Source organism: Variovorax sp. GW823-FHT04F07, from assembly GCF_058795995.1.
Map to the genome: position 1 here is coordinate 1,168,115 of NZ_JBXAIG010000002.1, position 57,671 is coordinate 1,225,785.

A 57,671-nucleotide genomic window follows, 5' to 3' on the forward strand; every position below is an offset into this window, starting at 1 on the left:
TGATGGCGTAGGTCTTGCCGTCGGCCGAAATTTTCGGCATGCCCTCGGCCAGCATCGGCACCACGTTCCACTTGGCGTCGAAGGTGTACAGCGTCTCGTACACGTGCTGCATGATGGTTCCGACCAGGTCGGCCGTGGAGGCCATCGGGTCGAGCGTCTGAGGCTCGGCCACCATTGCCAGCGTGGCGAAGTTGCGCGGGCCCTGCGCGTGGGCGCTGGGGTGAGGCAGTGCGGCACACAGCATCGCGAGCAGGGAAGCTCCCAGCAGGCTGCGCTTCGACAGGCGGGGCAGGCGCTGGACAACAAGACCGGCGTGAGACATGGAGAACTCCTTCATGGGGCGGACTGATTTATGAAAGAAATTTTCTTTCTGATCCAGACTTTGAAGCAGACTTCATGCCAAATCATCCGTGTTAACCCTTGTTTAAGGGTTATTCTGAAAAAGTCTTTCAAATCAGACGGATACTGCGGCCCTCATCCGCCCCACTCAACCTCTCTCACTCACAGGAGTTCCCATGCCCCTCGAATACCTCGGCGCCCCGCCCATCGCTTCCGACCGCCAGGCCCGCCCCTTCTCGCCCGCCGTGCGCGCGGGCGATTTCGTCTACGTGTCGGGCCAGGTGCCCGCCAACGCGCAGGGCGAGATCGTGGCCGGCGGCATCGAGGTGCAGACGCGCCAGGTGATGGAGAACCTGAAGACCGTGCTCGCGCTGGCCGGCGCCACGCTCGACGACGTGTGCAAGAGCACCGTCTGGCTGCACGACGCGCGCGACTTTGGTGCCTTCAACCGCGTCTACATGAGCTACTTCGGTGAAAACAAGCCGGCGCGCTCGACCACCGAGGCGCGCCTCATGGTCGATGCGAAGGTCGAGATCGACGTCGTCGCCTATAAGCCCAAGGCCTGATCAGGCGGGCCGCAACTCGGTCTTGCGCTGAATGATGCGCGAGACCAGCCCGTACTCGACGGCCTCCGTGGCCGACAGCCAGCGGTCGCGCTCGATGTCGGCCAGCACCACGTCGATGGGCTTACCGGTTTCGCGCGCGATCTCGTGCGCGATGCGCTGGCGCGCCTTGATGATTTCTTGCGCCTGGATCGCGATGTCGGTCGCCTGACCGCCCGCGCCGCCGCTGGGCTGGTGGATCAGGAAGCGCGTGTTGGGCAGGCACACGCGGCGCTCGCGCGGCGCCGCCAGGAACAGGTGCGTGGCCGCGCTGCCCACCCAGCCGGTGCCGATCATGTGCACCGGCGCGCTGATGAAGCGCACCACGTCGTGGATCGCGTCGCCCGACTCCAAGTGCCCGCCGGGCGAGCTCACGAGGATGTCGATGGGTTTGTCGCCGCTGTCGGCATCGAGCGCGATGAGCCGGCGCGTGACGTCGGCGGCCACGCTGTCGGTGATGCTGCCGAAGATCAGCAGCGTGCGCGACTTGAAGGCTTTTTCCTCGAGGTAGGAATTGCGCGGCTCGGCCGTGGCCGCGGGTGGGGTGTCGTCGTCGGTTTCCAGTGTTGAAAACATGGGCTGCATGAAGAAAGCTCCTGTGGTTGAACTGTCTTGACGAACAAGCCCACAGTTTCGTGACATTGCGCCTGCCGTGGCAAGCAGCACCGTGGTGCCGCGGTGCCACGTGCCGCTCAGGCGGCCATCCGGGGCGACACCACGGCCCTTCGGGGTGTACCGACGCCGGCCAGCACCGGCCGGCCCGTCATCGCGCCGCAATGGTCGAGCGCCTGGCGCAGGACGGTATCCACGTTGCGCAGCGACAGCCCGTAGTGGGAGGCCACCTCCTGGCGCGTCTTTTCCTCGATGCGCAAGGCCTCGAGCACCGCCCGGTGACGCCGCGGCAGGCCCTGCATCGCGCGGTCGACCGAACCGACTTCGGCGCGCACCTCGGCCATGTCCTCGGGCCCGGGCGCGTGGTCGATGGCCGACTCGACGGCGGTGTGCGGGTCGTCCACATAGCGCCATGCCCCCTCGCTGCGCAACCGGTCCATGGCCAGGTTGCAGGCCACGCGATAGACGTAGGCGCTGGGGTTTTCCACGGGCGCGCCCACCCGCAGGTGGCCCAGCCGCAGCCAGGCATCGTGCAGGCATTCGCTGGCCATCTCGGCGCACCCGAGATGGCGGGTCAGCTTGCGCCGCAACCCTTCGTAGTTGGCGCAGAGAAAAACCTGCAGCGCCAGGCGACGCTGCGCTTCGTCCCGCAGCGCATCGGCCGCCTCGTCGCGCGCCGGTGCTTCCTGTTCGCAAAGGACACTGGGTGCCATGACATGCCGCTCCTGCCCGCCTAGCGGTCCTGCTGCAGGCGACGACGCTCGTCGCTGCTCAGGGCGGCCCAGTGCCTGGGGTCGATCTTGCGGCCCATGCCCACCACCTGCACGGGGTTCTGCGGGTCGTAGTCGACCTGCGCCCCGGATTGCAGTCCCGACCGCGGCGCCGGCGCGTCGCGCCCCTCTTGTGCGGGCTCGTCGCCGAAGCCGAGCACGCGCACCGTGAAGACCGACGCCAGCGCCTGCCGCGCGGCCGCGCGCTCGCGCTGCACCGCGTCCTGCGCGGCGGCCGTCGCCTGCGCAGCGGCAGCGCTCGCGTTGGTGAGCGCGCCGATGTTCACCGACGCGATCACCGGCAGGCCCTTGGTCTCGCCCTTGACCTGGATGTTGTCCGCGTTGAGCACCTGCAGCGCCGCAATGTTCAGGTTGCCCGCCACGCGCAAGCCCGCATCGCCGGCGTTCACGGTGCCGCGCGGCGCGACCAGGTCGACGTCACCGTCGCCCACGGTGCCGATGCCGCTGCCGCTCATGTCCGACTTCTCGCGGATCACCGTCACGCCGTCCAGGTCGGTGGACACCTCGGGCGCCGAGGGCACGCGCACGGTCTTGGCGCCGCGCCCGGCGTCGATGTCGCCGACGGTGGACCAGATGATCTGGTCGCTGCCCTGCTTCGTGACCTCGGGCACGAACGACAGGATGCGCGACTGGTTCACGGTGACGTCGTTCCTGGCCGCAATGCCGATGTGCCCCGACGCCAGCGTCACCAGACCGTAGCCGGCCGGCACCGCGGCGCCCAGCGCCGCCACCTGCAGGCCGCCGCCGGGCGTGAGCACGTCGATGTCGCCGCCGGCCATGGTGCGCAGCATCAGCTTGTTGGCCGCCACGTCGCCCTTCCATGTGTCGCCCGGGAACAGCGTCTCGATGGCCGTGTAGCCGCGGTTGTAGCCGCCGTTGCGCGGCAGGCCACCGGTGCCCGGCTCGTTCTGGTCGCGCCCGGCTTCGCGCAGTTCGAGCAGGTACACCTGCCGCAGGAACTGCTGCTGCGCAAGCTGGGGCAATTTCTGGAAGCGCGCCCAGGCTTCGAGCGGCTCCAGCTTTTCGCCGGTCATGTCCGACATGAACGAGACGAGGCCGCGGCGCACGGTTTTTTCCTGCCCGCCTGCGCGCGTTTCGACCTGGTCCACCAGGTAGATGGGCAGCACGCTGCCGTCCGCGCCCCGGGTCTTCAGGTAGTCGGGCATGGACGCGACCTTCGACGGATCGAGGTAGGCGGCCGTGAACGCGTCGTAGCCCACGGCGTGGTTCAGCCCGGCCATGGCGGTGATGGCGGCGCCGTGTTCCGGCAGGCCCTTGACCTGCGTCTCGGGCAGCGCGCGGTTGTTCCTGTCGTAGCGCTGGTTGCCCAGCGTCTGCACCTGCAGGTTGTCGGCGTACAGGTCGCGGCCGGCGGCCAGCACCAGCGTGCCGGGGCCCTGGATCTCGATGTTGCCGGTCAGGCCCACCGAGAGATCGTTGTTCGGGTCCAGTCGCGCCGTGCTCTGCATCGCCAGGATGTCGTTGCCCGCCTCCAGCAGCGTGACGTCGGACCCACGCAGGTTGCGGCCCGCCAGCCGCAGGCCGCGGATGTCGGTGCCCGCGCGCACCCAGGTCTGCTCGTTGGCCTTCACGTCGAGCCCCACGATGGAGCCCTGCGATGCATAGATGCGGCTGGGCTCGAAGTCGTTGGCCAGCGGCAGCACCTCGGGGTTGTTCACGCTGCGCAGGTACGTGTTGTTGACCGGCGAGGCCAGTGCCCGCTCGATCAGGTTGTCGAGCATGTCCTCCATGTTCATCTGGCTGAACGGCGAGCCCGCGCCGCCCGGCATGTAGCCCGTGGGCATCATCGCGGGCGTGGCGTAGGCCATGACGAGCGGCGCGTCGAAGCGGATGTCGTTCTTCGCGACCACGCGCACGTCGTTGGTGGTGCCCGGCAGCACATACAGCGGCCCGTCGATGGCGATGCCGCCGTTCAGGGCGGCCGCCGAGAAGCGCGCCGGATACCGGTTGCCGCCGAAGCCCACCAGCGTGTCCTTCTCGACCCAGCGCAGCAGCAGGTCGCGGAAGATGAACTCGGTCCGGTTCACGAAGGTGATGTTGCCGCCGGTCGACACCAGCCGCAGCGCGCTGCGGTCGGTGTAGCCGCTCATGTAGGCGCCGTAGTTCAGCACCTGGCCGTCGCCTCGCAGGCCCTCGCCGTAGGTCACCAGCAGCGGATCGACCACCGTCTGCAGGCGCAGGTCGCCGGCTGTGCGCAGGCTCAGCGTGGCGTCGCCCAGCGCGAGGATCGGCGCCACGGTGTAGCTGCTCTTCGTGAGGCCGCCGCCGCTGTCGTCGCGGGTTATCGTCACCGTGTGGCCGACCGCCGTTTCGCCGGCGCGGATGTCGCCCGCGCCGCGCGCCACGTAGTACTGGCCGCCGCGGATCGCACCGCCGGCCTGCACCGACATGGCGCCGCCGTTGCGCATTTCCATGGCCATGGCCTCGCTGGCGGAGCGACCGCCGCGCATGCGCATGTGGGTCGGCAAGGCGACCAGCAGGTTGCGCAGGTCGCCGCCGGCTTCCACGCTGACGTTGCCGCCGCCCAGCGCGCCCACGCCCTGCTGGAAGCGCCCGTAGTCGATCCACCAGCTCGACTGCTCGGGCGCGTGAATGACGGGGCCGTAGACGCCGTCGGGGTTCCAGCCGTTTTCGCCGTTGGTGTATTCCCCGAAGAAGCGCTTGGCATTGAGCGTGCCCTGCCGGTTGAGCCATTCGGTGAAGTGCTGGCCCGACGGCGCGGCCTCGATGCTGCCCTGCGCGCCGATGGCAAGGTTGCCGCCTTCCACGCCGTAGCTGGCGTTCGGGTTGGCGGTGGAGAAGTCGCTCCACACCGTCGTGTCCTTGCGCCCGGCGGTGTAGATCACCGATTCCTTGTGCGCCAGCGTGAGGTCGCGGCCCGCGCGCACTTCGAGGTCGCCGGTGCCGGTGCGCACGAGCTTGCCCGCGCCGTTGTCAGGCTTCGGGTCGATGTCGGTGGGCACGGCGGTGTTGGCCGTGCCCACGGTGATCGACCCCTTGCCCGCGGCCTGCGCCGCGAGCGGCTTGAGCGCCATCGCATCGGCCGAGGCCAGTTCGCCGCCGGCCACCAGCCGCAGGTTCCACGACGGGCCCGCCTGCAGCCGGCCGCTGCGGTCGGCCGCGTCGAAGCCATCGCTCAGGTGGCCGTTGATGGCGAGGTTGCCGCCCGCGCGCAAGGTCAGCGTGCCTTCGCGCGCGCCGGAGAAATCGCTGAAAAGATTCCAGTCGCTGTTCAACGCGAGGTCGCCCGCGCTGCGGACCTCGATGCCGGGCATCACGGCCAGCCCGGTGCCCAGCCGTGCCGCCACCCCGCCCGATGCGGCCCTGAAACGCGCGGCATCGGCAATGGCGTCGGGCTTGACCGAATCGACCGTGGCGCCGTCGTAGTCCTTCACGTCGTAGACGCTCACGCCTTCGAGCACCGCCGAGCGCGCGCCGTTCACCGCGACGTTCAGCGCGCTCACGGCGACGTCGTCGTGCGTGGCGTTCTGCTGCGCGCGCAGGCGCACCTTGCCGCCTTCGTTGCCGGCCACGTCGATCAGGCCGCCTTGCAGGTTGAGCTGGCCGCCCGCCGCTTCGAGCGTGACGCGGCCGTTGCCCAGGCTGCCGGTGGCACCGGCGAGCAGTTGCGCGCCGGCCTGCATTGCCACGCCGTTGCCGGCGGTGATGCGAATGGCGCCGCCGTAGGCCGAGCGCGCATCCACCGTGCCCGAGATGTCGATGCTGCCCCGGTCCGCCGTGAGGCCGAAGTCTTCCACCTGCGTGAAGCCGCCCAGTGCCACGTTGCCCTGGCGGATGCGGAACTGGCGCGAGCGGTTGAAGCCGGCGTCGTTCAGCCGCTGGCTCACGCCGGCGAAATCGGGCAGCGCCTCGATGTCGAGCGCGAAGCTGCCGGCCTTGCCGCCATTGCCTCCCGCCTGCGCCGCGATCAGGCCGTCGAGCGCCACCGTGCCGCCCTGCGATGCCGCCAGGCTCAGCGTGCCGGCGTCGCCGCCCCTCGGGTGGGCGGCCAGGTCGAGCCGGCTGCCGGCCTCCAGCCGCACGTCGCCGCCCACCGCCGACAGGCCGATGCGGCCCGCGTCCGCGTATTCGGCCACGTCGAAGAACTGCTTGGCGGAGCCGCTCACGTCGATGGTGGCGCCGCGCGCCACGACCAGGCTGCCGCCGGTCGCCGTCATGTCGATGCTGCCGCCCCGCGCCACCGCCCGGCCGTCGAAGGCAATGCTGCGCCCGCTGAGGGCCAGGCGCAGGCCCAGGCTTTCCTGCGGGTCGAACGACGCGGCCTCGCCTTGCGCCGAAGCGACGACCTGCAAGGCGCCGCCCGTGGCAATCGACTGCGCCGCGCCGCCGCGGCCGGTCAGCAGCGGCGTGTTCAGCGTGAGCGGCGACGCGCCCGTGTCGATGCCGCCCGCGCCCTCGCCGACGATCGCGTTGCGGCCCGCCAGCGTCACCGCGCCGAAGCCCGAGAACGTCTTCTGGCCCGCGCCCAGCACCAGCGTGGCCGCGTCCAGCGTGAAGCCGCCCGCACCGCCGGCGGCGGGCACGCCAGTGCCTCCCCCGCCGCTGTTGACGAGCGCGATGCTGTCGCCCTTGATCGTCACGTCGCCCGCGCCGCGGCCCACGAATGCGCCGCCGTCGAAGGTCAGCGATTTCAGGCCGGCCGCGCCCAGGTCGAGCGAGCTGTAGAAGTCGAAGTCGGTGTAGCTGCGCAGCGTCAGGCGCGTCGAACGGCCCAGCTGCGCAAGCGCGCCGCTGTCCAGCACCATGCCTTCGGTGCCGCCGCCGAAGCCGATGCGGCCGGCCGCCACCGACAGGTCGGTGCCCGCGATCTGCGCCGAGGCCGCCAGTTCCGTCGTGCGCGTGGCGTCGATCAGCAAGGCCGCATCGCCGTTGACGATGGCGCCCGCACCGATGGAAACCAGCCCGCCGCGCGAGGTGTCCACACCCTGGCGGATGACCTTGACCGCATCGCCGGTGGCCACGCGCACCAGCGCGCCCCAGTCCCTGGCGGCCGAGACGAGCACGTCGTCCACCGCGTCCTTGGCGTCGATCACGCCGTCGAAGTTGTCGTCCAGTTGCCCGTCCGGGTCGGCGTAGACCGCCGCCACCCGCGGCTTCATGACCAGGTTGCCCGCGCCGCGCCCGCCCGCGCCCTTCGCGCTGACGCGGCTTCCGCCTTCGATGGCCACCTTGTCGCTGGCGGCCAGGATGATCTCGGGGCCGGACAGCTCGGAGCCCTCGTTGTTGCGCACCACGATGTCGGTCGCGGTCACGTCCAATTCCAGGCCGAGCGCGTTGCCCTTGCGCTTGCCGCCCACCAGCAGGCTGCCCGCGCCGAAGTTCGACAGGCTCGCCGCATCGATGACAAGGTAGCCGTCGGCCTGCAGGCTGGCGCTGTCCTGCCCGCTGCCGACGATGGCGATCTTCTTGCCGGCAATGTCGACCAGCCCGCCGCGCCCGCCCTCGTCGGGTGCCGAGCGCAGCGTGCCGTCCAGCACCAGCCGGCGGCCGGCGTCGAACACCACCGCACCGCCGTCGCGCGGCAGGCGCGGCGTGACCACGTTCTGCCCGGTCAGGCGGTACTGCGTGAGCTTGAAGGCCTCGGACGAGAAGAAGTCGTTGGCCGTGGCCTCGTTGTATTCGGAGTAGCGCCGCAGCACGGCGCCGGACATCACGCGCCAGGCCGAAGCCTGCACGTCCTGGTTGCCGCCGTAGGCGTTGCCGGCCTTGCCCTGCATGACCAGGCTGCCGTCCGGTGCGCGGGTGGCGGGTGCGAGTGCGCCGCCCCAGGCCTTGCCCGTTGCCTGCACCGCGAAGGCGCCGGGCAGCAGTGCATAGCGCGCGGGCAGCAGCGTGTACCAGCCGGCCGCCAGACCGGGGCCGCCGGCGAGCCAGACGCGCTGGCCCGCCGCGGCACCGCCAGCGGGCGCCGCACCGCCCTGCCCCGGCAGGATCGCGTACATGCCCGGCATGTTCAGCATGTCGTGCGAGCCGCCCGGGCCCGGCACGAATTCGGAGGCATGCAGGTCGCCGCCGCCCGCGATGTCCACCACCGCGCCACGCGCCAGCGCCACGTCGGGCGACTTCATGGTGATGCGTTTTTCAGGCGGCGCGACCAGCGAGCCAGTCGACGGATTGGCGGGATCGACCGCCTTCGACGGGTCGTGCCAGTGCTCGTTGTTGGACAGCGTGCCGAAGGGCACGGTCATTCCGGCGCCCGACACCGAGGTGAGGCTGCCCGCGCCCAGCGACAGGCGCTCGCCGGCGTTCAGCTCGATCTGGCCGAAGGGCGCGCGCAGCACGCCGTTCTGCGCGATCACCGGTGCTTCCAGGCGCAGGCTGCCGCCGGCCGACAGCGGTGCGCTGCCGGCATCGCCCAGGCGCTCGACGGTGATGGAATCGCCGGCGCGGATCACGCCGGTCATCGCGGTGGTCGGGTACACCTGGCCGGCGTTCAGCACCAGCTGCCCGTCCACGTCCAGGTTGACCTGCAGCCGGGTTTCTTCGTTGATCGGCGAAGGCAGCGCGCCGCCCATGCGGATCTCTGTGGCTTCGAGCACCGTGCGGCCGAAGCCGCCGATGCGCACGGCGCCGGCCTGGAACTGGGTCGGGTCTTCCGATGCCGAGATGTCGATCAGCGAGCCGGCCACGGTGAGCTGCCCCGCCCCTGCCAACGATACCGGCGCTTCAGGCGAGGCGGCAGGCACGGCCGACAGCACGATGCGTGGCGCGCGCAGCGACGACGACGAGCCCGCGTGCCCGACGATCGGCCCCTGCAGCCAGATCGAGCGGCCCAGCGCGAGGTTCGCGTTGTCCAGGCGAATCGCGCCCTGCGTCGCATTCACCAGCGAGAGGTCGGCAAAGCCGCCGTCCTTGAAGGCCTGCGGACGCACCGTCAGCGTGGACACCTGGCCGGGCTTGCTCAGCAGGTCGCGCAGCAGGTCGCTCGAAAAGAGCGCGTCGCGGAACAGGTCCAGCGCCTGCGGCGTCAGGCCGAACTGCGCCGCATCGAGCGCGCCGTTCGCGCCGGGCAGGCCCAGCCGGTCGGACACCACCAGCTCCTTCACGTCCGCCAGCTTCGCGAGCAGCGCCGACGACAGGATCATCGGCCCGTCGATCTCGTAGCCGTAGCTGCGCAGGCCGGGCGCCCAGTCGTAGTCCACGCCCTGCCGCCAGTCGCTGCACACGCCGTCCACCGCCAGGCCCACGCAGTCCGGGTCTTGCAGCACGCGTTGCAGTTGCTCCAGCGGCGAGCCTGTCGGGCCCGATGTCGCGGTCATGTTCAGGCGGATACGCCCGCCGATGCCGTTGGGCCCGCCCGCCTTGCCCACCATCGTGCTTTCGATCAGGCCCTTGCCCGTGATCTCGATCAGGCCGCCGTTGCTGTCCAGCCGGATCTCCGGTGCGGGCCGGTGCACGCGCGTGCCCGAGGGGCCGGCATCGGGCACGCCGTCGATCGTGCCGGTGGCGCCCGACACGTCGATGAGCGCATCTTTCTCCAGCCGCATGTCGCCCGCCAGGATGCTCACCGTGCCGCCGTCGCGCACCTCGCCCACGCGGCGGCCGCTGCTGCTGTCGATGCGGATCAGCGGCACGCCGCGCGCCAGCAGCTCGGCGCCGGTTTCGAGGACGACCGTGCCGCCGCTCAGCCCAATGCGGCCCGCCGGTGCGTCAAGGCGCCCGCCGACCGTCAGCACGCCCTGTTCGCTACCGGCGTTCAGCGACAGGCTGCCGCCGGTGTCGGTGCGCACGCTGGCGCCCCGCGCAATGCGGACCGGGCCGTTCTCGGTGCCGAGCGACAGCGCCGCGGGGCTTCGCGCCGCGCGTTCGTCGGGCCGCAGCATGCCCAGGGGCGCTGCCTCGGCCAGGTGGCGGCCGCTCGGCAGGTCGCGCCAAGCGAAGTTGTTCAGGTCGATGCTCGTGGCCTGCTGCGACACCACCACGCCTTCGGGCACCACGATGCCCTTGCCTTCGCCGCGCACCGAGACCGTGACGTTGCCGAATCCGCGCTCGCCGAAGAGCGTGGGCGGCAGCATCACCACCGAGGAGGCCGAAGTGGCCCCGGCTTCGTCCGGCGGCGAAACGGGCGGCACGCCACCGATCTGCACCGCCGAGGCGGTCTGGATCGACAGGCTGCCCGCCGAGCCCGCTGCATGGGCGCGCATGTTCAGTGCGTTCAGGTCGAGGTCGGGCGTCACGCCGGCCAGCGAGATGGACCCCGCATTGCCCACGCGCAGCGTCGGCAGGCCCTGCTTGCCGGGGTCCGCGCGGCCACCGCCCGATACGTCGAGCACGGCATCCTTGTGGGCCACGATCTTTCCGGCAATCACCGTGATCGCGCCGCCGTCCAGCGCCCAGGCGCCGCGCAGTGCGCCGTCGCGCCAGGTGTTGATCCACTGGCCGCTGGCGTCCAGCCGGCCCTGCTCGCCGAGCTCCACTTTTCCGTAGGCCGACGACAGCCCGATCTGCCCGCCCGGCACGCGGATCAGTCCGTTGATGCGGATGTCGTTGGTCGAGCCTTCGGTGCCGGCCACCGAGAGCGACGCGCCCGGCGAGAGGTTCAGCGCGGCACCGCTCGCAAGCTCGAAGTCGCCGTTGATGTGGTTCAGCACGATGGTGCCCATGCCCGAATTGCTGAGCATGTCGTCCGACAGGAAGGTGAGCTTGCGCGACTTCTGCTCGCCCGGCTTCAACTGCACATAGAAGTCGTCGCCGAGCTTCGTGTTCGCATCGAAGTCCTGCGCGAGCCGCTTCGGGTCGTGGCTGACGATGATGGTGCCCGGCGACCACGGCCGGCCGTCCGGCGAGTTCTCGCCCAGCTGCAGCCGGCCGCCCTTGTTGCCGCCCGGGTTCTTCGACTGGCGCTCGCCCACCACCACGCCGCCCAGCATGTCGCCCTCGAGCACCATGGTGTCGCCCGCGTAGATCTGCACGGCGCCGGCCTTGCGCCCTTCGGTGTAGCCGGCTTCCTTGTAGTCGGCGCCGATGAGCGGCGTGCGCCACGTGGTCTTCACGCCCCAGCGCGCATGCTGGTTGGTGAACTCGCCCGCGATGCCGGTGTAGTCGGTGTCGGACATGGCCCGGTCCATGGTGTGCACGCGGCCGTCCGCGCCCATGAGCTTGGTCGCGGTGTTCATGCCGTCGGTGTAGCGCACCGAGCCGCCGGACACGTCGAGCATCGATCCCGTGCGCGTGATCACCGAGCCGCCCGCGCGCATCTCGATGCTGCCCGCGTTGGCCGAGAGCTCGCCCAGGTCGGTCTTGCCCACGCCCACCCAGCCGCTCACGTCGCCCAGCGGCGTGCCCACCCAGGCACCGGGAATGTAGGTGGCGCCGTCGGGGCCCAGCACCCATTGCACGCCCGCCATCGGGCCGTCCTTGAACACGCCGCTCACGCGCCGGTCGACGATCACCTTCTTGCCGCGCACCCACGCGTCGAGCTGCATGGGTGAGTCGCGCAGTTCGTTGATGCGCAGTTCGGCCTCGATGAAGTTGCGCGACATGGCCACCTGCATGCCCTGCAGGCCGGCCACGCTGAGGAAGGCATCGTTGTCCACGTAGATGCGGCTCGCGTCGCGCAGGCTGCCGGGCTTGAAATACGGGAACAGCGTGAACATCGGATTGACCGCCGACTCGAGCTTGATGGTTCCCGCCGGCACCAGCACGCCGGCCTTCGAGCGGATGTCGATCAGTTGCCCGTACAGGCTCACGCGGCCCGGCTGGTAGCGCGTGGCAAGCGCGGACGCTTCGATCTCGCTGGTGTCCGAGGTGTCGGGCAATACCTGCGAAATGCTGCCCTCGCCCAGCGTGAGCGTGCCGGCCGACCAGTTGATCAGGTCGTTCACACCATCGGCGTACATGTGCGAGCCCAGGCCCCAGGCGCGCAGCAGGATCGAGCCGTTGCGGTTGTTCAACGCGGTGGTTGCGCTCAGCACGCCCGACTGCCGCACGTCCTGCGCCTGCAGGGTGATGTTGCCGCGGTCGGCCTGCACGGTGCCGGTGTTGACCACCTCGTAGCCGACCGCCTTGGCGCGCGCCGCCATCTCGGGCATGACGACGTCGCGCAGGCCGGCGACGAAGTTGGCGTCGGCATAGACCGGCGAGAGCTTGAGCGCGCCCCACACCTGCCCGCCGGTGAAAGCCCAACCGGGCACTGCCGAAGCGGCCACGTCGAGGCCGCGGGGCGCGTTGGGGTCCTGCGTCGATGGCGTCTTCAGGTAGATGTTCTCGCCGGCCGCGAGGATGACCTGGCCGTCGGGCGCCGAGATGCGGCCCGCGTTGCGCACCTTGGGCGCGAACAGCATGACCTTGCCGCCACTGTTCGCCGCCAGCTGCGCGCCTGCGTCGACACGCACTTCGCCGGGCGCCGCGCCGGGAACGAAGCGGTCCACGTCGCCCATCTTGTCGGGCGCGCCGCCGACGCCGGCCTTGAAGCCCGCGTCGCCGTAGATAAGGGGCCGCGCGGAGGTGAACTCGCCGAACTGGGGAATCGGGAAATCGTTGCCCTGGTTGGTGAGCACCTGCGGGTTGTTGATGCCCAGCTTGAACTGCTTGTCCGACAGCGCAAGGCTGGACGCGACCAGCGAGCGCGTGTCCACCTGGCTGGAGCCGGTGAAGACGATGCCGTTGCGGTTGACCAGGTACACCGAGCCGTCGGCCTTGATCTGCCCCGCGATCCGGCTGGGTCGGCCGCTCGGGTCGTTGATGCGGTTCAGCGCGATCCACGCGTTGGTGCCGTCGGGCTTGGCGCCGCCCTTCTGGTCGAACTGCACCGTGGTGTGCTTCCCGACGTTGAAGCTCTCCCAGTTCAGGATCGCCTTGTCGTCGGTCTGCTCGATGCCGACCACGGTGCGGCCGCCCGCGGCGGTCTGCACCGGCGCCCTGGCATTGAGCCAGCCTGCGGTGAGGCTGTTCGTATCGACCTTGAGCCCGCCGTCGGCCAGGCCGTCGGGGATGTCCGAGCCCCCGTTCGATGCGGCCTCGCGTGCGGCCGCCTGCGCCGCCTGTTGCGCGGCAATGGAACGCGCCGCCATGTTCAGGTTGCCCATGGAGCGCTGCAACTGTTCGCCGGCCTTGCGCTGCTCCAGCGGGTTGGTCAGCATCGATGCCGGCATGCCGTTGGGCAGGCGGCCCGTCGCCGAGGCGGTGTTCTGCACCGCGCTCTTGTTGGCGAACCAGGCGCCGCTGAAGGCCTGCTGGGCCTGGGCATCCAGCACCAGGGCGCCGTTGGCCGCCAGCGTCATGGCAATGGCGCGCGCGATCGGCGCCATGCGAAAGCGCCGCGCCTGCCGCCGGTTGCGCGCCTTCGTTGCGTGGATCGGTGTGAGGGGCCCGCGTGTGCTCATGAGTCGTTTCCGCCGGAAAGTTGAGTCGATGCACTACGACGAACGGGCGCCCCACGACCCCGCAACTTATTTTTCAGGCCGCGCACCACGGCCGTCCGATTCAGCTGAGAACCGTCAATCCGCCCGGCAATGAACGGGCGTCGAGATCGAAGGCATGCTGCAGCTGCACCAGCGCCAGGTCGAGCGATGCGATGTAGAAGCTCCCGGTGACCAAGCGGCTGCGCGCGGCCGTGTTCATCAGCACCACACGACCGCGCCGGTAGCGGTTGATCTCGTCGAGCACGTCGGACAACCGGGCCTGCGTGAACACCAGCTCGCCCTTGCGCCAGGCCGACAGGTTGGCGGCGCCGACCAGCGCCACGCTGCTCACCGACGTGCCGTCGTACACCGTCTGCTGGCGCGCGCGCAGCTCACGCGCACCCGCGGGATGCTCCACGCGCACCGCGCCTTCGATGCAGGTCACGCACACCTTGGCGTCCAGGTAGCGGACCTCGAAACGCCCCGACTCGGCCAGGCTGCGGCCCGCCCCGGCCACGACGCCGAAGGGCCGTGCGCCACTGGCCGACGACAGATCGAACGCGGCCTCGCCCTCGAGCAGGTCGACGCCGGTCGTCCGGCCGTCCACCGTGCGGCGCCGGATGCGGGTCTGGGTGTTCAGGGTGACCTGCACCCGCTCGGTGAGGCCCACCTCCAGCTGCTCGCCGGTGGCAGTGCGGTAGTCGGCACCCGATCCCGCCGGCGCGGGCCACAAGCCCGCGGACGGATGGAACACCGCCACGCCCGCGACACCGGCCATGGCCGCCGCGCCCGCTGCCGCTCCGAGGAAGGCGCGGCGCGCGAGCACCGGTCGGGGCTGGTGGCGCGCATGAAACGCCGCCGCATCGGCATTGGTGCGAAGCACGCCGGCAGAGGCCTGACCGAGCACGGCCCATTGCGCCCTGGCCTCCTTGAAGACCGCCGCGTGCGCCGGGCTGCGCGCCAGCCAGTGCTTGAAGCGCTGGGCGTCCTGCGGCTTGACGGCACCCGAATGAAGCAGCCGCAGCCACTCCCAGGCCTCGTGCCGCGTCGTGTCGACCGCGAGGGCGGGATCGTCGACCGGTGCCGTCAGGGGGTCGTGCATCACGGCCGCGACCCTTCTTCTGGGCCTCGGCCCGTTGCGAGCGCCAGGGTGATTCGATTCTTCACTCCGTACGACGAACGGGCCGCGCCGATCCCGCAACTATTTTTTGTCATGGGCCATCCGGGCACTCAGGTAGTCGTGCGCATGCTTGAGTTCGTATTCGACGGTGCGCAGGGAAATGCCCAGGCGCCGGGCCACTTCGGGCTGCGTCAGTCCCTCCATGTGCACGAGCACGACGACCTCGCGCCGCCGCGCCGGCATGCGGTCCAGCAGCTTGATCACGGCGTCCAGCTGCGAACGCGCCTCGGCGATCCGCGCGGGTCCCGGCGCCGTGTCGGCCAGTTCCATCAGCGCATCGATTTCTTCGAAAGGCAGGTTGCGGCTCTGGCGACGCTGGATGTCCAGCGCAATGTTGAACGCCATGCGCACGAGATAGCCGCCCGGCCGCTGGATCGGCCCTGCGTCGCTTCCGCCCTGGTCGTTCACGCGCAGCCAGGTGTCGTGCAGCGCGTCCTCGGCCAGGTCTGCATTGCGCAACGCGCGGCCCAACTGGCGCTTGAGGGCGTCGTAGTGCCTGGACAGGTAGTCCATGAGCACGGGGCGGACGTCTTCGGCCATGGACAGGTCAGGACGGCGAGCGGCCGGCCGCCTCGCGGCAGCGCGTTCCGCCGCGCGCATCGGTGGGCAGGATGAGCAGCGTCAAGGGCTGCGGCAGGTCCGGCGGCGGCGCATGCGCGAGGCGCACGCCCCGCAGAACCTCCAGCATCTCGGCGTCGCGGGCCGCGTCGCCAGTCAGGCCGAGCAGGCGCGGCCGGCGAAGCTGGCCCCCCTCGTCCACCTCGAAGCGCAGCAAGGACCGGTATGTTCCCGGCCGCGTGCGCACATTGCCGCACAACGCTTCCCAGACCCGCGCCTGCAGCAGGCTGGGGTAGCCCGCCAGGCTTCCCAGGCTGGCCGCGCGCGGGGCCTCCGCCCGGGCCTGCGCCGGCCTCAGCGCGAGCGTGACGGCCGAACCCGTGCGGACCTTTTCGGCCACCAGGCCCGTGCCCTCCAGCAACAGTTCAAGCGCGGTGTCGGGGGCGTAAAGCCCGCGCACTGCGGAGGACGTCAGCCCGGCCAGGATTTCGCTGCGAAAGAGTGCAGGCTGCCGCGTGACGGCGGCATAGCGCTTGAGCGCATCGGCCAACGGAAGCGAGGGAATGTCGAACGCCAGTGCGGCGTCACCCGCGCCTGGAACCGCGCCGGCCGGGGCCTCGCCCTCACGCAGCGGTGATGCAGATCCGTCGCTCGCCCAGGCCGTGCCGGCCAGCCACGACAGCGCGAGCGCGCAGAGTGCGACGCTGCGGCCTGCCGAGCCCGCGAACCCAGGGTGCACCTCGCTCACCCTCGCGGCGCAACGATGCCGCGCGCATCGTCACGCCCGACGTGAGGATGCGAAAGCCATGGCAGGGAGAAAAGTCGAGTCGGCAAGGAGCGCACGCCAGTCGGGAAACTTGCATGCTGTCACCGGCGTGTGACGGTCTCGTTGCAACGTCAGACCTTCCTGCGCCCCGGCGCGTGGCGCGCATCCCGTGTGCCGCAGGAAGCCCGAGGACGCCCCTCGAGCGGCTGACCGACGCTCAGCCCGCCAGGCGCCCCGCCACCAGCTGCAGCACACGGTCGCAGCGCTTGGCCAGGTCCTGGTCGTGCGTGACCATCACGAAGGCCGTGCCGTGCCGGTGCGCGAGGTCGAGCATCAGTGCGAACACGGCGTCGGCCGTGCTGCGGTCGAGGTTGCCGGTGGGCTCGTCAGCGAGCACACAGGCGGGCTTCGTGACCAGCGCACGCGCGATCGCCACGCGCTGGCGCTCGCCGCCCGACAACTCGGCCGGCCGATGATGCAGGCGCTCGCCCAGGCCCACGCTGGCGAGGATCTTCGCTGCGGCCTGCGACGCTTCGCCGGCTTCGACGCGACGGATCTTCAGCGGCATCGCGACGTTGTCGAGCGCACTGAACTCGGGCAGCAGGTGATGGAACTGGTAGACGAAGCCCAGGTGATGGTTGCGCAGCCGGCCCTGCTCGGCGGGGTCGGCATGCGCGATGTCCTTGCCGAGCAGTTCGACCTTGCCCGCGGTGGGTGCGTCGAGCCCGCCCATCAGGTGCAGCAGCGTGCTCTTGCCGGAGCCGGACGCGCCGACGATGGCCAGCGTTTCGCCGGCGTGCACGTCGAGGTCGACACCGTGCAACACGGTGAGGTCGATGCGGCCTTCATGGAAGCGCTTGGTGAGGCCGCGGGCCTTCAGGACGACATCACTCATAGCGCAGGGCCTCGGCGGGGTTCACACGGCTGGCGCGCCAGCTCGGATACAGCGTGGCCAGGAAGGCCAGGATGAGGGAAATGATCGCGATCGGCATGATGTCGCTTTGCTGCGGGTCGCTCGGCATCTTGCTGATCAGGTAGATGTCCTTGGGCAGGAAGCTGGCGTGGAAGAGCTGCTCCAGGAAGGGCACGATCACGTCGATGTTGTAGGCAATGCCCAGGCCCAGCAGCAGGCCGCCCACGGTGCCGATCACGCCCACCATGGCGCCCTGCACCACGAAGATGGCCATGATGCTGCGCGGCGAGCTGCCCAGCGTGCGCAGGATGGCGATGTCGGCGCGCTTGTCGGTCACGGTCATCACCAGCGTCGAGACGAGGTTGAAGGCCGCCACGGCGACGATCAGCGTGAGGATGATGAACATCATGCGTTTCTCGACCTGCACGGCCGCGAACCAGGTCTTGTTCTGGCGCGTCCAGTCGCGGATGAGGAACTGGCCCGGCAGCGTGACGGCGAGCTGGTCGGCCACCTCGCGCGCCTCGTGCAGGTCTTTCAGCTTGAGGCGGATGCCGGTCGGGCCTTCGAGGCGGAACACCTTGGCGGCGTCTTTCTCGTGCACCATCGCCAGCGCCGAGTCGTACTCGTAGTGGCCCGAGTCGAACACGCCGACCACGGTGAATTGCTTCAGGCGCGGCACCACGCCGGCCGGCGTGACCTGCCCGCCCGGCGCCACCAGCGTGACCTGGTCGCCGGGCTGTACGAACATCGAGCGCGCAAGCTCGATGCCCAGCACGATGCCGAACTCGCCGGGCACCAGCTTGTCGAAGGTGCCGCCCTTGGCGATGCCGCCAGTGTCGGTGACCTCGGGCTCCAGCGCGGGGTCGATGCCGCGCACGATGGCGCCCTTCATGTCTTCGCCGCGCGCGATCAGCGCCTGCGTGTTGATGAAAGGCGCCGCGCCGATCACCTCGGGGTTCTTGCGGGCGTCGGCCATGATGGCGTCGATGTCCTGCAGGGCCTGGCCGTCGCGCGAGAAGATCTCGATGTGCGACACCACGCTGAGCATGCGGTCGCGCACTTCCTTCTGGAAGCCGTTCATCACGCTGAGCACGATGATCAGCGCCGCCACGCCCAGGGCGATGCCGAGCATCGACACGCCGGAGATGAAGGAGATGAAGCCGTTGCGTCGCGTGGCACGGCCTGCGCGCGTGTAGCGCCAGCCGAGCTGCAGTTCGTAGGGGAATCGCATCAGAAGCCCCGCCCCGTGGCCTCAAGGGGCATGGGCGCACCCGCGGGGGGCGGCAAATACTCGGGGTGAGGAGCGAGGGGGTAGGTCATACGGTGGAATTGTGGCATCCCGGACAATAGGGAAATGGCCGAACCTCTCCCACGTCATCTGTTGATTCCCTTTGCCGGCCGCGGTTCCCCGGCTTGCCGCGCGGCGCTCGCGACCCTGCGGCTGCCGAACCTCGAAACCCTGCTGCTGCGCCTGACGCTCGCCGACACCGACACGCAGGACGACAGCACCCGCTCCCCGCCGCACGAACGCGCGCTGGCCCGCGCGCTCGGCCTGCCCCCTGCCGACGACGGCTGCATTCCCTGGGCCGCGCTCGAAGCCCGCAAGACCGGCCTGGCCGCGCCCGGCGACCCCGAGGCCTGGGGCCTGGTGACGCTGTGCAACTGGCAGGTCGGCATCGACGACGTGGCGCTGGGCGATCCGAGCGCCATCGAGATCGATGCCGCCGAGTCGATGGCCCTGCTGGCCGTGGCGCAGCCGTTCTTCGAGGAAGACGGCATCGCGCTCTACCCCTCCGGCACGCCGGGCCGCTGGCTCGCCCGCGCGCCCATCTTCGACGGGCTGGCCACGGCCTCCATCGACCGCGCGGTGGGGTACCCCATTTCGCAATGGTCGCCGCTGGGCGATGCCTCGCGGCCGCTGCGCCGGCTGCAGAACGAGATGCAGATGCTGCTGTACACGCAGCGCGTGAACGACGAGCGCACCGCGCGCGGCGTGCCGCCGATCAATTCGTTCTGGCTCAGCGGCACCGGCGTCCTGAAGGACGGCGACCTGCCCTCGCCACCCCTGTCGCGCACGCCGGTCGTCGACCTCGCGCTGCGCGACGCCGCGCTGCGCGACGACGGCCTGGCCTGGGCCGCCGCCTGGCAGGCCTTGGATGCGGGCGCCGTCGCCGGCCTGCTCGCCGACCTCACGCGCGGCGCCGACGTGGCGCTCTCGCTGTGCGGCGACCGGGGCGCACAGCTTTTCACCGTGCAGCCGCGCGGCCTCGCCCGCTGGGCCAAGGGCCTGTTCGACCGCAACCGCGCCACCCAGGTGCTGGAGTCCCTATGAAGATCATTGCCCGGGACATCCCGCCGCGCACCGTCTGGGCGCTGGAACAGGCCGGCGTGCACCCGCTGCTGGCGCGCCTCTTTGCGGCACGCGGCGTGCGCGGCAAGGACGAGCTCGACGACGGGCTCGCGCGCCTGCTGCCGCCCGACACGCTGCGCGGCACGCGCGAAGCCGCCGTGCTGCTGGCCGACGCCATCGCACAGGACAAGCGCCTGTGCATCGTGGCCGACTACGACTGCGACGGCGCCACCGCCTGCGCGGTCGGCGTGCGCGGCCTGCGCCTGCTGGGCGGCAAGCACGTGAGTTACCTCGTGCCCGACCGCGTGGTGGACGGCTACGGCCTGACGCCGCCGATCGCCGAGCGCGTGGCCAACGCCGGCGCCGACATGCTGATCACCGTCGACAACGGCATCGCCAGCGTCGAGGGCGTGGCCGCCGCCAAGGCGCGCGGCCTGCAGGTGCTGGTGACCGACCACCACCTGCCCGGCCCCGAGCTGCCCCTGGCCGACGTGATGGTGAACCCGAACCAGCCCGGCTGCGAGTTCGAAAGCAAGAGCATCGCCGGTGTCGGCGTGATGTTCTACGTACTGCTTGCGTTGCGCTCCGAACTGCGCACGCGCGGCGTGTTCGACACCGCCACGCAACCCAAGCTCGATGCGCTGCTGCCGCTGGTGGCGCTGGGCACCGTGGCCGACGTGGTGAAGCTCGACGCCAACAACCGCCGCCTCGTGGCGCAGGGCCTGCGCCGCATCCGCGCGGGCGCGATGCCGGCCGGCGTGGCGGCGCTGTTCAAGGCGGCGGGCCGCACCGCCTCGGCCGCGACCACCTTCGACTTCGGCTTTGCCCTCGGCCCGCGCATCAACGCGGCCGGCCGGCTGGCCGACATGACGCTGGGCATCGAATGCCTGCTGACCGACGACGCGGGCCGCGCCGACGAACTCGCACGCATGCTCGACGGCATCAACCGCGAGCGGCGCGACATCGAGGGCGGCATGCGCGACCAGGCGCTGCTGCTGGCCGAGTCGCTGTTCGCGGCCGATGGCGAAGGCGTGGAGGCGCCGCCGCCGGCCATCAGCGTGTTCGGCGCGGACTTTCACGAAGGCGTGGTGGGCATCGTGGCCTCGCGCATCAAGGACCGCTTCCATCGCCCGACCTTCGTGTTCGCGGCCAGCGCGGCGCCGGGCAAGGAGCAGGAGCTGAAGGGCTCGGGCCGCTCGATCCCGGGCTTTCACCTGCGCGATGCGCTGGACCTCGTGGCCAAGCGCCACCCCGGCGTGCTGCTGCGCTTCGGCGGCCACGCGATGGCCGCGGGTTGCACCGTGGCGCGCGAACACTTTCCCGTCTTCGAGCGCGCGCTGGCCCAGGTGGCCGGCGAATGGCTGGCCGAGGCCGCGCTCACGCGCCAGATCGAGACCGACGGGCCGATCGCGCGCGAGTACATGCGCATCGACCTCGTCGACACGCTGCACAAGGAGGTGTGGGGCCAGGGCTTCGCGCCGCCCACTTTCAGCGAAGAGGTCGAGGTGGTGTCGCAGCGGCTGGTGGGCGAGAAGCACCTGGCGCTCAAGCTCAAGCACCAGGGCCAGCCCATCGACGCGATCTGGTTCAGCCACACCGAGCCGCTTCCGCCGCGCGTGAAGCTGGCGTTCCGGCTCGATGCGGACGAGTGGCAAGGGGTGCGACGGTTGCGCTTTCTGGTCGAGGGAGCGGAGGTCTGACGCGGGCGGCCTAGACTGGAGGCCCATCCATTCGACCGGGCACTCTCGCATGCAGCAAGAAGCCATCTCGGCCCACGACATCTTTCCGCACATCCGCGTCGTGATGGGCATGGTCATCGGACTGGGCGTCACCCGGCTGTTGTCGGGCGTCGCACGCATCGTGCAGCACCCGACGCAGTACCGGCTCTATGCCGTGCACCTGGCCTGGGTCGCCTCGGTGCTGCTGGCGCTGGTGCATTTCTGGTGGTGGGAGTTCGGCCTGTACCAGATCGACAGCTGGACCTTCGGCACCTACGCCTTCATCGTCAGCTACGCGATCCTGCTGTTCCTGCTGTGCGCGCTGCTCTTTCCCGACAGCATGCAGGACTACGCGAGCTACCGCGACTACTTCTACGCCCGCCGCGCGTGGTTCTTCGGCTTGCTGGCCGCGACCTACCTGCTCGACGTGGTCGACACGCTGATCAAGGGCGAGGCGCACTTCGCCCGCTTTGCGATGGAGTACCTCATCCGCACGCCCATCCTCGTGGGCCTGTGCATCGCGGCGGCCCGATCGGCCAACCCGCGCTTTCACACCGCCTTCGTCGCTGGCACGCTGGCTTACCAGCTGTCGTGGATCTTCCGGCTCTTCGACACCTTGGATTGAGCCGCTGCGGCCAACAGGAACAGGACCTGCGTCCATGAGGGCAGGCTAGTATCCACGTCCTTCAACCGATACGGACCCTACCTACCGCCGTGAGCACCCTGCCCCCTTGCCCCCAATGCCATTCGGAATTCACCTACGAAGACGGCCTCAACCTTGTCTGTCCCGAATGCGGTCACGAATGGTCCGCCTCGGGCGCTGCCGCCGAAAGCGCGGCCGATGAGGGGCGGGTCATCAAGGATTCGGTCGGCAACGTGCTGAACGACGGCGACACCGTCACCGTCATCAAGGACCTCAAGGTCAAGGGCTCGTCGCTGGTCGTGAAGGTCGGCACCAAGGCGAAGAACATCCGCCTGATCGATGGCGATCACGACATCGATTGCAAGATCGACGGCATTGGCGCGATGAAGCTGAAGTCGGAATTCGTGCGCAAGGCGTGAGACCGGCCTGGCTCATGCGGCGCAGCGTCTCGCTGTCCGTTCGTCACGCCAGTGCCGCGCGGACTTCCTAGCTGGCCAACTCCCGGCAGCGCGCGGCGTCCAGCGCATGGCCGCAGGCATGGAACTCGCGCGCCGCCGCGGCGAAGCCTTCGCGTGCGGCAGCGACACGGCCGGTGGCCCGTTCGATGTGGGCCTGCGCCTCGTGCAGCGACGCGTACCAGGCCGGCAACTTCATCACCACGTTGGCCAGGTATTCGGATTGCTGCTGGTGGCTGGCGGCCAGGTCCAGCTCGTGCGCTCTCGCGGCCGCGATGGTGGCCGGGATGGCGAAGGTGATGCGGCAGCCGGGGCAGCTTTCCAGCGGTCCGCGCACGTTGGCCTCGGCCTCCTCCAGCACGCCCAGCGCGGCGTCGGGCTGCGTGGCCATCGCGATGCGGGTGCCGTAGATGCGGTCCAGCAGGTGGAAGCCGACGTCGGACTGGCGCGCGACGTCGAGCGCTTCGTCGAGCAGGCCGCGCGCCCGGTCCATCTGCCCGCGGTAGATCGCCAGTTCGGAGCGGCGCTGCAGCGACAGCGCTTCGCCCGTCGCACCGCCGATCGCGCGGTGCATGCGCCCGCCCGCCACCAGGTCCTGCTCGGCGGCGTCGAGCTGGCCGCTGAGCAGCCAGGCCTCGCCGCGCAGCGTGACCGCGAACGCATGTCCGCGCGCCGCGCCCAGCCGCTGCGCTTCCGTGGCCAGCGCATCGGCGAACGCGATGACTTCGGCATACGGCCGCGAGCCGTACAGGAAGCGCTGCGTGATGCACAGGTGGCCGTCGAACACGCGCACCGCCAGCTGCGGCAGGTGGCTCGTCTCCTTGAGGTCGGCCCACACGCTGCCGTGCAGGTCACCGCGCGCGTGCGCCGCCGCGGCTTGCGACCAGGAGGCGATCACGAGCGTGCCTTCGTCACCGGTCTCCAAAGCAATCCGACGCACTTCGGCCGACCGGCGCGTGCCTTCGGCGGGGTCCCCGAAGCCCAGGGCCGCCGCACCGCTGTACGCGAGCGCTTCAGCGAGGCGCCCCGCCACCGTGGTGGGATGCACATCCTTCAGATACTGCAGGGCACCGGGCGGGTCGCTCATCTTCACTTGCGCCAAGGCTCGCTTGGCGCGCAATTCGTGGGACAGCGCTTCCTCCGCGACGGCGGCGGCCGCATCGTAGGCGGCCAACGTGCCTGGCCGGCCCATGGCGTCCAGGGACTCGGCACGCAGCGCCAGTGCTTCCGGCTGCGCCGCCCGGTGCGCGAGCAGCGGCTCGATGTGGCGCAACACGTCCTCGTAGGCGCCGAGGCGAAAGGCCTGGCGCGCAGCCGCCAACGAACACGGCATCGCCCGCTCGGCATCGCCCGCAACGAGCCAGTGATGGCCCACCAGGCCCGGTGCCGCACCGCCTTGCTCGAGCCGCGCCGCCACGTCGCGATGCAACAGCACACGCCGGTGCGGCGGGATGCCTTCCGCCAGCGCTTCCCGCACGAGTGCGTGGCGGAAGCGGTAGCGACCATCAGCCACCACCAGCACGCCTGCGGCCAGCGCCTGGTCGAGCCGCGCCAACGCGTCGTGGCCCTCGTCGGCGGCCAGCGCCACGGCCGTGGCCACGTCGAAATCTTCGGCCGACAGCGCCAACCGGCGCAAGGCCTCCGTCGTGCCGGGGTCCAGGTCGCACAGGCGTTCGGCCAGGGCCGACGACACGCTGCGGGACATCACCGCCGTGGCGCCGTCCGACGTGGCGACACCGCGCGCGAGTTCGACCACGGCAAACGGCAGGCCTTCGGCACGACGAGCGATGGCGGTGGCGGCCTCGCCCGCCATCGGTGAGTCGGCCGAGCGGGCCGCGAGCAGCGCCGCTTCTTCCTCGGACAGCGGCCCCAGTTCAAGCGCCTCCAGCTGGCCGGCACGCTGCAAGCGCGAAGTGTTCCGATCCAGCAGCGGCGGCAGCGCATGACGGCACGCGAGCAGCACGAACACCGGGGGGCCGCTTGCCGCCAGCTGCGTCAGCGCCTGGGCGCTCGCGTCGTCCGCCGCGTGCGCATCGTCGACGATGAGCAGCACCGGCTTGTGCGCGGCCGTGGCCAGCAGCAGCCGGCGCACCGCGCCCACCATCTGGTGGCGCCCGAGCGGCAGGGCCAGCGGTTTCACGTCGCCCGAGGCGGTCATCTGCGCCAGCACGGCCTGGGCGTGCGCACCGATGGCCTGTGCCGCATCGGGCAGTTCGCCGAGCAAGGGCTCCACCAGGTCGGCCGCGATGCCGTAGGGCCGTGTCCAGTCGCCGGCCTGCAACGAGCGCACCTGCCAGCCCAGGCCCCGCGCTTCCTCGGCGACGCGGCGGCAGAACGCGGTCTTGCCCATTCCTGCCGGTGCGCGCACCACCGCGCCCCCCGGACGGCCCGCGAGGCTGGCGCGCAGCCACCCCAGGACACGCACCAGCTCCATGGCACGGCCGACAAAACGCGGCGCGGCGCCCTCCAGGCCCGCCACGCATTCGCGGTACAGCGCTTCGGCCGACGGGCCGGGGCGCATGTCCAGGGTCTGCTGCAGATGGTCGCGCAGGTGGCCGTACCAGCGCAGCGCCGAAGAGCGTCGCCCGGCCGCCAGTTCCTCGCGCATCAGCTGCACATGCGCCGCCTCGTCGGTGGGGTCTTCTCGCACCAGCCGTTCCAGGTCGCCGGTCTGGCGCAGCAGCCGCAGGAACTTGTCGCGCAACCGCTGGCGCGGTGCCTCGGTCCAGGCTTCATAGCGGGCGTCCGGCAGGAGGTCGCCACCGTAGAGCTGCGCGGCCGCCTTGCAGGCCTGCGGATCGCCGCTGTGCAGGGCCTCGTCCGCTGCGCGCTCGAACCGCTCGGCGTCGCACGCCACCGCCTGGTCGGGCAACAGGAAAACCCGGCCGCCTCGCAGCACCAGGGCGTCGGGCTGGCCGATGAACTGGCGCGCGTGGTGCGCGGCCTTGCGCAGGTTGGCGCTGCCCGCGTCGGGGTCCAGGTGCGGCCACAGGGCGTCCACCACCTGCTCGTTCGCCAGGCTGCGTCCGGGCTGCAACGCCAGCAGCTGCAGCAGCTCGGCGGCGCGCCGGGTCAGCGGCACTGGTGGAATCTGCGGGTCATCGCCGGCCACGCTCAGGTGGAACGGGCCCAGCAGCCGGATGGACACGGCTTCGGACGGCGGAGTCGGTGGGGGCGACATCGCGATTCCTTTCCCCCGGCACGGGCCGGGAACGTTTCAGGAACGCCAAGCGTTGAGCATCAGTATGCCGTCTATCGAATCTGGCGGGTGCAACGAATAGACGCACCACCCTCGCGCCCGCGGACCCTCAAGGAGTACCTCATGCATATCGCAAAAGACGCCGTCGACGTGAAGATGGAAATTCCCGGTGCCCTGATCCGGCAGCGTCTGAATTTCGGCGACGCGACCGGCTACAGCAAGATCAGCGGCGAGTACTTCACGCTGTCGGCGGGCGTCGACACGACGCCGCTGTTCCAGGGCCTGAACAACCACAACTCCTGCCAGTGCCCGCACTGGGGGTTCGTGCTCAAGGGCCAGATCACCACCACCGACGACGCCGGGGAGCAGGAGACCGTCCAGACCAACGACCTGTTCTATTGGCCGCCCGGCCACAACGTCAAGGTCGACGCCGACGCGGAGATCGTGATGTTCAGCCCGCAACACGAGCACACGCACGTGATCGACCACATGATCGAGAAGGTGAAGTCATGAACCCGAACAAGGCCCTCTGGGAGAAAGGCGACTTCACCCGCATCGCCGAGAGCATGCGCGAGAGCGGTGAAGACGTCGTGCGGCACGCCCGCATCACGCCCGGCATGAAGGTGCTGGACCTCGGCTGCGGCGACGGCAACACCGCCATCCCGGCCGCCAAGCTCGGCGCGCAGGTGCTGGGCATCGACATCGCCGCCAACCTGGTCGCCGCGGGCAACCGGCGGGCGGCCCAGGCCGGGCTGTCGGCCAGCTGCAGGTTCGAGGAAGGGGACGCCTGCGAGCTGCGGTTGGAGAACAAGTCCTTCGATCTCGTCATCAGCATGTTCGGCGCCATGTTCGCGCCCAAGCCCTTCGACGTGGCACGGGAGATGGTGCGTGTCACGCGCCCGGGCGGCCGCATCCTCATGGGCAACTGGATCCCGAACGACCCCACGCTGGTGGCGCAGATCCTGAAGATCAGCTCGTCGTATGCGCCTCCGCCGCCCGAGGGTTTCGTGAGCCCGATGGGCTGGGGCTCGACCCCGAACATCATCGAGCGCTTCGGCGCGGCGGGCGTTGCCTCGGAGGCCATCAGCTGGGAACGCGACAGCTACATCTTCGACTTCAAAGGCTCGGCGGCGGAATTCGTCGACACCTTCCGGCAGTTCTACGGCCCGACCATGAACGCATTCGACGCGGCAGCCCAGGCGGGGCGCACCGACGAACTGCGTGCGGAACTGGTGACGCTGTTCCAGAGCCAGAACCAGAGCCAGTACCCCAACACCTGCCTGATCGCCGCGACGTTCCTGCGGGTGACGGTGGACGTGGGCTGATCCGCGGCGTTCCGTCGGCTTCTGTGGCCGGTCCGGACCGCCGGACAGGTCGAGGGAGACAAAGAAAAAGCCCGGCAACGCAGGACGTTGTCGGGCTTTTTTGATTGGTGCCGCTTGTCGGAATCGAACTGACGACCTTCCGCTTACAAGGCGGGTGCTCTACCAATTGAGCTAAAGCGGCTGAAAGAAAGCAGTGCTGGCGACGATTCTAAGCGGCCGGCTTTGGGGCCGACCGCGCCGTCACTTGACGCGCTTGAGCGACGGCCGGGTGCCGCCACCGGCCGGTGGGCGCGGCGGCTCGTCGGTCGGGTCGGAAGGCGCCGAGCCGGCGTCGACCGTCTCGTCGCCCTCTTCGCCCGTCACCAGGTGGAACACCTTGCTGGCGTCGCCTTCGGTGCCGCGCGAGGCATCGCGCAGCGGCATGCGCGGTGCGCTGTTCGGCGAAGCCGCGGCCGAGGCGGCGTCGTCGCCATCGTCGGACATGGTGGCGGCCGGCACGGGGGCCGGGAACGCCATGCCCTGTCCGTTCTCACGGGCGTAGATCGCGATCACGCGGCCGACCGGCACGCTGATCTCGCGCGCCGTGCCGGCGAAGCGGGCCTTGAACTCGATGAAGTCGTTGCCCAGCTTCAGCGAGCTGGTCGCGTCGAAGCTGATGTTCAGCACGATCTCGCCGTTCTTCACGTACTCGCGCGGCACCTGGACGGTGTCGTCGACCAGCACCGCGACATAGGGCGTGAACCCGTTGTCGGTGCACCACTCGTACAGCGCCCGGATGAGGTACGGGCGGGTGGAAGAGGACTCGAGCGCGTTGATCATGAAAGGCGGCGAAGAACGAAGGAAGCAAGCACGCAGCTTACTTACTTTCGCATGACCTTTTCGGACGGCGTCAGTGCTTCGATGTAGGCCGGGCGCGAGAAGATGCGCTCGGCGTACTTCAGCAGCGGCGCCGCGTTCTTGCTCAGGTCGATGCCGTAGTAGTCGAGGCGCCACAGCAGCGGTGCGATCGCCACGTCGAGCATCGAGAAGTTGTCGCCCAGCATGTACTTGTTCTTGAGGAACACGGGCGCGAGCTGCGTGAGGCGGTCGCGGATGTGCGAGCGGGCCTTTTCGAGCGCCTTCTCGTTGCCCTTGGCGGTGCGGTTCTCAAGCGTGGCGACGTGCACGAACAGTTCCTTCTCGAAGTTGAGCAGGAACAGGCGCACGCGGGCGCGGTCGACCGGGTCGCCGGGCATCAGTTGCGGATGCGGGAAGCGCTCGTCGATGTACTCGTTGATGATGTTCGACTCGTACAGGATCAGGTCGCGCTCGACCAGGATCGGCACCTGGCCGTACGGGTTCATCACGCTGATGTCTTCGGGCTTGTTGTAGAGATCGACGTCGCGGATCTCGAAGTCCATGCCCTTTTCGAACAACACGAAGCGGCAGCGGTGGGAGAAGGGGCAGGTCGTTCCTGAATACAAGACCATCATGGCGAGAGACTCCTAAAAATCAAAAAGAGTGGGTCGCCTGGGCAACCCACTCTGTGGGACCGGACGCACGAGGCGCCCGGTCGGCGTGAACGGAATTACTTGACGTCTTTCCAGTACGAGGCGTTCAGTCGCCATACGAAAACCACCGACATGGCCAGGAACAGCAGCACCCAGACGCCGATGCGCACGCGGGTGTTCTGTGCCGGCTCGGCCATCCACTGCAGGTAGCCGACGAGGTCGCCCACTGCGCTGTCGAACTGCACCGGGGTCAGCGTGCCGGGGGTCACTTGCTCCCACTTGCCCGTGAACACGTCGGTGGCATGACCGTGCTGCTCGACCTTGGCGTGCACCGGCAGGCGCTCGCCCTGCAGCTCCCACAGCGGGTTCGGCATGGCGACGCTCGGGAACAGCAGGTTGTTCCAGCCGGTGGCCTTGGTGTCGTCGCGGTAGAAGCTGCGCAGGAAGGTGTACAGGTAGTCGGGGCCCGTGCCGCCGTGGCCGGCGCGCGAACGTGCGACCAGCGTCAGGTCGGGCGGCGTGGTGCCGAACCATTCCTTGGCCTGGCGCGCGTCGATGTTGGCCTTCATGGTCTCGCCGACCTTGTCGGTCGTGAACAGAAGGTTGTCCTTGATCTGCTGCTCGCTGATGCCGATGTCCTGCAGGCGGTTGTAGCGCATGAAGGCGGCCGAGTGGCAGTTGAGGCAGTAGTTGACGAACAGCTTGGCGCCGTTCTGCAGGGCCGCCACGTCGGTGGTCTTGTTGGGCGACTTGTCCCACGCCAGACCGCCCGATTCGGCGGATGCGGCCGCGGAGAAGGTCAGGCCCAGTGCCAAACCCATGACAGCGAGCCAGCCGGAAATTCTTTTCTTCATCGTGTTTCTCTCAAGCTCTCTTGCACTTGCGCGCGCATCAATGGGCGGCGAAGACCACGCGCTCGGGCACGGTCTTGAATTCGCCCTTGCGGCTCCACCACGGCATCAGCAGGAAGAAGCCGAAGTAGAAGAGCGTGCCGATCTGCGAGATGGTCTGGGCGATGTCCAGGGCGAACGAGCCGATGACCAGGTTGCCCCAGACGCCGGGTGCCTGGATGCCCAGGTAACCCAGGATCAGGAACAGGAACACGAACACGCCGTAGACATACTTGTGCCAGCTCGGACGGTAGCGGATCGACTTGACTTCGCTGTGGTCGAGCCACGGCAGGAAGAACAGGATGATGACCGAGCCGCCCATGATGACCACGCCCCAGAACTTGGCGTCGAAGGTCTTGAGCAGGAAGATCACGACGGCGGCCACGACCACTGCGGCAACCTTCAGGCCCATGCCCGACTTGCCCTTGATGAAGTTCCAGACGGCGGCCGCGGCGATGATCAGCGCGAACACGTTGACCATGTCGTCGGTGGTGGCGCGCAGCATCGAATAGAACGGCGTGAAATACCAGACCGGAGCGATGTGGTTCGGCGTCTTCAGCGAATCGGCCGGGATGAAGTTGTTGTACTCCAGGAAGTACCCACCGGCTTCAGGCGCGAAGAAGATCACTGCCGAGAAGATCGTGAGGAACACCACCACGCCGAAGATGTCGTGCACCGTGTAGTACGGGTGCGACGGGATGCCGTCGAGCGGATGGCCGTCGGGACCGCGCTTGGCCTTGATCTCGATGCCGTCGGGGTTGTTCGAACCCACTTCGTGCAGCGCGATCAGGTGGGCCACCACGAGGCCGAGCAGCACCAGCGGCACGGCGATGACGTGGAAGCTGAAGAAGCGGTTCAGCGTGGCGTCGCTCACGACGTAGTCGCCGCGGATCAGCAGGGCCAGGTCAGGACCGATGAACGGGATGGCAGCGAACAGGTTCACGATGACCTGGGCGCCCCAGTAGGACATCTGACCCCACGGCAGCAGGTAGCCCATGAAGGCTTCGGCCATCAGGCACAGGAAGATCGCGCAGCCGAACACCCAGATCAGCTCGCGCGGCTTGCGGTAGCTGCCGTACATGAGGCCGCGGAACATGTGCAGGTACACCACGATGAAGAACGCCGAGGCGCCCGTCGAGTGGATGTAGCGGATGAGCCAGCCCCAGGGCACGTCGCGCATGATGTACTCGACCGATGCGAACGCCTGGTTCGCGTCGGGCTTGTAGTGCATGACGAGGAAGATGCCGGTCACGATCTGGATCACGAGGACCAGCATCGCGAGCGAGCCGAAGATGTACCAGAAGTTGAAATTCTTCGGTGCGTAGTACTTGCCCCACTGGTCGTTCCAGAGCTTGGTCAGCGGGAAGCGGTTGTCGACCCAGTTGAGCAGCTTCTCGCCTGCGGGGGCGTTGGGGGAAACTTCGTGAAATTCAGCCATGTTCGTTGTCTCCCTCAGGCCTTCTTGCTGTCGTCGCCGATGAGCAGGCGCGTGTCGGACAGGTACATGTGCGGAGGCACAGGGAGGTTGTCAGGAGCGGGCTTGTTCTTGAAGACGCGACCGGCGAGGTCGAACGTGGAACCGTGGCAGGGGCAGAGGAAGCCGCCTTCCCAGTCGTTCGGTAGCGAGGGTTGCGGGCCGGCCTGCAGGCGGTCGACCGGCGAGCAGCCGAGGTGGGTGCAGATGCCGACCACGACCAGCACATCGGGCTTGATCGAACGGTGGCCGTTCTGTGCGTACTTGGGCGTGAATTCGTCGGGGTGACGCTTGGAGAGCGGATCGGCGAGCTGGCCATCGAGCTTGGCGAGTTCGGCAACCTGATCAGGGCTGCGCTTGAGGATCCAGACCGGCTTGCCGCGCCATTCGACGGTGATCTTTTCGCCGACCTTGAGGGCCGAGATGTCCACTTCGACCGCGGCGCCCGCGGCCTTGGCCTTTTCGGACGGCTGGAATGTGCTCACAAAAGGGATTGCGGTGGCCACGCCGCCCGCTACGCCGGCACAGCTGGATGCGATCAACCACGTCCGCTTGCTTGTGTCGATCCGGGGCGAGCCGGAGGTCATGTCACTCATGGGGATCCTCTAAGTCTTCTTCGCTGGAGCAGGGGCTGACCTTTGCCACAGCAAGGTCAACCCGAGATTGTAGCGGGGCGCAAAAGGGTTTTTCAATGATTGCCGCGCGTGCGCACGGCACCGCAGCACGTGCGCGACAGCACGCGACGGCCCTTGGCGCTCAGCTCAGCAGCCCGTACTGGGTCGCCTGCCGGACAGCCTGGGTTCGCGACTTGACGGCCAGCTTGCGGTAGATCCGCTTGGCGTGGAACTCGACCGTGTTGATCGAGAGGCAGATCGCTTCGGCAATCTGCCGATTGCTCCAGCCTTGCGCGATCAGGCGCAGCACATTGAGCTCCCGAGGTGACAGCAGCCCGGGAGCAGGCATCGGGGGCGAGACCGTGTCGCCGTCGCGCAGCGCGGACTCGACACCCTCCGGTTTCGCGGACGCCGCAATCAGGCCGAGGACACGACGCGCGACGCGTGCGTCCATCGGCGAACCGCCGCGCTCGATCGAGCGCAGCAAGAAAGAGAGTTCGGCATCGTCGGTGCTCGTCAGCAGATAGCCGGAGGCTCCTGACGAGATCGCGGCCTCGACCAGCAAACGGTCGTCGTCCTTCGACATGGCGATGGCGTCGATCTGCGGGTAGGCACGCCGTAGGTGCGACAGGAGCGCGACGCCGCCGTCATCAGTCAAGTGCATGTCGACCAGCACCAGGTCGTAGGGCAACGCGGCCAGCAGACGGATCGCCTCCGCGTGCGTGGAGGCGATCACGACGCGGCGGCCCGGGGCCAGATCGCAAAGAAGGCGTCGCATGCGATCGGCCAGGGCTAGGTCACCCTCGACGATCAGGGCACCGAAGAATGCGCAGCCCAAGGCGGCGTACCGGCCAGCGAGTGCCGGCGCCGACTGCGCGCTGCTGGCGGACAGGTGATTCATCATGAGCAGACGCCTCCGATCACGCTACCGGCCGCGCGCCCACACACTCGCACACCCTTCGATACCCCACCTTCAGACAATCGAACCACGCATATCCCCTTGTTGTGCCCCGCGGCCTACCTTGAATGTCAACTTTCGTTTCGGGGTACTGCAGGAACAATGCCTGGGAGGCGGCCCGGCGGCCCATCGCAACGATGGCTCGGTCAGTGCGTTGATTTCATTGAAAAAATGCGGCAGTAGCGACCGGGGCCTTGCCGCTGGAGCTGCTCGTCAGTCGACGTCGTTACGGCCATCCTGGGCGGAACGTTACGTAGCATTGAGATACACATGCACCCGTCACACTCATCCACAACAATCGAGGCAATACGCGGTTACAAGGAGGCCGTGGCAAACGCCTCATCCTCCAGGCCAAATTAGTTGCGGCACACTTCTGATGCTGCTAACCTCAAGTCAAGAGCATAAAAACCCTTTGAGAGGATCACTGTGAAGACGAACAAACTGGTTGCTACCGTCGCCCTTGCCACCCTGGCAATCTCGTCGGCTTTTGCCCAAACGCAGGTTACCCCTGCGCCCGCAAGCAACAATCGCGCATTTACGCCGGGCCCTGCTGGCGCTCCGAGCGCAACCGCTGCTGGCCTTGGCGGCCTGACCCCCGTTCAATGGGGCGCTGTTGCAGGCACCGGCGCACTGATGCTGACCCTCGGCAGCAGCAACAACGGCAACGGCGGCGGCGGCTTCTTCGTCCCCGGCACGGGCACCACCGGCACGGGCACCACCGGCACGCGTTAATGCTGGTTGCCCTCCTGAAAGGAGGGCATTCGCTGAAAAGTCCGCGCGTTGCTTCCGCCACGCGACTCTTAGAACGTTGCCTTTTGGCAACGTTTTTCTTGGGCGTTGGCGGTTGCTCCTCCGGAACTTCAGCCATGCTGGATTCAGCTCGCCTGCTGTATCGCGGCGAGTCCTCAGCAACCCAGCCCGATTTCAATCCCAGCTATCGGTACCTGAGAACCAGCGTCAATGGGCGCGTCGTTTTCATGGTGCTCGGCTACATCGACCAGCGTGCCGAAGGGCCCGTCGAGGTTTGGTACAGCGGTTCGGGTGAGGTCGTCCGACTGCTGAATGGTCAGCTGGTCGGCACGACCGGGCTGCCTGTCGACTGGCGCGAGGTTCGGCTCCACAACCTTCCCGCTTGGCAGGCTCACGCCGCCAACTCCACACAGACCTACGTTCGAGAGCGCGACCTCATGCCAGGATATCGCTTTGGCATTCGCGACGATATCGCGCGCACACCGATCACCCCGCCCACCGACAGCGCCCTCGCTGGCACGCCCACAAGCTCCTTGCGCTGGTATGAAGAGCGCAGCCTGTCCCATCCTGCGACAGCCTCCGTTCCACCCGCACGCTTCGGCGTTTCATTTGCTTCTGGCGCCCCCCAGGTCGTGTATTCGGAGCAATGTATTTCCCGCGACCTCTGCATGAGCTTCGAACAGTGGACACCCCCCGCACCAGCAGCCGGCACCGCGGCGCGCGCTGGTACATGAGCCCCTTCTTCCTGCGAGCCGTCAGCCCCCCGCATTGGCCCCGTCGAACGGCCCTTGCCTGCGCGTTGATGGCGAGTCTTGGTGCGCTGGCGGAGCCGTCGCAGAACACGGCGACCGTCGAGCCCGCAAATGATGCCGAGGTGCGCCCCGGCGAGCGACTGAGCACCTGGCTGCTGCGTCAGCCCGAAGGCACCGCTGCGCCCGGACTGGCATGGCGCGTGCCGCAGGAACGGCTGGCCCAACAGTTTCTGAAGAACACCCTGCTCGTGCGACTTGAAGCAGCCAGCAGGCGCGCACCGCGCTCCGAGCAACTCGATCGGTTGAAACTCATCACGTGGCTGCAGAACCTGCCCGTCACTGGTCGCGTGGCGCTGGGCATCGTAGACGCCCGCTGGTTGCAGGCCCACACGGATCAAGACCCCGTGCTGTCAGCCGGTCAGCAACTGGTTGCGCCCTCCCCGCAGTTGAAGACCATCGCGGTTGTCCGCCCTAATGGCGAGCTGTGCCACGTGGCGCACGAAGCCGGCCGGACCGCCTGGGACTACGTCATCGCCTGCGCCCCCGACAGCACCTACGACTGGGCATGGGTGGCGCAACCCGACGGCCGAACATCGCGCGTGGGCATCGCCCCCTGGAACGGACACCCCTCCGATGAACCGGCGCCCGGTGCATGGATCTGGACTGCACCGCGCGGCATGACTGAACTGGTCGACGCATCGGAAGGCATCATCAAGTTCCTGGCAACCCAGGGCCCTTCGCCTCAGACAGCGGCGCTGGGCACCACCACCGCCGCACTTGCAACAGCCAAGCCGGCCGCAGCAATCACTACGCCCATCCCGCCGCCGGTTCCGCCGGAAAGCGCCATCTCGGTGCGCCCCGATGCCTCGGCTCCGCAATACAAGGCACCTCGCACAAGCAGCAATGACTGGGGCGAAACCGGCCTGCTCCAGACGCCGACGGCACGCATGGGCGAGGCCGGCGACTTCCGCACGTCGATCAGCCACGTATCGCCCTATACGCGACTGAACGTGATGTTCCAGCCACTGGACTGGATGGAGGCGGGCTTTCGCTACACCTCCATCAGCAACCGCGCGTATGCCGCCAGCACCACTGGCCAGAGCAACAAGGACAAGAGCATCGACGTGAAGCTGCGGCTGCTGCGCGAATCCGCGTATGTGCCTCAGGTTGCGCTGGGCTTTCGCGACCTTGGCGGCACCGGCCTCTTTTCGGCCGAATACCTGGTCGCCAACAAGCGCTACGGCGATCTCGACTTCAGCCTCGGCATCGGCTGGGGATACCTGGGCAACAGCGGCAACATCCGCAACCCCTTGCTGGCACTGAGCAATCGCTTCAGAACGCGTACGGTGAGTTCCGCAACGGGCGGTGAAGCGAACTTCAAGGCTTTCTTCCGAGGTCCAGCCTCCTTGTTCGGCGGCGTCGAATGGCGCACGCCCTGGGATCCCCTGACCGTCAAGCTCGAGTACGAAGGCAACAACTACAAGAACGAGCCTCAGCAGAACAACCAGGTCCAGCGCTCGCCTTTCAACATCGGCCTGGAATATCGCTACTCACCCGGCGTCGCCTTCACCGCCGGCCTGGAGCGCGGCAACAAGGTGATGGTGGGCCTGACCCTGTCCACCAACATGGCGAGCATGCGAGCCAGTAAGCCCGCAGATCCGCCGCCGCCCCGCTTCACGCCGGAGGCGCCGGCCAATCCACCCGGCTGGGCCGCCACTGCTGCGGAGATTCAGGCACGCACCGAATGGACCGTGCAGCGCATTGCACCGCAGGGCGACAGCGCGCACGTCTGGATCACCGAAAGTCACACGGTGTACCGCGAGGCCCGCGTGCAGCAGATCATTGCCGTCATGCATCGCGATGCCCCGGCGTCGATCAAGCACTTCGTGCTTCACTACAACGAGCGCGGACTGGCACTGCACACGCAAGTCGTCGATCGCAGCGAGTGGGTGACGGCGCACTACCAGGCACAGACCCCCGCAGAACTGCGCGCCACGGACCAGCGCGACTACGCCCCGCCTCGCGGCCGGACCGAAGACGGGCTCTACGTGCCGACATCGCCGCAGCGCACACCCACTGATGCAACCGCCACCACATCGTCCGGCGAGACGCCGGCCATGGCGCCATGGGAGCGGCGCACGGAAAGACTCACTTTCGGCCTGACTCCGAGCTTCTCGCAGATCCTCGGCGGCCCTGATGCCTTCCTGCTCTACCAGCTCGGAGTCTCGGCCACCGCGGAGTACCGCTTCACGCCGAGCACCTGGGTGAACGCAGCACTGAACTGGCGCCTGATCGACAACTTCGACAAGTTCACCTACACGGCGCCCAGCAACCTTCCCCGCGTGCGAACCTACCAACGCGAGTACGCAACGACCAAGCGGTTGACGATGCCGGTGTTTCAGCTGACCCACGTGGGCCGACTGAACGAAGACCAGTACTACAGCGTCTACGGCGGCGCCCTTGAGTCGATGTTTGCCGGCGTGGGCGCCGAATGGCTCTACCGCCCGTGGCGCAGCAAGTTCGCCTTCGGCATAGACGTCAACCACGTGCGCCAGCGCGACTTCGCGCAAGACCTCGGCCTGCGCGACTACAAGGTCAACACCGGCCACGCCACGCTCTATTGGGACACCGGCTGGAACGGCGTGCAGGCCAGGATCAGTGCGGGTCAATACTTGGCGGGTGATCGTGGCGTCACCCTCGACATCAGCCGCCGCTTCGACAACGGCGTGACGATCGGCGCGTGGGCCACCAAGACCAACGTGTCCGCTGCACAGTTCGGCGAAGGCAGTTTCGACAAGGGCATCTACGTTTCCATCCCCTTCGACGCGCTGCTGCCGCGCTCGAGCAAGTTCACTGCGAACTTTGCCTGGGCTCCACTGATACGGGATGGCGGCGCCAAGCTGGGACGGATCAACCCGCTGTTCGAGATGACGTCGATACGGGATCCGAAGGCTTTCAGCTTCTCGCCGCCCGACGACAAAGCCCCCAAGGCGGGGGACAACATCCTCGACTTCAAGCGGGCGCAATAGGCGCCGCCGGCTGGAAACAAAAGAGCCCCGATCCGGGGCCCTTGGTTTCAGCATCACCCCAGTGAGTCGGGGCGGGAAAAAATGAAACAGTTCTATCGAATCAGATCGCCACGGCAATCTGGTTCGGCGCGGATGGCTGGTTGGCCTCGCCCACCTGCGCAGCGCCGACTGCCGCTGCGATCGGCAGAGCGCGGTCACGCACACGGTGACGCTCCATATGCACCCAATCCACCACCTCCGCATGGGGCCGATAGCCAGGCAGCATCTGCGTCAACGTCTGCTTCAGCATCGGCACATCGCTGCTTTCGAGTGCCGCATTCAGCGTCTCGAACTGGCGCCAGAGTTCATTCCATGGCAGGCAGGGATCGTGTGCCTTCATGACACGAGGATGCGCTGTAGGCATCGCGCTGTCGCCAATCAGGAGCTCTTCGTAGAGCTTCTCGCCGGGCCGCAATCCGGTCACCTGGAGTTCGATATCGCCATCCGGCGAATGCTCGTCACGAACCGTACGCCCCGAAAGCTCCACCAGCCGACGAGCAAGGTCGATGATCCTCACCGGCTCGCCCATGTCGAGCACGAAGACATCGCCACCCTGCGCCATCGCGCCCGCCTGAATCACCAACTGGGCAGCCTCGGGAATGGTCATGAAATAGCGCGTGATGTCCGCATGCGTCAGCGTGATCGGACCACCCGCTTCGATCTGCTTGCGAAACAACGGCACCACAGAGCCACTGGAGCCGAGCACGTTGCCGAAGCGGACCATCGAGAAGCAAGTGTCTGAACTCTGCTGCGCCAGCCCCTGCAACGCCATTTCGGCGACGCGCTTGCTGGCCCCCATGATGTTCGTCGGCCGTACAGCCTTGTCGGTGCTGATCAGGACAAAGTTGGGAACCTTGCACTCCATGGCAATCCGCGCCGTCGTGAGCGTGCCCATCGCGTTGTTTCGCACACCCTCTGCTGGGTTGTGCTCGACGAGCGGCACATGCTTGTACGCCGCGGCGTGATAGACCGTGTCAGGGCGCCAGGCGCGCATCACTTCACGCAGTCGTGCCGCATCGCACACCGAGGCGAGCAGTGGGACGACACGTACGTTCGGCGCCAACTGCTCCAGTTCTTGGTGGATGCCATAGAGCGCGTACTCGCTCAGTTCTACGAGCAGCAGCGTGGAAGGCGACAGCTGAACGATCTGCCGGCACAACTCACTGCCGATGGAGCCACCGGCCCCCGTCACCAGCACCACTTGGCCATGGATATGCTTGTGCAACAGGTCCGCCACTGGCTCAACTGGATCCCGCCCTAGCAAGTCCTCGATGTCGACTTCGACCAGGTCATTGACCTGGACCTTGCCGTTGGCCAGATCGAGCAACCCCGGAAGCATCCGTACATGCAGATGCAATGGCAACAACTGGTTCAGAATTTCCACGCGGCGCCCACGGCTGGCCGAAGGCATCGCCAACAGCACGTCGGTGATGCCCCAGCTGGCAGCGTTATTGCTCAGCCAATCCGAGGACTGAATGCGCAAACCGTTGATCGTGTTGCCTTGGAGATGCGAGTCATCGTCAACGAAAGCGCGGACGACCATGTCCCGACTTTGAGCCAACGCCGCAGCCAGTTGCAAACCCGCGCTACCGGCGCCGTAGATCACCACCTGAGGCAGCTGCTTGCGCTGCAGAGCGCTCATGTAGAGACCACCCAACCAATAGCGCGCAAACATGCGCGAGCCGGCGATGGCCAGGAACAAGAGCAACGGGACCAGCAGACCGACCGTGCGCGGTACCCCTCGCACACCGACCACCGCAAAGATCAACGCATAGCCGAGGCCAAAGAGCACGCACGCGCGCACGATAGCCATGACTGCAGCTGTGCCTGCATATCGAAAGATGGCTCGGTAGAGCCCGAAAACCACAAACAGGGGGAGCGCAAGAGCGACAGCAACTGCGACAGCTGACCACTGAACGCCGCGCGGCGTCATCCATTGCTCAAAGCGAAAGCTGAATGCCAACCAGACACACAGGACGCAGAGCATTGCATCGACCCCCAGAGCCAGCATGCGCTTCAGGGGGCGCGGCAAAGCAAGCAAGGGCGCAGCCAGACGATTGATCACACTGAAAACTCCTGCGGCGCTTGGGACGCACCGCACTGCAACAATTGTCCGTGAAGGGTACCCACCCCTCCCCCCCAATTCAGGGGATTCGCGACACTCACAATGTCATTTTTTGTATCTTTTGCATCGACATGACTTTGGTCATAGAGCCGCTGATCAGCATCCTCGATCAGCGGTCCCCTTTGACAGCCATGACCGATTCAAGCCCGGAATGCCTGTGGCTTGACCATCTCCCCGAGGCAGTGGGCGCCAACGCCCTGACTACAATGCCAATGGCGTACCCAGCCGTCCTTCAGCTCTCGGGTATGGATAGTGCGATCCGACCGCTCAACGAAGAACAAATGGCGAGGACATTTCTGTATGAGTTGTGATTCATGCTGGACATGAAGCACGCGGTACGCAATACGTTGAATCTGACAACAGAGGCACAAGCCTTCGCAGGGAGCCAAGTCTCATGAAATCCGTTCTGGTGGTATGCATTGGCAACATCTGTCGCAGCCCCATGGGTGAAGCACTGATCGCTGCAGCATTGCCACAGGTTCAAGTCACGTCTGCCGGGACGGGCGCGCTGGTCGGCCACCCCGCAGATCCGATCGCACGCAAGCTGATGGCCGCACGTGGCATCGACATCGAGGACCACCGCGCACGCCAACTCACAGGGCAGATGTGCCAGCAGGCCGATCTCATCCTTGCGATGGACGAAGCCCAACGAATCCACATTGGTCAACGCCATCCGCTGACCCGTGGCAAATTATTCCGACTGGGTGAGGTTGCGCGCGTCGATATTCCCGATCCCTACCGCCTGGGCCTTCCAGCTTTCGAACACGCCCTACAGCTCATCGCTGACGGTGCCCACGCTTGGGCCGAACGCATCCGCAAACTCTCATGACCCCTTCCGCCTCCACTTCGGCCCCCTCGGCACCCAACACGATACGCCCACGCGACGATGACGATGGCGTCATCAACTTGTCCGAGTATTTCGACATCCTGCTTGACCGCAAATGGCTGGTGGCAAGCGTCACTGCGGTGGCCCTTGGGTTCGGAGTCGCCTATGCACTTTTGGCCACCCCGATCTACCAGTCCAATTTACTGATTCAGGTCGAGGACTCCGCCCCCGACGCCAAGAATTTTCTCGGCGACACGGCCAACCTCTTCGAGGTGAAGACCCCTGCTACAGGCGAAATCCAGATCATCCGTTCGCGGATGGTGATGGGGGGCGCAGTGGAAGCGATGCAACTTTATGTCAACGCTCGACCGCGCTATATCCCATTCATCGGCGAATGGCTTTCGCGGCGTTCCAAGGAACTATCAAACCCTGGTTTTCTGGGCATAGGGGGCTACGTTTCCGGCACCGAAGCTATCGACATCGCAAAGTTCGATGTCCCTCCTACGCTCGAAGACCAGCAACCCTTCACGATCACCGCGCAGGCGGGCGATCAATATGTACTCTCGCACCCCAGCCTTCCCGAGTCGCTAACAGGCACCGCGGGCAAGATGCTCAGTCAACAGGTGCCTGGCGGCGCCATCACTCTGATGGTTTCGCGGATCGATGGGAAGCCTGGAGCGGAATTTCTTGTCTCGCGCGCGTCGTCGCTGACCACGACTGAGAGCTTGCAAAGAAGCGTGCAGCTCAGCGAACAAGGTAAACAATCGAACGTAATCAGTGTTGTTCTCGAAGGTAGCGACCGTGGTCGCCTACGGCGCACACTCAACGAAATCGGCGCACAGTATGTTCGCCAGAACGTCGAGCGGAAAGCTGCAGAGGCAGAGAAGACGATTGGATTTCTCGACCAACAGCTGCCCGAATTCAAACGGCAACTCGAAGACTCGGAAGACATGTATGCCCGCTTTCGCAACAAGAACGGTACTGTCGCCTTTGACGAGGAAGCCAAGGCTGTATTGGGAATGTCGGTGCAGCTGCAAACCAAGCTGCTAGAAACCCAGCAACAGCGGCGCGAACTGCTTGCGCGCTTTACTGAGACCAATCCGAAGGTCCGCATGGTTGATGGCCAGATTGCAGCCATCAATCACGAAATCAATGGCCTGGAAACTCGAGTGAGCGCCATGCCTGCCATACAGCGGGACGCCTTGCGGTTGGAGCGTGACGTCCGCGTCAACGGCGAACTCTACAAGTCGCTGCTCAACAGCTCTTTGCAACTGCGTCTCGTCAAGGAAGGAAAGATCGGCAATGTGCGTCTGCTCGACACGGCCATCGAACCCAAGAGCGCGGTCAAACCTCAAAAGCCTCTGATCGTTGCGCTCTCGCTGGTGCTCGGCCTTCTCGCCGGCGTGGCGCTGGCAATCCTTCGCACCAAGTTGTCGAGCGGCATTCGCAATCCCCAGGAAATCGAAGATCGACTCGGCCTGAACGTCTACTCCGTCGTTCCATTGGCACTCGAGCAAGAAACGATTCTGGAACACATTGCCGGCGGCGCGAAGGGCGTGCAACTGCTGGCCGTCACCTCTCCTGAAAGCCTCGCCATCGAAAGCCTGCGCAACCTGCGGGTGTCTCTTCAGCTGACATTGATGGAGAGTGGCAACAACCGCGTGCTCATCACAGGCGCCACGCCTGGGGTGGGCAAGAGCTTCGTCTCGGGCAACTTCGCCGTGATCATGGCGCAGGCGGGCAAGCGTGTGCTGCTGATCGACGCTGACTTGCGCAAGGGCCACCTCCAAAAAGCATTTGGCCTCCCACGCAAAGGCGGTTTGGCCGACGTCTTGGCAGGTGACATGTCTCCCGAGCAGGCCATTCACGGGCAAGTGATCCCCAACCTGGATGTTCTGACGACCGGAAACTATCCGTTCAATCCAGCCAACATGATGCTTTCGTCAAAGCTCGGCGAATTGTTGAACGACTTCTCGGAGCGCTACGACCTAGTTGTGATCGACAGTCCGCCCGTGCTGGTGGCGGCCGACGCTGCAGCGGTTGCAGCGCATTCTGGCGCTGTCCTGCTTGTTGCCCGTGACAACCTGACTCAACTCGGTGAGCTGAACGAGAGCGTCAAGCGCCTCGCGCATGCAGGCCAGCAGGTCAACGGGGTGGTCTTCAACGGCATGGACCTCTCTCGCCGGCACTATGGCAGCTACGGCTACAAGTACGGCGGCTACCGATATACCGAGTACAAGTACAAAGAGGCTTGAGCGCTCACTCGATAAGCCGATTCTGAGGGCGAGGGGCCCCGCCACCGCCCCTCGCGTTGAACCTCAGCGAAGAAGCTAGTCTCACAGTTGCAAAGCTGCTTTCAGCATAGGCCTCGCCACCTTAGACCTGCCGAGCCACCATCAACCGCTGCAACAGCAAGGCAACGACAGCGCCGAACAGCAGGCCGATGCCATCCGCCCATAGATCACTCCATTCAGCCATGCGATCGGGCGTGAGCGACTGCAGCACCTCAATCAGTGCTCCGTAGCCGAACAGCCACAAGAGCGATATCGGGATGCGCCCCGGCCATGCCCAACACGCAAGGAATGCCAGGACTGCAAAACCCAGCGCGTGATTGCTCTTATCCCAGCCCGTACTTGGCACCGAGAGAGACGCAGGCATCAAGCTGAGCACCAACAACGCCAGCATGGCACTGGCCACTAGCCAGCGCCACAAGATCACGTGGGCTGCGAGGCGAGCCCACAACACACTCAAGCTGATGCCTCTGCCAGCACTTGCCCGATAACCTGGCAGCTCTTGTCCATCTCGACCGAGGTGAGTGTCGGATGCACAAGAAACATCAGGCTTGTTTCCCCCAGTGCGCGAGCAACAGGCAATCGCTCAGTCGGCCGCCAACCCGTGTCATCGAACGCTTGCTCCAGATACACCTCGGAGCAAGAGCCCTGATAGCAGGGCACGCCATGTGCCTGTATTGCCTCGACGATCCGATCACGGCTCCAGCCAGCCGCCAACTTTTCAGGCTGCACGTAAACGTAGCACTTGTAGTGCGCATGGGCACTGCCCGCCGCATCTTGCTCTACAAAGGCAGGCACACGCACCGCTGGATGAGGACTGGCGGCCTTCCACAGGGCCTGTGCATGGCACGTACGTGCAGAAGTCCAGTCGCTCATCCGGCGCAGCTGGATTCGCCCGATAACCGCTTGCAGTTCCAGCATTCGCCAGTTGGTGCCGAAGCTCTCATGCACCCAACGAAAGCCCGGCGGATGCTCGCGCTCGTAGACGGCTTCGTAGCTCTTTCCGTGATCCTTGTACTGCCACATGGTGCGCCACAACGCTTCGTCGTTGGTCGTCACCATTCCACCCTCCCCGCCCGTAGTCATGATCTTGTCTTGGCAGAACGACCAGGCGCCAGCATGACCGATGGAGCCGACGGATCGCCCCTTGTAGCGGGCACCATGCGCCTGCGCGCAGTCTTCGACCACCTTGAAATCGTGCTTGGCCGCAAGCGCCATGATCGGATCCATGTCGCACGGCCAACCACCCAGGTGCACACAGATGACAGCCTTGGTGCGCGGAGTGACGACCTGCGCAATGGCCTCGGCCGACAGGTTGCCACTTTCTGCATCGACATCCGCGAACACCGGTGTTGCGCCCGCATTCACCACACACGACACGCTCGCGATGAAGGTGCGCGGCGTGACGATGACCTCGTCACCCGGTCCGATGCCCATGCCCTTGAGGATCACGTCTAGGGCCAGCGTGCCGTTGGCCAGTGCGAGCGCATGCGCGGTGCCTGCCCAAGCGGCGAACTCCTTTTCGAACAGGCGGCATTCCTGCCCCGTCCAGTAATTGACCTTGTTGGAGAGGAGCACGCGCTGCACGGCATCGGCCTCTTCGGCGGTGAAACTCGGCCAAGGGGAGAAGGGGGTGTTCAACACAACAGTTCAACCTTTTTTGATGAATGGTTTGGCGGGGTTGCCGACCACAGTGATGCCGGGCGGCACGTCGCGCGTAACCACCGCGCCCATGCCGACCAGGGCACCGCGGCCAACCACCAGAGGCTTGCCTAGCTTGCCTTGCTTGATGACAGCGCCGGCCCCGATGTAGGCGTGGTCCTCGATGTGCACATTGCCATTGCACTTGGCACCGGGCGCGAAGGTAACGAAGTCGCCGACCACGCAATCGTGTTCGACGTAGCTGTACAGGTTGGCGTGAAAGTGCCTGCCGATGCGGATGTTGGAGGTGAGCGTGACGAACGGACTGAGCGCAGCGCCCTCGCCCAGCGAGACATCGTCCATGACCACTGTGTTGGCAGCCCGGACTGTCCAGGGCTGCACGCCATCGGCCGCGCAACGGTCAGCCAGCACCTGGCGGACGGCGCTGTTCGAAATGGCAATCACGATGTGTCTTGTGCTCGCATCGGCCCGCAGGAAATCCGCATAGCGCAGCACGCGCTGTCCATTGACCTCAGCGGCTTCGGGCTGGTCGTCCACAAACACCAACTGGGATGCCGGAATGCCTTCGAGTGCCAGCTGTGCGCGAGCCAACGGCATCACGCCGCGGCCACAGCCACTGGCGCCGTACACGGCATAAAGCGGCAACGTCATTGCTCGTGCTCCATTCGCGAACCGGTAAAGCGCGGCATCGTGGCCTCGCCCGCCGCACTGATGCCATCACGCACCAGCACCTTGCGCACTGTCAGCCACAAGATCTTGATGTCGAGCCAAAGCGAACGGTTGTCCACGTACCAAACGTCGAGCTTGAATTTCTCGTCCCAGCCCAACGCATTGCGCCCGTTGATCTGCGCCCAGCCGGTGATGCCGGGGCGTACTTCATGACGACGGGACTGCTCGGCGGAATACAGCGGCAGGTAGTCCATCAGCAACGGACGCGGGCCAACCAGGCTCATGTCGCCCTTGAGCACGTTCCAGAGTTCGGGCAATTCGTCCAGGCTGCTGGCACGCAGGAATCGGCCGAAGGGCGTCAACCGGTCCGCGTCGGGCAACAGCTCTCCATCGGCACCACGCGCATCCGTCATCGTGCGGAACTTGACCATGTTGAACGGCCGCCCGCGCATGCCAGGCCTCGTTTGACGAAAGAAGGCAGGGCTGCCCAGCTTGCGGCGCACCTGCCATGTCAGGAACAACAGCGGAAGACCGAGGAGCAGCAGCGCCACGCAAGCGAGCACGATGTCAAAAAGGCGCTTCATCTGGATTTCGACCTGTTCGCCAGCCGCGTGAAGATGGCACCGAATTTTTCGACGCCAACCTTCAAGGCCAGTTGTTCACGGTAGTAGCGCTGCGCCTGCTGCCCCATGGCCGCCAAGGCATCAGGCGGCATCGCTGCGAGCGCATCGGCGGCATCAGCCAGCGCGCTGGCGTTTTCGGATTCAACGACCACGCCACCGCCCGACTGCGCAACCAACCCGGCCGCATCGCCATCGACCGCCATCAACAGCGGCTTTCCGACGGCCATGTAGGCCTGAGTCTTGGAAGGGATGGTGATCTCGAAGAGCGGGTCCTTGCGAAGGTGCACCAGCAGCGTGTCAGCTGCATTCAGCAGCGCCCCCACGGCCGACATCGGAACCGGCGGCAGAAAGACCACGTTGCGCAACCGCAGGTCTGCGGCGCGCTGCTTAAGCCGTGCCACTTCCACGCCACCACCCAACAGCGCAAAGCACACCCGCGAGTTGCGCGCCTGCAGCAGAACCGCCGCCTCGAGCACAGCGTCCAGCGCCTGGGCCTTACCCATGTTTCCCGCAAAGAGGACGCGGAATCGATCCGGCCCCGGAAAGCTGGCCGGCGGGTGGCCTTGCGGCGAAGCCAGCGCCACTTCGTCGGCCCAGTTGTAGATCACCTCTACCTTGGCATCGGGCACACCCCGCTCCAGCAGCAGGCGCTTGAAACCGGGTGAAAGGACCGCGATGTGATCCACGCGGCGATACACCCATTGACACACGGCCGCCACCGCACTCAAGGCCCGGGCGTTGTTGACCATGCCGGTGGCACGCAGGGTATCGGGCCACATATCCTGAATGTCATACACCAGGGGGACGCGGCGCAACAGCCGCAGCAGGCCGGCGGTGATGCCCACCGTGAGCGGCGGATGGTAGGCATACATCACATCGGGCCGGCGCGCCATGAACAAGCCGTAGATCAGCGATGACGTGGCGAAGCTCGCGTAGTTCAACACCCGCTTGATCGCCGATTGGTCGTGGTTGGGATAGAGCGGCACGCGCGTCACTTGCACGCCGTCGATCGTTTCGCGCTGCAGCAGCTTGATGCGGTAGCCCGGATACACCTTGCCGCCCGGGTAGTTGGGGAAACCCGTCAACACTTCGACCTCGAAGCCCTGGCGCACCAGTTCGCGGGCGAACACGATGCCCTTGAACGTCGGCTCGGGATCGAACCATTGCATCAGCAATAACACGCGAACTGCCATGCGTCAGTACTTCTTCCAGACCACGCGATTCACGTAGTCGGTGTAGCTGTGAACGATGCGCAGCACCTTGTCCGACACATTCGGCATGCTGTAGTCGGCCACCTGGCGCAGGCCGCGCGCATCGCCTCGCGGCTGGCTCTCCAGAATGGCCAGGCCCTGGCGCACACGGTCCACCTCGAGGCCCACCATCATCACGGCCGCCTCTTCCATCCCTTCGGGCCGCTCATGCGCTTCACGCAAGTTGAGCGCTGGAAAATTCAGGATCGACGACTCTTCGTTGATCGTGCCGCTGTCGGACAACGTGGCGCGCGCCGAGAGCTGCAGCTTCACGTAGTCGTGAAAGCCCAGCGGCTTCAACAGGCGCACTTGTGGATGAAAGCGCGCACCGGTCGCGTCGATGCGCTTCTGCGTGCGCGGGTGCGTCGAGACGATGACAGGCATGTCGTGGTCTTCGGCCACGGCATTCAGCACCGCCACCAGCTTGCTAAAGGACTGCGGCGACTCGATGTTCTCTTCGCGATGGGCACTGACCACGAAGTACTGCTCCGCCTGCAAACCCAGCCGCTCCAGCACGCCGGACGCCTCGATGCGCGGGCGATAGTGCGTCAGTACCTCGAACATCGGGCTGCCGGTCTTGATGACCAGATCGGGCGGCAGCCCTTCGCGCAACAGGTAATCACGCGCGATCGTGCTGTAAGTGAGGTTGACGTCCGCCGTGTGGTCCACGATGCGGCGGTTGGTTTCTTCGGGCACGCGCTGGTCGAAGCAACGGTTGCCCGCTTCCATGTGAAAGATCGGAATCTTGCGGCGCTTGGCCGGAATCACCGAGAGGCAGCTGTTGGTGTCGCCCAGCACCAGCATGGCTTCGGGCTGCACCTCGCCCAGCACCTGGTCCACCGCGATGATGAGGTTGCCGATGGTGTGCGCCGCGCTGGTGGCGTTGGCCGCGCTGTTCAAAAAGTGGTCGGGCTTGCGCACGCCCAGGTCGTCGAAGAAGACCTGGTTGAGTTCGTAGTCGTAGTTCTGGCCGGTATGCACGAGCACGTGTTCGCAATGCTCGTCCAGCCGAGCCAGCACGCGCGACAGGCGAATGATTTCGGGCCGGGTGCCGACCACGGTCATGACTTTGAGTTTTTTCATGGGAGATGGATCCAAAGCCGAGGGACTACAGCGGACAAGCGAAGGTGTCCGGCCGCGCGCGATCGAACACCTCGTTGGCCCAGAGCATCACGACCATTTCTTCGGTGCCGATGTTGGTGATGTCGTGCGTCCAGCCGGGCACGGTCTCGACGATTTCAGACTTTTCACCCGCGGTCACCAGCTCGTGGGTTTCGCCGGTGTGCATGTGCCGGAACTTGAAGCGCGCCTGCCCCTTGATGACGAGGAATTTCTCGGTCTTGCTGTGGTGGTAGTGGCCGCCGCGCGTGATGCCAGGGTGCGCGGTGAAAAACGAGAACTGCCCGGCATCCGGCGTCTTGAGCATCTCGACGAACACACCCCGCACGTCCCCGTGTTGCGGCACTGCGTAGGCAAACGACTCAGGCGGCAGATAGCTCACGTAAGTCGAATAGAGCGCGCGCACCAGGCCCGTTCCCACGCGTTCGATCATGAGCGTGTTGCGGCTGTCCTTAAACGACTGGATCTGCCGGGCCAGCTCGCCCACCGTGGTGGTGTATTGCGGCGCGACCGTCGCGAAACCGTCTGCGTCCACGGTGGCGTCGGCGCCATCCATGAGTTGGACGAAACGCTCGATGACATCATCTACATACACCAGCGTGACTGACGCAGCCGGGTCGTTGACCTGGATAGGCAGGTCGCGTGCAATGTTGTGGCAGAACGTGGCCACCGCCGAGTTGTAGTTGGGCTGGCACCACTTGCCGAACACATTGGGCAAACGAAAGACGTGCACCGGAATGCCGAGGCCGAGGGCTGCGGCTTGCAACGCTTCTTCCGCGCCGCGCTTGCTCTTGCCGTAGGGGTTGTCACGCCCGGCCTGGGTGGAAGACGTATAGACGATCGGCACCTTGTTGCCCGTCGCTTCCGCCACCGCGCTGACGGCGCGACAAAGAGCCTGCGTGAGCTCCGCGTTGCCGGTGGCAAATTCCTGCGGATCTTGCGGGCGATTAACGCCTGCCAGATGGAACACGAAGTCCACCCCCCCCAGCAGCGCCGGCAGTTGCTCCACACTGTCGTCGCGAGTGAAGCAGACCACTTGCACGTCCTTCCGCTCGGCAAGATGCAGCTGCAGGTTCTTGCCCACGAAACCACGGGCACCGGTAATCAACACCTTCATCGTCTTAATCCTGTATCTCGGCCGACTCACCCCGCGCAATGCGCTGCATGAAGTCGAGCTTGAGCAGCAGCTCCTTCATGCCCTCCACATCGAGACGGGTGGTGTTGTGCGAGTTGTAGTCTTCGCCGTGGGAGCTGTGGGTAATGCGCTTCTCACCTTGTTCCACGAACTTGGCGTAATTCAGGTCGCGGCCGTCCGGCGGCACGCGGTAGTAATCGCCCTGGTCTTCGGCACAGGCCATTTCTTCCCGACTCAGCAGCGCTTCATAGAGCTTCTCGCCATGGCGGGTGCCGATTTCGCGCACTTCGTGATCCGGCTTGCCCATCAGTTCCAGGATGGCTTGGGTCAGGACCTGCACCGTGGCGGCAGGCGCCTTTTGCACAAAGATGTCGCCGTTGTTGCCGTGCTCGAAGGCATGCAGCACCAGTTCCACAGCGTCCTCCAGGGTCATCATGAAGCGGGTCATGGACGGGTCGGTCACGGTAATGGGCTTGCCCGCCAGCACCTGCTCGACGAACAACGGGATGACCGAGCCGCGGGAGGCCATGACGTTGCCGTAGCGCGTGCCGCAGATGACGGTGTTGGTGCTCTCCAGATTCCGGCTGGCGGCGACCATCACCTTTTCCATCATGGCTTTGCTGATGCCCATGGCGTTGATGGGATAGACGGCCTTGTCGGTGCTCAGGCACACCACCCGCTTGACGCCCGCGGCAATCGCCGCTTCGAGCACATTTTCGGTGCCGAGCACGTTGGTGCGCACCGCCTGCATCGGGTGGAACTCGCAGGAAGGCACCTGCTTGAGGGCGGCTGCGTGGAAGACGTAGTCCACACCGCGCATGGCGGAACTTACGCTGCGCGAATCGCGAACGTCGCCGATATAGAACTTGAGTTTGGGATGGTTGTAGCGCTTGCGCATGTCATCCTGCTTTTTTTCGTCGCGGCTGAAGATGCGGATTTCGGCGATGTCGGTGTCTAGAAAACCCTTGAGGACGGCGTTTCCAAAAGAGCCCGAGCCCCCGGTGATCAATAAATTTCGGTCGTTGAACATATTTAAATCCTTGCCTCAATTCTGTTCACAATATTTTTCATAAACTCAAATCTGCTTTCAGGCTGGTTATTCGCCACAAGACTTTCTATCGATTCCTGCAAAACCGAAAAATTCTGATGGAAGTAATCCATCCCGGCCACAAAGCCATCCACATCATTTGCCTTGACGATGGCCGTGTGCTCGTAAAAAGAGGGCATGCCATGAGCAACAATCGGCAACCCGCGTGACATCAATTGGAGCGATTTGTTCGACATCGTGACTGCCTCGATATCGGCGACATTATTCCTGTAAGGAATGATCGCCGCGAAAAATTTTTCCAGCGGCAACTCTTCCAGCTTTGCCGAAGGGACGATTACCACGTTCGGAAGCAACTCGAATTGCGAGACCTGATCCTTGACGTTGGCCGCCTGCGGCCCCACAAGATAAAAAACTACATCTGGCCGCAGAGAGACAGACTGCCTCAGCAGGTCGAAATCGACCCGATTGTCGATATGGGCCCACAACAGCACCGAATTTCTTTCGGCATTGTGCACCGGCTCCTTGTATTCCACATCCGCCCAAGGAAAAAACAATTCCGGCGAGCACCATTCGGACGTCTGCTTCATTAGCGGATAAGACACGGTCAACACCACATCGCTCGCCAAGCACGTTTTCCCGAGGCTCCTCTTGGCATGGCGACCCGAAAAAAGCCTGGACTGCGCTACGAAGTCATCGTTGATGATCGTGATGATTTTATTCTCCGGAAAGATTTCCCGCAGAAAATAGTAGTCATAGTTAAAATTCAAAATAATCGAATTTTTCGTGGGAATCTTGCCCATCAAGGTTTGGATACTTTTTTTCTCGATCAACGCATTCAGCCATGCCAGCACCGGAACAACCCGCAGCTGATGGTGTATCAATTGGCGGGTCCTTCCGAGAACCAGATTATTTTCGACTTGCTCGATGTCGCTCTTAACTCGGCTCTGCCAAACAAATGCTGGCTTCTGGATGAAATATATTCTTCCTCCGAATCTCCGAATCAGGCCGGCCACCTGATGGCGAAGCCGTGGCGCTTCATGCCAATTGCTTTTGCTAAAAAAAATGTAGTCGTCCATTTCAATCCTAGACGCCGTCGCCTGCAATGGCTTCTGTGCCAACCTCGGCACTGAAGAAGCTACTCACAATTTTTTTCGCCGCCTTGCCGTCTCCATAAAACTGGCTCTGAGACGCGAATTCACGGTGAGACCGCAACGCCGCAGCAATTTTTTCAGAGTCGGAGCCGACCACATCATTCAACCCCGCTTGCACCAGCTCGACCCACTCCGTTTCCTCCCGAAGCGTCACGCAGTACTTTTGATTGAAATAGGCTTCCTTCTGCACGCCACCCGAATCCGTGGCTACGAGCCTGCAATTCGCCTCGAGCCAGATCATTTCCAAATAGCCCACGGGGTCAACCGCTTGTACGTTGCTTGGCAACATCAAGCCGATTTGCTTCAGCTTTCCCCGCGTCCGGGGATGAAGAGGCAATACGACCTGCGTTTCGGACTTACGCAATCCTTCAAGGATGCCTCGCATGCGGATTGGATCATCGGTGTTTTCGGCGCGATGCACCGTGCACAGCACAAAAGCACTAACTTTCAATCCTAGATCGTCGAACCAGATCGGCTTGCGCGCGCGACGCTTGTAAAAGGCAGCGGCATCGCACATGACATCGCCCACCATTTCAATCTTCTCGCGGGGGACGCCTTCGTTGCGAAGATTGTCAAATGCTAATTCTGTAGGCGCAAAAAGCTTGGTGGAAACATGGTCCGCCAGAATTCGGTTAATTTCTTCCGGCATGCGACGGTTGAATGATCGCAATCCCGCTTCGACATGCGCCACGGGAATGTGCAATTTGCTCGCGGCCAGCGCCCCGGCCAAGGTGCTGTCTGTATCGCCATACACCAACACCCAATCGGGCTGCTCGATCAACATCAATTCTTCGAGCTTTTCGAGCATGCGACCGGTGTTCTGTCCGTGAGTGCCTCCGCCTATTCCCAAATTATATGCGGGACGTGGAATTTCGAGCTCATCAAAAAATACATCCGACATATTGGCGTCGTAATGCTGGCCTGTATGGACGACCACTTCCTCAATATCGCCCCTAGTTTCTCTGATCGCACGAGAAACTACCGCAGCCTTGATGAATTGAGGGCGTGCACCAATCACAGTGAGTACTTTCATAAACACCAGTCCTAATCAAGAAAATAAATAATACCCAAACCGGCATCGCTTTTTTTGCGACTTTTTATCCGCATCAGATGCTCGCCAATGGTTGGATGATGCAATCATCGGCGACTACAATAATTCATATCAGCTTTTCATCAGCGCCGTCAGAAAACACACGCCCCAGCAACGAGCATTCAATGTGCTGCAATCGTCACCAATCCTGAGTTCAATCATCACGATCCACAATAAACTTCCGCTGCAGCAAGGGGCGAAAATCCGCTGCAACTAGGCCACGAGGAAAAACTTGCCGTCGCAAAAAAAGGCTTTCATGCTTCGGCGCTCAATTGAACGATCAAAACCTCAGCCACCAGCGCGGCCTGACACAGGCAATCCATAAATACGGGAATGCACCAGATCTTTTCGAACGCAAGCAATCAAAATAAAAGAAACAAAAACTGGCGTTAGCGAGGAAATCGCTCGAATTGAAATAGCCGCCAAAAATCAAAGAATAGGATTTGTATTCGCCAAATACCGGAGACAACCCAAAGCTGGTGAAATAGTAAGAAAGCTGGAGAAACGTCTGCGCGCACTCAATGGAAAATTATTGCAAATATAATTCTTTTCAAAAGTCTCCATGCCTCCCCATCTTTGCAATAATGAAGAAACAAAATCGCCACCAAAAAATCGAGCCAAGCCTGAAAACCACAGCGACCTGCTCGCTGTTACCCCGGCGAATGCAAGCAAGCCGTGCAAAATAAATATGGCCGCAAGCAAAAGCTGCAGCAATACACCATCTTTTCCAAAGCGAAATTCATTAAAGATAAAAAGAGAAGCCAGCACGCACAAGCCAATGCCCGCAGCCAGAATAGGCAGCCGTAATTCGCCCAACAAATATTGCAGCGGCCGCTTAAAAATAATTATCACAAAGCCCGTGAAAAACAAGCTTCTATTTTTGTCGCCCAGCATGATGAATTTTAATCAATCCCGTTGCGATTTATCATTGATCGAATAGCTCAAGATCGAGCCAATCCGTGCTTCTTGGCTCGAAATAAATCCCAAATGCTGACCAATTCCGGCTTAAACAGCCGAACTACAAAGGGTATGGCCAGCGCCCACAGAATGCTGAAACTAAACGGCAGGCCTGAGGCAAAAGCGCACGTCAGGATCGAGAACAAAACGGCCAGCCCTGTGAAAGCATAAATTCGAAGTCGTGGGAAATTTCTCCAAGCACGAGCAGATGCCTCCGTATTCATGATGAACATAACGTAAAAAGCAAAGGCATTAGCTATGGCAGCTCCTGGCGCGCCCCATTTCGGAATAAGCAAGAATCCCGCTCCAAGGTTTGCCATGAGTGCAGTGACCGTCGCGAGCACCGAGAGCATGTTTTTTCGCGCGATACCGATTCCAACGCTGGTTACTATGGACAGGGTGTAGAGCAGCGGCTGAATAATGCAGCAGACGATCAGGTATTTCACGCTTGCATAAATCGGAGGCAATAAGTAGTCCGCGATCCAGACAAACGCACCACAGAACACGAGTGCAATGCAAATGAGCGCTAGCACCTGTTGGCTGACCACGTCGACTCTCTTCATGTCAACCCCCTCTGCTTGCCACTTGAATGCCAGAGGGGTCCAGATGACGGAGAAGATCGATTGCACAAGAACCGCAACGCCGGCGAAGCTGACGGCAACAGAATAGATAGCCAATTGTCCGAGATCCGAAAATCCGCGCAGCATGAAAGTGCTTGCCGCATTTACGGCCCAATAGGCGACGCCGGAGACGATGAGTGGCAATCCAAATTTAAGGAGTTTCCTGACTTCAAGGCCGTTCAGCTTCGTCTGGAACGCCACGCGCAGCTGCGATCGCGTATTCCATATGTAGATAAGCAGCACGAAGGCCATCGAAAGGAAATAGGCCCAAAGCAGTTCAAGAAAATTCTTCGAAATCGGAAGCAAAGCCAAGAGGCCGAGCAATACTAAAAGAAATGCCCTGGGCATTGCTTGGCTCATCGAGTACGCCAACCCGCGCTCTTGCATCCGGAGAATCAGCGACAAGAATCTAGAACAATAGCCGACAATCGCAGCTGCGAATGTCAATAAGTAAAACCCAATGTGCTCCGAGTCATACAGATGGGAGGTTATCTGCCGCTCGAAAACCAAGCCCAACGGAAGCGCGACAAGCAGCAAAAAAAATCCGGGAATTGCGCAATTCTTAAATAAAGAATTCTTCTCGTCATTTTCGTGGTATTCACGAATAAACGCTTGATCAAGCCCCAACGAGCAAAAAAGCAAAAGAAATGAAACCGTGACCTGAAAGATGTTCAGGCGGCCGACATCCTCAGGCGAAAAGACCCAAGCGACGATTGGAACAGTCAATAGACTGAAAAATGCAACAGCAAAAGGCCCGACTGCAAACCCGATGGCGTTCTTTACTTTCATACTAGTGAATACTTGGCCATGCTACAGCGGCGATTTACTTTCCGCGACGTGAACTCAGCAATCTCTGCACAAATAAATAGCGACATTTCCCCTCATTTAGCGGGCACGCATTTTCGCGAGCAAGGAATAGACAAAAAAAGCCGAGCCAATCGATGCTGATCTGAAAAAATAAAACGGCCAGCGAAGGGCACTTTGGATGCCGTCATTCGGCAAACATTTCAGGGAAATCTTGAACGCGTGAAAGGCAACGGGAAGTAAAGCTTTTCGCAGGAACTTTTCAACCAAAATTGCATAGGACAAGCTTTTTGTTTTTCCAGTCGCGGCGATCACTTCCTCACTCGTCAATTCGTCCAAGCACTTTTTTCTGAACGCTACGTTTTCCTTGAAAACCATCTCTTTCATGCGGACGCCAACTTGGCTACCGTGAACTCTGCCGATGACCAGCGGTTTCGGCGAATGAACAAATGTGTAGCTCTCGGAAAACTTGAACCAGAGGTCATAATCTTGGGTGGCGCGCAATTTTTCGCTAAAAAATCCGTGCTCCAAAAATGCACTACGAGGAATAAGAAGAGAACAACCGTGAATCCTGTTGTCTGTGGCGACCTGATATCGAAAACAATGCGGCGCCGTCTTGTCGAGTCGTGTTTCTTTCAACTCTTGTCGGTCAACAAAAAAGGTCTGATAGTTGCTATAAGCAATCACACGCTCCGAGCTGGGCAGGCCTGACAGCAAATCAATCTGGCTCTTTACTTTATCTACAGCGTACAAGTCGTCATGACTGAGCCAGGAAAAATAGTCGCCAGTCATTTTTTCGATGCCTAGATTCAGCGCCGTGGACACGCCGCCATTGGGCTTTGAATAATAGGTTACTTTGTCAGCAAATTCCCTAGCAATCGCCTCTGTTTGACCGGCATCGTTCGAACCATCGTTGACTACAATTATTTCTATATTCTCATAATCTTGCGCTAGTGCGGATTCGATGGCATCACGCAAGAAGTTGGCGCCATTGAATACGGGTATGATGATCGAAACTTTGGGAAGTGGCTTCATTTCAAGCAACTGATAATTCATTCAAAGATCGCGACGAGTTCGGATTTTTTGAGATTACCGAGGTATAGGTTTTAATTAAATATTCTGCAATCACAGGCTCGCTATAACGCTCAATGCATCTCGCCCGTATCTCATGCGGATTGAATATCGAATATTCGGTATTGAGCCGCACCATGGCTCGCCCCAATTCATCCACGTCATCCACATCGACTAGGATTCCATCTCCTTCCTCCACGATGGATTGAGGTCCTCCACATCGCGTCGCGATGACGGGTTTTCCCAAGGCGAGCGCTTCAACCAGAACAACCCCAAACGTCTCGTAGTCACTGGACAAGATAAATGCATCGGCCGTGCTCATCGCCTCGAGCACTTGGGAGCGCGACAGCATCCCGGGAAATTTCACGCGAGCAGCTACACCCAGGTTTTCCGCTAGCGCCTTCAGCGCGTTCATTTCGTTTCCGTGCCCACCAATCACCAAGCTGACATGGACGCTCTCCAAAAAGTATTTCGCAAAAGCCTTGATGATATTTTTTTGGTTCTTGTTTTTACTCATCAACGCGATGTTGAGAAATACAAAACCTTGGGAATCCTTTATTTTTCTTATGGGTGCGTCAACGAATTTTTGACTCACGATATTTGGAACGACGCCCCAAGGCGCATTTCCCCTAGGAAGCCTTTTATCCAAATTGGTTGAAAAGCTCTTCGACACCGAAAAGGCCTGTGCCGCTCCATGCTGGATTTTTTCAGCGATCCGAAGGCTTGAATTATTCACTCCCCCGCGCGCGAAGGCCGAGCTGTGCTCGGTGACAACATATGGAATTCCGTAGCGCGACTTGACTCTGAGGGCAACAACGCCTGCGTACAGCATGGAATGCACATGCACAATTTCGGGCAATCCATGCGTCCTTATATATTTTTCAAAAAGTTGGATCCCGAAATATTCCCATAACTTCTTTATTCCAGCAGGGAAACGGGGAAACCAATTTTTCCCATAGGATCGATAGGTCAAAACGCCTTCGTCAATTTCAAATTCCGGGGTGCCGTGCTTCTCTTTAGCAAACATCCCATTCCGAAGAGAACTGAAATGAGGATAAATGACGCCGACTTGGCAGCCTTGTTTATGAAGTGCCTGCGCCTGCTCACGAAAAAAGCTCCCGCCGACATCGCTGCGAGAGACTGGATACCAGGACGGAATGAACAATATATGCACGGTCGCTCTTACTTCTAAACCACAGCGTCGAGGCTGCAAGAATTCATTTGATTGGCAGTTTTCAAGACTCGGAAACTCGTCGTTCCAGCAATCAATTCTTTGCGGAAAAGATCGAAGTCTTTAGCGCGGCAAAGATTTCTTTTTGAATCGATCCGTCCAGATATGCGTGCATTGGAAAACTCAGCACCTCTTGGGCCACGGAATCACCGACGGCGAGTTTGACCCCCTCATCCGCCACCGCCGGCTGCTGGTTCAACGGAATCGGGTAATGCACAACCGTCGGCACCCCGGCCTCTTTCATCCGCGCCTGAACACCTTCCCGGTCAGCGATGCGCACCGTGTATTGCGCCCAAGCACTCTGGTTGTGCGGCTCGACATAAGGCGCCACAGTGGCGGCAGCAGCGCCCCCACCCTCCCCCAGCAATCGCCCGTATTCCGCAGCCACCCGCTGCCGGCTGGCGATCTCGTCATCGAAGATCTCCAGCTTCGCCAGCAGCACCGCCGCCTGCAAGGTATCCAACCGGCTGTTCACTCCCACCCGAATGTGGTGGTACCGCCGGTCCTGCCCATGCCGCGCGATCTGCCGCATCACCTTCGCCAATTCGTCGTCATTGGTGAAGATCGCCCCACCATCCCCATAGCACCCCAGCGGCTTGCTCGGAAAGAAGCTCGCACACGCAATCGTGCTGAGATTGCAACTCTTGCGTCCCTTGTAGGTAGCGCCAAAACTCTGCGCCGCATCTTCGATCACGGGAATCCCATGCCGAGCGGCAATGGCATTGATCGCGTCGAAATCCGCACACTGCCCATACAAGCTCACCGGAACAATAGCCTTGGTCCGCGGCGTGATCGCAGCCTCCAGCAGCGCCGGGTCTAGGTTGTAGGTGCGCGCATCGATGTCCACGTACACCGGCTTGGCGCCCAGCAGCGCCACCGTCTCGGCAGTGGCGATGTACGTAAAACCCGGTGTGATGACTTCATCGCCCGGCCCGATGCCAAGCGCCATCTGAGCGATCTGCAAAGCATCCGTGCCATTAGCCACGGTGATGCAATGTTTGGCGCCGGTATAGGTCGCCAGCTTCTCTTCCAACTCGGCCACTTCAGGCCCAAGGATGTATTGACCATGCGCCAACACACGCTGAATCGCCGCGTCGATCTGGTCCTTGATGCGGGCTTGCTGGGTCTTGAGGTCGATGAATTCAATCATGGCGTCTTGGCATCCAAC

The 57,671-nt window shown here is 64.4% G+C and carries 45 protein-coding genes and 1 tRNA gene (2 of these 46 running past the window's edge); 12 read left to right on the forward strand and 34 right to left on the reverse strand.

Annotated features, from left to right (window positions below; all coding sequences use genetic code 11):
- A protein-coding gene (locus AC1RAA_RS14660) for an ABC transporter substrate-binding protein (RefSeq protein WP_492728517.1) crosses the window boundary here: on the reverse strand, nt 1-322 show its 5' end (the start). 1,256 nt of this gene lie to the left of the window's left edge; only the first 322 of its 1,578 coding nucleotides appear in the window; its start codon is at nt 320-322; its stop codon lies off the left edge, out of view.
- A 193-nt stretch (nt 323-515) separates the two neighbouring features.
- On the opposite strand from AC1RAA_RS14660, the gene AC1RAA_RS14665 reads away from it, so the two are divergent.
- Nucleotides 516-905: a RidA family protein gene (locus tag AC1RAA_RS14665; RefSeq protein ID WP_062473709.1), complete on the forward strand. Its 390-nt coding sequence runs from the start codon at nt 516-518 to the stop codon at nt 903-905.
- Here the strand turns inward: AC1RAA_RS14665 and AC1RAA_RS14670 are convergent, their stop codons facing one another.
- From AC1RAA_RS14670 to AC1RAA_RS14705, 8 genes are all read right to left on the reverse strand, one after another.
- Nucleotides 906-1,526 (reverse strand): ATP-dependent Clp protease proteolytic subunit, encoded by a 621-nt coding sequence (locus AC1RAA_RS14670; protein WP_369644561.1) that lies wholly within the window; start codon nt 1,524-1,526, stop codon nt 906-908.
- 107 nt (nt 1,527-1,633) lie between these two features.
- Complete coding sequence (locus AC1RAA_RS14675) at nt 1,634-2,266, reverse strand: sigma-70 family RNA polymerase sigma factor (protein ID WP_492679750.1); 633 nt, start codon at nt 2,264-2,266, stop codon at nt 1,634-1,636.
- A gap of 20 nt (nt 2,267-2,286) precedes the next feature.
- Nucleotides 2,287-13,710 (reverse strand): filamentous hemagglutinin family protein, encoded by an 11,424-nt coding sequence (locus tag AC1RAA_RS14680; protein ID WP_492728516.1) that lies wholly within the window; start codon nt 13,708-13,710, stop codon nt 2,287-2,289.
- A 100-nt stretch (nt 13,711-13,810) separates the two neighbouring features.
- Complete coding sequence (locus tag AC1RAA_RS14685) at nt 13,811-14,830, reverse strand: FecR family protein (RefSeq protein ID WP_492729812.1); 1,020 nt, start codon at nt 14,828-14,830, stop codon at nt 13,811-13,813.
- A gap of 99 nt (nt 14,831-14,929) precedes the next feature.
- Nucleotides 14,930-15,448 carry an RNA polymerase sigma factor gene (locus AC1RAA_RS14690; RefSeq protein ID WP_307584202.1) on the reverse strand — a complete coding sequence of 173 codons (519 nt, stop codon included), beginning with the start codon at nt 15,446-15,448 and terminating at the stop codon, nt 14,930-14,932.
- Nucleotides 15,449-15,455: 7 nt separating this feature from the next.
- Nucleotides 15,456-16,214, reverse strand: a complete 759-nt coding sequence (locus tag AC1RAA_RS14695; protein ID WP_492728515.1) for a TonB-dependent outer membrane receptor — start codon at nt 16,212-16,214, stop codon at nt 15,456-15,458.
- A gap of 235 nt (nt 16,215-16,449) precedes the next feature.
- Entirely contained in the window at nt 16,450-17,127 is a 678-nt protein-coding gene (gene lolD, locus AC1RAA_RS14700) for a lipoprotein-releasing ABC transporter ATP-binding protein LolD (RefSeq protein WP_390346302.1), read from the reverse strand.
- Nucleotides 17,120-18,376 carry a lipoprotein-releasing ABC transporter permease subunit gene (locus tag AC1RAA_RS14705; protein WP_062473701.1) on the reverse strand — a complete coding sequence of 419 codons (1,257 nt, stop codon included), beginning with the start codon at nt 18,374-18,376 and terminating at the stop codon, nt 17,120-17,122. The genes lolD and AC1RAA_RS14705 overlap by 8 nt, the downstream gene beginning before the upstream one ends.
- 123 nt (nt 18,377-18,499) lie before the next feature.
- Between AC1RAA_RS14705 and AC1RAA_RS14710 the strand changes: the two genes are divergently transcribed.
- From AC1RAA_RS14710 to AC1RAA_RS14725, 4 genes are all read left to right on the forward strand, one after another.
- Nucleotides 18,500-19,477, forward strand: coding sequence for a hypothetical protein (locus AC1RAA_RS14710; RefSeq protein WP_492728513.1), 978 nt, complete (start codon nt 18,500-18,502; stop codon nt 19,475-19,477).
- Entirely contained in the window at nt 19,474-21,195 is a 1,722-nt protein-coding gene (gene recJ, locus AC1RAA_RS14715; RefSeq protein WP_369644567.1) for a single-stranded-DNA-specific exonuclease RecJ, read from the forward strand. The genes AC1RAA_RS14710 and recJ overlap by 4 nt, the downstream gene beginning before the upstream one ends.
- A gap of 49 nt (nt 21,196-21,244) precedes the next feature.
- Nucleotides 21,245-21,838: a hypothetical protein gene (locus AC1RAA_RS14720; protein WP_062473695.1), complete on the forward strand. Its 594-nt coding sequence runs from the start codon at nt 21,245-21,247 to the stop codon at nt 21,836-21,838.
- A gap of 89 nt (nt 21,839-21,927) precedes the next feature.
- Entirely contained in the window at nt 21,928-22,275 is a 348-nt protein-coding gene (locus tag AC1RAA_RS14725; RefSeq protein ID WP_101490947.1) for a zinc ribbon domain-containing protein YjdM, read from the forward strand.
- Nucleotides 22,276-22,342: 67 nt separating this feature from the next.
- Here AC1RAA_RS14725 and AC1RAA_RS14730 read toward each other — a convergent pair whose 3' ends face one another.
- Nucleotides 22,343-25,492: an ATP-binding protein gene (locus tag AC1RAA_RS14730; protein WP_492728512.1), complete on the reverse strand. Its 3,150-nt coding sequence runs from the start codon at nt 25,490-25,492 to the stop codon at nt 22,343-22,345.
- A gap of 141 nt (nt 25,493-25,633) precedes the next feature.
- On the opposite strand from AC1RAA_RS14730, the gene AC1RAA_RS14735 reads away from it, so the two are divergent.
- A complete protein-coding gene (locus AC1RAA_RS14735; protein WP_062473689.1) occupies nt 25,634-26,023 on the forward strand; it encodes a cupin domain-containing protein in 390 nt (129 codons plus the stop codon).
- Nucleotides 26,020-26,835 (forward strand): class I SAM-dependent methyltransferase, encoded by an 816-nt coding sequence (locus AC1RAA_RS14740; RefSeq protein WP_492728509.1) that lies wholly within the window; start codon nt 26,020-26,022, stop codon nt 26,833-26,835. The genes AC1RAA_RS14735 and AC1RAA_RS14740 overlap by 4 nt, the downstream gene beginning before the upstream one ends.
- A gap of 105 nt (nt 26,836-26,940) precedes the next feature.
- Here AC1RAA_RS14740 and AC1RAA_RS14745 read toward each other — a convergent pair.
- The 7 genes from AC1RAA_RS14745 to AC1RAA_RS14775 form a co-directional block, all read right to left on the reverse strand.
- A tRNA-Thr gene (locus AC1RAA_RS14745) sits at nt 26,941-27,016 on the reverse strand.
- 59 nt (nt 27,017-27,075) lie between these two features.
- Nucleotides 27,076-27,654 carry a ClpXP protease specificity-enhancing factor gene (locus AC1RAA_RS14750; protein WP_492728508.1) on the reverse strand — a complete coding sequence of 193 codons (579 nt, stop codon included), beginning with the start codon at nt 27,652-27,654 and terminating at the stop codon, nt 27,076-27,078.
- A 41-nt stretch (nt 27,655-27,695) separates the two neighbouring features.
- Nucleotides 27,696-28,307 (reverse strand): glutathione S-transferase N-terminal domain-containing protein, encoded by a 612-nt coding sequence (locus AC1RAA_RS14755; protein WP_062473683.1) that lies wholly within the window; start codon nt 28,305-28,307, stop codon nt 27,696-27,698.
- A gap of 95 nt (nt 28,308-28,402) precedes the next feature.
- Nucleotides 28,403-29,179 carry a cytochrome c1 gene (locus tag AC1RAA_RS14760; protein ID WP_062473681.1) on the reverse strand — a complete coding sequence of 259 codons (777 nt, stop codon included), beginning with the start codon at nt 29,177-29,179 and terminating at the stop codon, nt 28,403-28,405.
- A 37-nt stretch (nt 29,180-29,216) separates the two neighbouring features.
- Complete coding sequence (locus AC1RAA_RS14765; RefSeq protein ID WP_070059900.1) at nt 29,217-30,653, reverse strand: cytochrome b; 1,437 nt, start codon at nt 30,651-30,653, stop codon at nt 29,217-29,219.
- Nucleotides 30,654-30,667: 14 nt separating this feature from the next.
- Nucleotides 30,668-31,285, reverse strand: coding sequence for a ubiquinol-cytochrome c reductase iron-sulfur subunit (petA, locus tag AC1RAA_RS14770; RefSeq protein ID WP_062473677.1), 618 nt, complete (start codon nt 31,283-31,285; stop codon nt 30,668-30,670).
- Between the two features lie 160 nt (nt 31,286-31,445).
- Nucleotides 31,446-32,207 carry a LuxR C-terminal-related transcriptional regulator gene (locus AC1RAA_RS14775; protein ID WP_492697788.1) on the reverse strand — a complete coding sequence of 254 codons (762 nt, stop codon included), beginning with the start codon at nt 32,205-32,207 and terminating at the stop codon, nt 31,446-31,448.
- 480 nt (nt 32,208-32,687) lie between these two features.
- On the opposite strand from AC1RAA_RS14775, the gene AC1RAA_RS14780 reads away from it, so the two are divergent.
- From AC1RAA_RS14780 to AC1RAA_RS14790, 3 genes are all read left to right on the forward strand, one after another.
- Nucleotides 32,688-32,993 carry a hypothetical protein gene (locus AC1RAA_RS14780; RefSeq protein WP_082818080.1) on the forward strand — a complete coding sequence of 102 codons (306 nt, stop codon included), beginning with the start codon at nt 32,688-32,690 and terminating at the stop codon, nt 32,991-32,993.
- Between the two features lie 134 nt (nt 32,994-33,127).
- Nucleotides 33,128-33,745 (forward strand): YjbF family lipoprotein, encoded by a 618-nt coding sequence (locus tag AC1RAA_RS14785; protein ID WP_492728506.1) that lies wholly within the window; start codon nt 33,128-33,130, stop codon nt 33,743-33,745.
- Nucleotides 33,742-36,792 (forward strand): YjbH domain-containing protein, encoded by a 3,051-nt coding sequence (locus AC1RAA_RS14790; RefSeq protein WP_492728504.1) that lies wholly within the window; start codon nt 33,742-33,744, stop codon nt 36,790-36,792. Before AC1RAA_RS14785 ends, AC1RAA_RS14790 begins: the two co-directional genes overlap by 4 nt.
- A gap of 100 nt (nt 36,793-36,892) precedes the next feature.
- On the opposite strand, the gene AC1RAA_RS14795 is transcribed toward AC1RAA_RS14790, so the two are convergent.
- Complete coding sequence (locus tag AC1RAA_RS14795; protein ID WP_492728502.1) at nt 36,893-38,896, reverse strand: polysaccharide biosynthesis protein; 2,004 nt, start codon at nt 38,894-38,896, stop codon at nt 36,893-36,895.
- 454 nt (nt 38,897-39,350) lie between these two features.
- Between AC1RAA_RS14795 and AC1RAA_RS14800 the strand changes: the two genes are divergently transcribed.
- Nucleotides 39,351-39,785: a low molecular weight protein-tyrosine-phosphatase gene (locus tag AC1RAA_RS14800; protein WP_390346323.1), complete on the forward strand. Its 435-nt coding sequence runs from the start codon at nt 39,351-39,353 to the stop codon at nt 39,783-39,785.
- Complete coding sequence (locus tag AC1RAA_RS14805) at nt 39,782-42,037, forward strand: polysaccharide biosynthesis tyrosine autokinase (RefSeq protein ID WP_492728500.1); 2,256 nt, start codon at nt 39,782-39,784, stop codon at nt 42,035-42,037. Before AC1RAA_RS14800 ends, AC1RAA_RS14805 begins: the two co-directional genes overlap by 4 nt.
- Before the next feature lie 121 nt (nt 42,038-42,158).
- Here the strand turns inward: AC1RAA_RS14805 and AC1RAA_RS14810 are convergent, their stop codons facing one another.
- From AC1RAA_RS14810 to AC1RAA_RS14885, 16 genes are all read right to left on the reverse strand, one after another.
- Nucleotides 42,159-42,467, reverse strand: a complete 309-nt coding sequence (locus AC1RAA_RS14810) for a VanZ family protein (protein WP_492728498.1) — start codon at nt 42,465-42,467, stop codon at nt 42,159-42,161.
- A gap of 62 nt (nt 42,468-42,529) precedes the next feature.
- Nucleotides 42,530-43,717 carry a DegT/DnrJ/EryC1/StrS family aminotransferase gene (locus AC1RAA_RS14815; RefSeq protein WP_492728496.1) on the reverse strand — a complete coding sequence of 396 codons (1,188 nt, stop codon included), beginning with the start codon at nt 43,715-43,717 and terminating at the stop codon, nt 42,530-42,532.
- 6 nt (nt 43,718-43,723) lie between these two features.
- Nucleotides 43,724-44,386, reverse strand: coding sequence for an acetyltransferase (locus AC1RAA_RS14820; RefSeq protein WP_492728494.1), 663 nt, complete (start codon nt 44,384-44,386; stop codon nt 43,724-43,726).
- On the reverse strand, nt 44,383-44,988 hold the full coding sequence (locus tag AC1RAA_RS14825; protein ID WP_492728492.1) for a sugar transferase: 606 nt from the start codon (nt 44,986-44,988) through the stop codon (nt 44,383-44,385). Before AC1RAA_RS14825 ends, AC1RAA_RS14820 begins: the two co-directional genes overlap by 4 nt.
- The gene (locus tag AC1RAA_RS14830; RefSeq protein ID WP_492728491.1) at nt 44,985-46,220 is read right to left on the reverse strand and encodes a glycosyltransferase family 4 protein; all 1,236 of its coding nucleotides are present in this window, start codon (nt 46,218-46,220) and stop codon (nt 44,985-44,987) included. Before AC1RAA_RS14830 ends, AC1RAA_RS14825 begins: the two co-directional genes overlap by 4 nt.
- Nucleotides 46,221-46,223: 3 nt before the next feature.
- A complete protein-coding gene (wecB, locus tag AC1RAA_RS14835) occupies nt 46,224-47,360 on the reverse strand; it encodes a non-hydrolyzing UDP-N-acetylglucosamine 2-epimerase (RefSeq protein WP_492728489.1) in 1,137 nt (378 codons plus the stop codon).
- A gap of 25 nt (nt 47,361-47,385) precedes the next feature.
- Nucleotides 47,386-48,513 (reverse strand): UDP-2-acetamido-2,6-beta-L-arabino-hexul-4-ose reductase, encoded by a 1,128-nt coding sequence (gene wbjC / locus AC1RAA_RS14840; RefSeq protein ID WP_492728487.1) that lies wholly within the window; start codon nt 48,511-48,513, stop codon nt 47,386-47,388.
- A 4-nt stretch (nt 48,514-48,517) separates the two neighbouring features.
- Nucleotides 48,518-49,561: a polysaccharide biosynthesis protein gene (locus AC1RAA_RS14845; RefSeq protein WP_492728485.1), complete on the reverse strand. Its 1,044-nt coding sequence runs from the start codon at nt 49,559-49,561 to the stop codon at nt 48,518-48,520.
- Between the two features lie 2 nt (nt 49,562-49,563).
- Nucleotides 49,564-50,655 carry a glycosyltransferase family protein gene (locus AC1RAA_RS14850; protein WP_492728483.1) on the reverse strand — a complete coding sequence of 364 codons (1,092 nt, stop codon included), beginning with the start codon at nt 50,653-50,655 and terminating at the stop codon, nt 49,564-49,566.
- Between the two features lie 7 nt (nt 50,656-50,662).
- Nucleotides 50,663-51,763, reverse strand: a complete 1,101-nt coding sequence (gene wecB / locus AC1RAA_RS14855; RefSeq protein ID WP_492728482.1) for a non-hydrolyzing UDP-N-acetylglucosamine 2-epimerase — start codon at nt 51,761-51,763, stop codon at nt 50,663-50,665.
- A 486-nt stretch (nt 51,764-52,249) separates the two neighbouring features.
- Nucleotides 52,250-52,714, reverse strand: coding sequence for a hypothetical protein (locus AC1RAA_RS14860; protein WP_492728481.1), 465 nt, complete (start codon nt 52,712-52,714; stop codon nt 52,250-52,252).
- 47 nt (nt 52,715-52,761) lie between these two features.
- Entirely contained in the window at nt 52,762-54,186 is a 1,425-nt protein-coding gene (locus tag AC1RAA_RS14865) for a lipopolysaccharide biosynthesis protein (RefSeq protein WP_492728480.1), read from the reverse strand.
- Nucleotides 54,187-54,282: 96 nt separating this feature from the next.
- Nucleotides 54,283-55,257, reverse strand: coding sequence for a glycosyltransferase (locus tag AC1RAA_RS14870; RefSeq protein WP_492728478.1), 975 nt, complete (start codon nt 55,255-55,257; stop codon nt 54,283-54,285).
- On the reverse strand, nt 55,238-56,446 hold the full coding sequence (locus tag AC1RAA_RS14875; RefSeq protein ID WP_492728476.1) for a glycosyltransferase: 1,209 nt from the start codon (nt 56,444-56,446) through the stop codon (nt 55,238-55,240). The genes AC1RAA_RS14870 and AC1RAA_RS14875 overlap by 20 nt, the downstream gene beginning before the upstream one ends.
- A 91-nt stretch (nt 56,447-56,537) precedes the next feature.
- Nucleotides 56,538-57,653 (reverse strand): DegT/DnrJ/EryC1/StrS family aminotransferase, encoded by a 1,116-nt coding sequence (locus tag AC1RAA_RS14880; protein WP_492728474.1) that lies wholly within the window; start codon nt 57,651-57,653, stop codon nt 56,538-56,540.
- On the reverse strand, nt 57,650-57,671 hold the 3' portion of the coding sequence (locus AC1RAA_RS14885) for an acyltransferase (RefSeq protein WP_492728472.1). The gene runs 569 nt beyond the window's last position; only the last 22 of its 591 coding nucleotides appear in the window; its start codon lies beyond the right edge, outside the window; its stop codon occupies nt 57,650-57,652. The genes AC1RAA_RS14880 and AC1RAA_RS14885 overlap by 4 nt, the downstream gene beginning before the upstream one ends.

What these genes read in the sequence shown, in the direction of transcription:
- AC1RAA_RS14860 (WP_492728481.1), bottom strand. Translation starts at nt 52,714, where the DNA reads ATGCTGGGCGACAAAAATAGAAGCTTGTTTTTCACGGGCTTTGTGATA.
- lolD (WP_390346302.1), bottom strand. Translation starts at nt 17,127, where the DNA reads ATGAGTGATGTCGTCCTGAAGGCCCGCGGCCTCACCAAGCGCTTCCAT.
- AC1RAA_RS14740 (WP_492728509.1), top strand. Translation starts at nt 26,020, where the DNA reads ATGAACCCGAACAAGGCCCTCTGGGAGAAAGGCGACTTCACCCGCATC.
- AC1RAA_RS14720 (WP_062473695.1), top strand. Translation starts at nt 21,245, where the DNA reads ATGCAGCAAGAAGCCATCTCGGCCCACGACATCTTTCCGCACATCCGC.
- recJ (WP_369644567.1), top strand. Translation starts at nt 19,474, where the DNA reads ATGAAGATCATTGCCCGGGACATCCCGCCGCGCACCGTCTGGGCGCTG.
- AC1RAA_RS14785 (WP_492728506.1), top strand. Translation starts at nt 33,128, where the DNA reads ATGCTGGATTCAGCTCGCCTGCTGTATCGCGGCGAGTCCTCAGCAACC.
- AC1RAA_RS14670 (WP_369644561.1), bottom strand. Translation starts at nt 1,526, where the DNA reads ATGCAGCCCATGTTTTCAACACTGGAAACCGACGACGACACCCCACCC.
- AC1RAA_RS14820 (WP_492728494.1), bottom strand. Translation starts at nt 44,386, where the DNA reads ATGACGTTGCCGCTTTATGCCGTGTACGGCGCCAGTGGCTGTGGCCGC.
- AC1RAA_RS14800 (WP_390346323.1), top strand. Translation starts at nt 39,351, where the DNA reads ATGAAATCCGTTCTGGTGGTATGCATTGGCAACATCTGTCGCAGCCCC.
- AC1RAA_RS14775 (WP_492697788.1), bottom strand. Translation starts at nt 32,207, where the DNA reads ATGATGAATCACCTGTCCGCCAGCAGCGCGCAGTCGGCGCCGGCACTC.
- AC1RAA_RS14710 (WP_492728513.1), top strand. Translation starts at nt 18,500, where the DNA reads ATGGCCGAACCTCTCCCACGTCATCTGTTGATTCCCTTTGCCGGCCGC.
- AC1RAA_RS14845 (WP_492728485.1), bottom strand. Translation starts at nt 49,561, where the DNA reads ATGTTCAACGACCGAAATTTATTGATCACCGGGGGCTCGGGCTCTTTT.
- wbjC (WP_492728487.1), bottom strand. Translation starts at nt 48,513, where the DNA reads ATGAAGGTGTTGATTACCGGTGCCCGTGGTTTCGTGGGCAAGAACCTG.
- AC1RAA_RS14665 (WP_062473709.1), top strand. Translation starts at nt 516, where the DNA reads ATGCCCCTCGAATACCTCGGCGCCCCGCCCATCGCTTCCGACCGCCAG.
- AC1RAA_RS14805 (WP_492728500.1), top strand. Translation starts at nt 39,782, where the DNA reads ATGACCCCTTCCGCCTCCACTTCGGCCCCCTCGGCACCCAACACGATA.
- AC1RAA_RS14765 (WP_070059900.1), bottom strand. Translation starts at nt 30,653, where the DNA reads ATGGCTGAATTTCACGAAGTTTCCCCCAACGCCCCCGCAGGCGAGAAG.
- AC1RAA_RS14750 (WP_492728508.1), bottom strand. Translation starts at nt 27,654, where the DNA reads ATGATCAACGCGCTCGAGTCCTCTTCCACCCGCCCGTACCTCATCCGG.
- wecB (WP_492728489.1), bottom strand. Translation starts at nt 47,360, where the DNA reads ATGAAAAAACTCAAAGTCATGACCGTGGTCGGCACCCGGCCCGAAATC.
- wecB (WP_492728482.1), bottom strand. Translation starts at nt 51,763, where the DNA reads ATGAAAGTACTCACTGTGATTGGTGCACGCCCTCAATTCATCAAGGCT.
- AC1RAA_RS14685 (WP_492729812.1), bottom strand. Translation starts at nt 14,830, where the DNA reads ATGCACGACCCCCTGACGGCACCGGTCGACGATCCCGCCCTCGCGGTC.
- AC1RAA_RS14850 (WP_492728483.1), bottom strand. Translation starts at nt 50,655, where the DNA reads ATGGACGACTACATTTTTTTTAGCAAAAGCAATTGGCATGAAGCGCCA.
- AC1RAA_RS14870 (WP_492728478.1), bottom strand. Translation starts at nt 55,257, where the DNA reads ATGAATTATCAGTTGCTTGAAATGAAGCCACTTCCCAAAGTTTCGATC.
- petA (WP_062473677.1), bottom strand. Translation starts at nt 31,285, where the DNA reads ATGAGTGACATGACCTCCGGCTCGCCCCGGATCGACACAAGCAAGCGG.
- AC1RAA_RS14690 (WP_307584202.1), bottom strand. Translation starts at nt 15,448, where the DNA reads ATGGCCGAAGACGTCCGCCCCGTGCTCATGGACTACCTGTCCAGGCAC.
- AC1RAA_RS14810 (WP_492728498.1), bottom strand. Translation starts at nt 42,467, where the DNA reads ATGCTGGCGTTGTTGGTGCTCAGCTTGATGCCTGCGTCTCTCTCGGTG.
- AC1RAA_RS14680 (WP_492728516.1), bottom strand. Translation starts at nt 13,710, where the DNA reads ATGAGCACACGCGGGCCCCTCACACCGATCCACGCAACGAAGGCGCGC.
- AC1RAA_RS14735 (WP_062473689.1), top strand. Translation starts at nt 25,634, where the DNA reads ATGCATATCGCAAAAGACGCCGTCGACGTGAAGATGGAAATTCCCGGT.
- AC1RAA_RS14730 (WP_492728512.1), bottom strand. Translation starts at nt 25,492, where the DNA reads ATGTCGCCCCCACCGACTCCGCCGTCCGAAGCCGTGTCCATCCGGCTG.
- AC1RAA_RS14760 (WP_062473681.1), bottom strand. Translation starts at nt 29,179, where the DNA reads ATGAAGAAAAGAATTTCCGGCTGGCTCGCTGTCATGGGTTTGGCACTG.
- AC1RAA_RS14675 (WP_492679750.1), bottom strand. Translation starts at nt 2,266, where the DNA reads ATGGCACCCAGTGTCCTTTGCGAACAGGAAGCACCGGCGCGCGACGAG.
- AC1RAA_RS14755 (WP_062473683.1), bottom strand. Translation starts at nt 28,307, where the DNA reads ATGATGGTCTTGTATTCAGGAACGACCTGCCCCTTCTCCCACCGCTGC.
- AC1RAA_RS14830 (WP_492728491.1), bottom strand. Translation starts at nt 46,220, where the DNA reads ATGGCAGTTCGCGTGTTATTGCTGATGCAATGGTTCGATCCCGAGCCG.
- AC1RAA_RS14705 (WP_062473701.1), bottom strand. Translation starts at nt 18,376, where the DNA reads ATGCGATTCCCCTACGAACTGCAGCTCGGCTGGCGCTACACGCGCGCA.
- AC1RAA_RS14880 (WP_492728474.1), bottom strand. Translation starts at nt 57,653, where the DNA reads ATGATTGAATTCATCGACCTCAAGACCCAGCAAGCCCGCATCAAGGAC.
- AC1RAA_RS14790 (WP_492728504.1), top strand. Translation starts at nt 33,742, where the DNA reads ATGAGCCCCTTCTTCCTGCGAGCCGTCAGCCCCCCGCATTGGCCCCGT.
- AC1RAA_RS14865 (WP_492728480.1), bottom strand. Translation starts at nt 54,186, where the DNA reads ATGAAAGTAAAGAACGCCATCGGGTTTGCAGTCGGGCCTTTTGCTGTT.
- AC1RAA_RS14825 (WP_492728492.1), bottom strand. Translation starts at nt 44,988, where the DNA reads ATGAAGCGCCTTTTTGACATCGTGCTCGCTTGCGTGGCGCTGCTGCTC.